This is a genomic window from Sphingomonas sp. LR60 (assembly GCF_036855935.1).
Classification (GTDB): Bacteria; Pseudomonadota; Alphaproteobacteria; order Sphingomonadales; family Sphingomonadaceae; genus Sphingomonas.
Genome location: NZ_JASPFK010000001.1, coordinates 2921619 through 2978927 on the forward strand (window position 1 = coordinate 2921619; position 57309 = coordinate 2978927).

The 57309-nt window shown below is 62.0% G+C and carries 53 protein-coding genes, 1 tRNA gene and 4 pseudogenes (2 of these 58 running past the window's edge); 25 read left to right on the forward strand and 33 right to left on the reverse strand.

Annotated elements, in window-relative coordinates:
• On the reverse strand, positions 1-211 hold the 5' end (the start) of the coding sequence (locus QP166_RS13675) for a VOC family protein (RefSeq protein ID WP_333916408.1). 251 nt of this gene lie to the left of the window's left edge; only the first 211 of its 462 coding nucleotides appear in the window; the start codon lies at positions 209-211; its stop codon lies off the left edge, out of view.
• A 289-nt stretch (positions 212-500) separates the two neighbouring features.
• Complete coding sequence (locus QP166_RS13680) at positions 501-2600, reverse strand: beta-galactosidase (RefSeq protein WP_333916409.1); 2100 nt, start codon at positions 2598-2600, stop codon at positions 501-503.
• 623 nt (positions 2601-3223) lie between these two features.
• Here QP166_RS13680 and QP166_RS13685 point away from each other — a divergent pair.
• The gene (locus QP166_RS13685) at positions 3224-3541 is read left to right on the forward strand and encodes an antibiotic biosynthesis monooxygenase family protein (RefSeq protein WP_333916410.1); all 318 of its coding nucleotides are present in this window, start codon (positions 3224-3226) and stop codon (positions 3539-3541) included.
• The gene (locus QP166_RS13690) at positions 3538-5001 is read left to right on the forward strand and encodes an 8'-apo-carotenoid 13,14-cleaving dioxygenase (protein WP_333916411.1); all 1464 of its coding nucleotides are present in this window, start codon (positions 3538-3540) and stop codon (positions 4999-5001) included. The genes QP166_RS13685 and QP166_RS13690 overlap by 4 nt, the downstream gene beginning before the upstream one ends.
• A 227-nt stretch (positions 5002-5228) precedes the next feature.
• Here the strand turns inward: QP166_RS13690 and QP166_RS13695 are convergent, their stop codons facing one another.
• Together QP166_RS13695 and QP166_RS13700 are read right to left on the reverse strand one after the other, a co-directional pair.
• On the reverse strand, positions 5229-6527 hold the full coding sequence (locus tag QP166_RS13695; RefSeq protein ID WP_333916412.1) for an ATP-binding protein: 1299 nt from the start codon (positions 6525-6527) through the stop codon (positions 5229-5231).
• Between the two features lie 95 nt (positions 6528-6622).
• The gene (locus tag QP166_RS13700; RefSeq protein WP_333916413.1) at positions 6623-7339 is read right to left on the reverse strand and encodes an IS6 family transposase; all 717 of its coding nucleotides are present in this window, start codon (positions 7337-7339) and stop codon (positions 6623-6625) included.
• A gap of 140 nt (positions 7340-7479) precedes the next feature.
• Between QP166_RS13700 and QP166_RS13705 the strand changes: the two genes are divergently transcribed.
• Positions 7480-7881 carry a hypothetical protein gene (locus QP166_RS13705; RefSeq protein WP_333916414.1) on the forward strand — a complete coding sequence of 134 codons (402 nt, stop codon included), beginning with the start codon at positions 7480-7482 and terminating at the stop codon, positions 7879-7881.
• 197 nt (positions 7882-8078) lie between these two features.
• Here the strand turns inward: QP166_RS13705 and QP166_RS13710 are convergent, their stop codons facing one another.
• Both QP166_RS13710 and QP166_RS13715 read right to left on the reverse strand, forming a co-directional pair.
• On the reverse strand, positions 8079-8285 hold the full coding sequence (locus tag QP166_RS13710) for a hypothetical protein (protein ID WP_333916415.1): 207 nt from the start codon (positions 8283-8285) through the stop codon (positions 8079-8081).
• Between the two features lie 643 nt (positions 8286-8928).
• Positions 8929-9717 (reverse strand): glycosyltransferase family 2 protein, encoded by a 789-nt coding sequence (locus tag QP166_RS13715; RefSeq protein WP_333916416.1) that lies wholly within the window; start codon positions 9715-9717, stop codon positions 8929-8931.
• Positions 9718-10281: 564 nt separating this feature from the next.
• Between QP166_RS13715 and QP166_RS13720 the strand changes: the two genes are divergently transcribed.
• Together QP166_RS13720 and QP166_RS13725 are read left to right on the forward strand one after the other, a co-directional pair.
• Positions 10282-11544, forward strand: coding sequence for an acyltransferase family protein (locus tag QP166_RS13720; protein ID WP_333916417.1), 1263 nt, complete (start codon positions 10282-10284; stop codon positions 11542-11544).
• A gap of 209 nt (positions 11545-11753) precedes the next feature.
• Positions 11754-12272 (forward strand): hypothetical protein, encoded by a 519-nt coding sequence (locus tag QP166_RS13725; RefSeq protein WP_333916418.1) that lies wholly within the window; start codon positions 11754-11756, stop codon positions 12270-12272.
• On the opposite strand, the gene QP166_RS13730 is transcribed toward QP166_RS13725, so the two are convergent.
• Both QP166_RS13730 and QP166_RS13735 read right to left on the reverse strand, forming a co-directional pair.
• A complete protein-coding gene (locus QP166_RS13730) occupies positions 12269-12865 on the reverse strand; it encodes a hypothetical protein (RefSeq protein ID WP_333916419.1) in 597 nt (198 codons plus the stop codon). The two genes, QP166_RS13725 and QP166_RS13730, sit on opposite strands and share 4 nt — an antisense overlap.
• Positions 12865-13023: a hypothetical protein gene (locus QP166_RS13735; RefSeq protein WP_333916420.1), complete on the reverse strand. Its 159-nt coding sequence runs from the start codon at positions 13021-13023 to the stop codon at positions 12865-12867. The genes QP166_RS13730 and QP166_RS13735 overlap by 1 nt, the downstream gene beginning before the upstream one ends.
• A 451-nt stretch (positions 13024-13474) precedes the next feature.
• Here QP166_RS13735 and QP166_RS13740 point away from each other — a divergent pair, with 451 nt between their 5' ends.
• Both QP166_RS13740 and QP166_RS13745 read left to right on the forward strand, forming a co-directional pair.
• Positions 13475-14098, forward strand: a complete 624-nt coding sequence (locus QP166_RS13740) for an SOS response-associated peptidase (protein ID WP_333916421.1) — start codon at positions 13475-13477, stop codon at positions 14096-14098.
• Positions 14099-14187: 89 nt separating this feature from the next.
• Positions 14188-15741: a diguanylate cyclase gene (locus tag QP166_RS13745; RefSeq protein WP_333916422.1), complete on the forward strand. Its 1554-nt coding sequence runs from the start codon at positions 14188-14190 to the stop codon at positions 15739-15741.
• Positions 15742-16511: 770 nt separating this feature from the next.
• Here QP166_RS13745 and QP166_RS13750 read toward each other — a convergent pair.
• A complete protein-coding gene (locus tag QP166_RS13750) occupies positions 16512-16670 on the reverse strand; it encodes a hypothetical protein (RefSeq protein WP_333916423.1) in 159 nt (52 codons plus the stop codon).
• 497 nt (positions 16671-17167) lie between these two features.
• Between QP166_RS13750 and QP166_RS13755 the strand changes: the two genes are divergently transcribed.
• A complete protein-coding gene (locus QP166_RS13755) occupies positions 17168-17434 on the forward strand; it encodes a hypothetical protein (RefSeq protein ID WP_333916424.1) in 267 nt (88 codons plus the stop codon).
• Positions 17435-17445: 11 nt separating this feature from the next.
• Complete coding sequence (locus QP166_RS13760) at positions 17446-17868, forward strand: hypothetical protein (protein ID WP_333916425.1); 423 nt, start codon at positions 17446-17448, stop codon at positions 17866-17868.
• A gap of 194 nt (positions 17869-18062) precedes the next feature.
• Here the strand turns inward: QP166_RS13760 and QP166_RS13765 are convergent.
• Positions 18063-18779: pseudogene (locus QP166_RS13765) on the reverse strand (IS6 family transposase).
• Positions 18780-20754: 1975 nt separating this feature from the next.
• On the opposite strand from QP166_RS13765, the gene QP166_RS13770 reads away from it, so the two are divergent.
• Complete coding sequence (locus QP166_RS13770; RefSeq protein ID WP_333916426.1) at positions 20755-20994, forward strand: hypothetical protein; 240 nt, start codon at positions 20755-20757, stop codon at positions 20992-20994.
• A 230-nt stretch (positions 20995-21224) separates the two neighbouring features.
• Here QP166_RS13770 and QP166_RS13775 read toward each other — a convergent pair whose 3' ends face one another.
• On the reverse strand, positions 21225-21977 hold the full coding sequence (locus QP166_RS13775; RefSeq protein WP_333916427.1) for an N-acyl amino acid synthase FeeM domain-containing protein: 753 nt from the start codon (positions 21975-21977) through the stop codon (positions 21225-21227).
• Positions 21978-23076: 1099 nt separating this feature from the next.
• Between QP166_RS13775 and QP166_RS13780 the strand changes: the two genes are divergently transcribed.
• Positions 23077-23640, forward strand: a complete 564-nt coding sequence (locus QP166_RS13780; protein ID WP_333916428.1) for an FxDxF family PEP-CTERM protein — start codon at positions 23077-23079, stop codon at positions 23638-23640.
• Positions 23641-23657: 17 nt separating this feature from the next.
• Here QP166_RS13780 and QP166_RS13785 read toward each other — a convergent pair whose 3' ends face one another.
• The 6 genes and pseudogenes from QP166_RS13785 to QP166_RS13810 form a co-directional block, all read right to left on the reverse strand.
• Positions 23658-23828 (reverse strand): hypothetical protein, encoded by a 171-nt coding sequence (locus QP166_RS13785; RefSeq protein WP_333916429.1) that lies wholly within the window; start codon positions 23826-23828, stop codon positions 23658-23660.
• Between the two features lie 698 nt (positions 23829-24526).
• Positions 24527-25243 (reverse strand): annotated as a pseudogene (locus QP166_RS13790) (IS6 family transposase).
• Positions 25244-25263: 20 nt separating this feature from the next.
• The gene (locus QP166_RS13795) at positions 25264-26211 is read right to left on the reverse strand and encodes an IS110 family transposase (protein ID WP_333916430.1); all 948 of its coding nucleotides are present in this window, start codon (positions 26209-26211) and stop codon (positions 25264-25266) included.
• Between the two features lie 161 nt (positions 26212-26372).
• A complete protein-coding gene (locus QP166_RS13800) occupies positions 26373-27482 on the reverse strand; it encodes an AI-2E family transporter (RefSeq protein ID WP_333916431.1) in 1110 nt (369 codons plus the stop codon).
• Complete coding sequence (locus tag QP166_RS13805; RefSeq protein ID WP_333916433.1) at positions 27479-27910, reverse strand: BON domain-containing protein; 432 nt, start codon at positions 27908-27910, stop codon at positions 27479-27481. Before QP166_RS13805 ends, QP166_RS13800 begins: the two co-directional genes overlap by 4 nt.
• Entirely contained in the window at positions 27901-28125 is a 225-nt protein-coding gene (locus QP166_RS13810) for a BON domain-containing protein (RefSeq protein WP_333916434.1), read from the reverse strand. The genes QP166_RS13805 and QP166_RS13810 overlap by 10 nt, the downstream gene beginning before the upstream one ends.
• 268 nt (positions 28126-28393) lie before the next feature.
• Here QP166_RS13810 and QP166_RS13815 point away from each other — a divergent pair, with 268 nt between their 5' ends.
• The 3 genes from QP166_RS13815 to QP166_RS13825 all read left to right on the forward strand — a co-directional run bounded on the left by QP166_RS13815 (position 28394) and on the right by QP166_RS13825 (position 31177).
• Positions 28394-28978 (forward strand): GNAT family N-acetyltransferase, encoded by a 585-nt coding sequence (locus QP166_RS13815; RefSeq protein ID WP_333916435.1) that lies wholly within the window; start codon positions 28394-28396, stop codon positions 28976-28978.
• Between the two features lie 69 nt (positions 28979-29047).
• Entirely contained in the window at positions 29048-29851 is an 804-nt protein-coding gene (locus QP166_RS13820; RefSeq protein ID WP_333916436.1) for a universal stress protein, read from the forward strand.
• A gap of 174 nt (positions 29852-30025) precedes the next feature.
• Positions 30026-31177: a glycoside hydrolase family 130 protein gene (locus QP166_RS13825; protein WP_333917349.1), complete on the forward strand. Its 1152-nt coding sequence runs from the start codon at positions 30026-30028 to the stop codon at positions 31175-31177.
• 29 nt (positions 31178-31206) lie between these two features.
• Here the strand turns inward: QP166_RS13825 and QP166_RS13830 are convergent, their stop codons facing one another.
• The 3 genes from QP166_RS13830 to QP166_RS13840 all read right to left on the reverse strand — a co-directional run bounded on the left by QP166_RS13830 (position 31207) and on the right by QP166_RS13840 (position 35104).
• The gene (locus QP166_RS13830; RefSeq protein WP_333916437.1) at positions 31207-31419 is read right to left on the reverse strand and encodes a DUF4287 domain-containing protein; all 213 of its coding nucleotides are present in this window, start codon (positions 31417-31419) and stop codon (positions 31207-31209) included.
• Positions 31420-31493: 74 nt separating this feature from the next.
• On the reverse strand, positions 31494-34154 hold the full coding sequence (locus QP166_RS13835; protein ID WP_333916438.1) for a cation-translocating P-type ATPase: 2661 nt from the start codon (positions 34152-34154) through the stop codon (positions 31494-31496).
• A complete protein-coding gene (locus tag QP166_RS13840) occupies positions 34151-35104 on the reverse strand; it encodes a L,D-transpeptidase family protein (protein ID WP_333916439.1) in 954 nt (317 codons plus the stop codon). Before QP166_RS13840 ends, QP166_RS13835 begins: the two co-directional genes overlap by 4 nt.
• 712 nt (positions 35105-35816) lie before the next feature.
• On the opposite strand from QP166_RS13840, the gene QP166_RS13845 reads away from it, so the two are divergent.
• From QP166_RS13845 to QP166_RS13860, 4 genes are all read left to right on the forward strand, one after another.
• Complete coding sequence (locus tag QP166_RS13845; RefSeq protein WP_333916440.1) at positions 35817-37304, forward strand: PAS domain-containing sensor histidine kinase; 1488 nt, start codon at positions 35817-35819, stop codon at positions 37302-37304.
• Positions 37297-37926 (forward strand): response regulator transcription factor, encoded by a 630-nt coding sequence (locus QP166_RS13850; protein ID WP_333916441.1) that lies wholly within the window; start codon positions 37297-37299, stop codon positions 37924-37926. Before QP166_RS13845 ends, QP166_RS13850 begins: the two co-directional genes overlap by 8 nt.
• An 84-nt stretch (positions 37927-38010) precedes the next feature.
• Positions 38011-38430, forward strand: a complete 420-nt coding sequence (locus tag QP166_RS13855; RefSeq protein ID WP_333916442.1) for a response regulator — start codon at positions 38011-38013, stop codon at positions 38428-38430.
• A gap of 293 nt (positions 38431-38723) precedes the next feature.
• A complete protein-coding gene (locus QP166_RS13860) occupies positions 38724-39134 on the forward strand; it encodes a low affinity iron permease family protein (RefSeq protein ID WP_333916443.1) in 411 nt (136 codons plus the stop codon).
• A 65-nt stretch (positions 39135-39199) separates the two neighbouring features.
• Here the strand turns inward: QP166_RS13860 and QP166_RS13865 are convergent, their stop codons facing one another.
• The 6 genes and pseudogenes from QP166_RS13865 to QP166_RS13890 all read right to left on the reverse strand — a co-directional run bounded on the left by QP166_RS13865 (position 39200) and on the right by QP166_RS13890 (position 45143).
• The gene (locus QP166_RS13865) at positions 39200-39562 is read right to left on the reverse strand and encodes a hypothetical protein (RefSeq protein ID WP_333916444.1); all 363 of its coding nucleotides are present in this window, start codon (positions 39560-39562) and stop codon (positions 39200-39202) included.
• A 335-nt stretch (positions 39563-39897) separates the two neighbouring features.
• Complete coding sequence (locus tag QP166_RS13870; RefSeq protein ID WP_333916445.1) at positions 39898-40974, reverse strand: acetate/propionate family kinase; 1077 nt, start codon at positions 40972-40974, stop codon at positions 39898-39900.
• Positions 40971-41825 (reverse strand): hypothetical protein, encoded by an 855-nt coding sequence (locus QP166_RS13875; protein WP_333916446.1) that lies wholly within the window; start codon positions 41823-41825, stop codon positions 40971-40973. The genes QP166_RS13870 and QP166_RS13875 overlap by 4 nt, the downstream gene beginning before the upstream one ends.
• Positions 41737-43377, reverse strand: coding sequence for a phosphoketolase family protein (locus tag QP166_RS13880; protein WP_333916447.1), 1641 nt, complete (start codon positions 43375-43377; stop codon positions 41737-41739). Before QP166_RS13880 ends, QP166_RS13875 begins: the two co-directional genes overlap by 89 nt.
• Positions 43374-44410, reverse strand: a pseudogene (gene adhP, locus QP166_RS13885) (alcohol dehydrogenase AdhP). Before adhP ends, QP166_RS13880 begins: the two are co-directional and overlap by 4 nt.
• 46 nt (positions 44411-44456) lie before the next feature.
• Entirely contained in the window at positions 44457-45143 is a 687-nt protein-coding gene (locus QP166_RS13890; RefSeq protein WP_333916448.1) for an NAD(P)H-dependent oxidoreductase, read from the reverse strand.
• 546 nt (positions 45144-45689) lie between these two features.
• Here QP166_RS13890 and QP166_RS13895 point away from each other — a divergent pair.
• The 6 genes and pseudogenes from QP166_RS13895 (at position 45690) to QP166_RS13920 (ending at position 49678) form a co-directional block, all read left to right on the forward strand.
• Entirely contained in the window at positions 45690-46205 is a 516-nt protein-coding gene (locus QP166_RS13895; RefSeq protein ID WP_333916449.1) for a DUF3489 domain-containing protein, read from the forward strand.
• Positions 46205-46614: pseudogene (locus QP166_RS13900) on the forward strand (DUF2924 domain-containing protein). Before QP166_RS13895 ends, QP166_RS13900 begins: the two are co-directional and overlap by 1 nt.
• Positions 46611-48284, forward strand: coding sequence for a recombinase family protein (locus QP166_RS13905; protein WP_333916450.1), 1674 nt, complete (start codon positions 46611-46613; stop codon positions 48282-48284). The pseudogene QP166_RS13900 and the gene QP166_RS13905 overlap by 4 nt, the downstream one beginning before the upstream one ends.
• A 307-nt stretch (positions 48285-48591) precedes the next feature.
• A complete protein-coding gene (locus tag QP166_RS13910; RefSeq protein WP_333916451.1) occupies positions 48592-49053 on the forward strand; it encodes a hypothetical protein in 462 nt (153 codons plus the stop codon).
• A 32-nt stretch (positions 49054-49085) separates the two neighbouring features.
• The gene (locus QP166_RS13915) at positions 49086-49295 is read left to right on the forward strand and encodes a hypothetical protein (protein ID WP_333916452.1); all 210 of its coding nucleotides are present in this window, start codon (positions 49086-49088) and stop codon (positions 49293-49295) included.
• Positions 49292-49678 carry a hypothetical protein gene (locus QP166_RS13920; protein ID WP_333916453.1) on the forward strand — a complete coding sequence of 129 codons (387 nt, stop codon included), beginning with the start codon at positions 49292-49294 and terminating at the stop codon, positions 49676-49678. The genes QP166_RS13915 and QP166_RS13920 overlap by 4 nt, the downstream gene beginning before the upstream one ends.
• A gap of 1 nt (position 49679) precedes the next feature.
• Here the strand turns inward: QP166_RS13920 and terL are convergent, their stop codons facing one another.
• The 4 genes from terL to QP166_RS13940 form a co-directional block, all read right to left on the reverse strand.
• Positions 49680-51152: a phage terminase large subunit gene (terL, locus tag QP166_RS13925; RefSeq protein WP_333916454.1), complete on the reverse strand. Its 1473-nt coding sequence runs from the start codon at positions 51150-51152 to the stop codon at positions 49680-49682.
• A gap of 38 nt (positions 51153-51190) precedes the next feature.
• Positions 51191-51754 (reverse strand): DUF5681 domain-containing protein, encoded by a 564-nt coding sequence (locus QP166_RS13930; RefSeq protein ID WP_333916455.1) that lies wholly within the window; start codon positions 51752-51754, stop codon positions 51191-51193.
• A gap of 155 nt (positions 51755-51909) precedes the next feature.
• The gene (locus QP166_RS13935; protein ID WP_333916456.1) at positions 51910-53373 is read right to left on the reverse strand and encodes a site-specific DNA-methyltransferase; all 1464 of its coding nucleotides are present in this window, start codon (positions 53371-53373) and stop codon (positions 51910-51912) included.
• 771 nt (positions 53374-54144) lie between these two features.
• Positions 54145-54235: transfer RNA gene (locus tag QP166_RS13940), tRNA-Ser, on the reverse strand.
• A gap of 90 nt (positions 54236-54325) precedes the next feature.
• Here QP166_RS13940 and QP166_RS13945 point away from each other — a divergent pair.
• Positions 54326-55177, forward strand: coding sequence for a peptidylprolyl isomerase (locus QP166_RS13945; RefSeq protein WP_333916457.1), 852 nt, complete (start codon positions 54326-54328; stop codon positions 55175-55177).
• 137 nt (positions 55178-55314) lie between these two features.
• Here the strand turns inward: QP166_RS13945 and QP166_RS13950 are convergent, their stop codons facing one another.
• The 3 genes in view from QP166_RS13950 to QP166_RS13960 are tightly spaced (at most 3 nt apart) and all read right to left on the reverse strand, a layout consistent with a single transcriptional unit that may run on beyond the window.
• Complete coding sequence (locus QP166_RS13950) at positions 55315-55920, reverse strand: ABC-type transport auxiliary lipoprotein family protein (protein WP_333916458.1); 606 nt, start codon at positions 55918-55920, stop codon at positions 55315-55317.
• Entirely contained in the window at positions 55917-56882 is a 966-nt protein-coding gene (locus QP166_RS13955) for an MlaD family protein (protein ID WP_333916459.1), read from the reverse strand. The genes QP166_RS13950 and QP166_RS13955 overlap by 4 nt, the downstream gene beginning before the upstream one ends.
• Positions 56883-56885: 3 nt before the next feature.
• A protein-coding gene (locus tag QP166_RS13960; RefSeq protein WP_333916460.1) for an ABC transporter ATP-binding protein crosses the window boundary here: on the reverse strand, positions 56886-57309 show its end. 533 nt of this gene lie beyond the right edge of the window; the window shows 424 of its 957 coding nt (coding positions 534-957); its start codon lies off the right edge, out of view; the stop codon is at positions 56886-56888.

Here is a 57309-nt window from a genome sequence, read left to right on the forward strand (position 1 = left end):
CGACCACGTAGCCGTCAGGTGCCTTGACGATCGCCGTCTTCGCGCTCGGATCAGCGACACCTGTCACCTGATGGAGGAAGTCACCTCCCATTTCGGATTGCCGCTCAAGTGTAAAACCGAGCGCTCCCGTCCAGAACCGAACCGCTTCGTCCAGAGACGATACAGCGAAGCCTGTGTGGTCCACGGCGATCACGTTTGCGACGTCGGTCATTCACGTACCTCACTGGGCAGCGCTTGCGATGTCAGGGGCTGCACCCTGGCTGTAAATGACACCAGCAGCATGGCGTCTTAATTTAGAAGGTGACGTCTCACCGCTTACGCCTCTTCTCGCAAAGGAACCCACAACGGGATTGATGCCTCAACGATCGCGCCTGTGAACCGCCTCCGACAGCCGCTTTCCCGAGTTAAGAGTCGGAAAACGGAAGAGCGGAGGGGTTCGGCTTAGCGAATGGCAGGTTTCGGGACGCAGGATTATTCGCCTGAGCCCCTAAGATTGGCAATCAGGGCCTAAGCTCCAGGATCTCCACGCCCCAGGGGTCAATCGTAGAAGCCGCCTGCTTGCCGGTCAGCAGATCCGTTCCACTGACGAGGTCCGACGGAATGCTTTGCTTCTCCCGTGAGTAGTTCAGTAGGTATTGCACGCGATGGCCATTGGTCAGCGTGCCGCTGCGCACGATCAGCGGAAATCGGGCGGTTTCCGGCCATGCGACGCCGGCACGTTTCGCGGTATCGGTCAGCACACCCTCGATCAGCGCATCCGACGGCATGAAGCCGATATAGGTGACCTCGCCCTTGCCGTAGGTGTTCCGCGTAATCGCAGCATAGTCCGGCCACGAATGATGTTCGAAGCGGGCAATCACCTTGGCAGTTGTTGGTTTCAGAAACTCCATCCACCAGCGCGCTTCCAGGTCCTTTCCGCTGAGTCCGTATGGCTCCGACCCTACCTTGACGCCTTTGGGTTCGGTGAACAGCTGGTAACGCACCCCGGCCGCTTGCGCGATCGCGCCCGGCTGGGTCGCGTAGCGCACTTTGGTATTCTCATCGGAAAACCCGCTTTTGAAGGTGTACACAAGGTGCCCGCCCGCCTCGGCGAAGGCATTCAGCCGAGCGATCTCGGCGTCGCTCGCCGCATATAGCGCCGGTACGACGATCATCCGGTACTTCGACAAATCCACATTGCCATCGGGTGAAATGACATCCGCCTCGATGTTCCGTCGATATAGCGCATCATAGAAGGCGCGCATCACCTGATTGTATTCGATGTTTCCAGGCAGCTTGAAGGAATCGAAAGCGCCTTGCGCACGATTGCTCACGTATATTGCGACATCATTGCTCTTCTTCAGATCCGCCAACTTTGAGCCGATACGTTTGATATCGGCGCCGATGTCCTTGGCCGCCAAGTAGACTTCGTTTGGCTGATAGTCCTGCGTTAACAATCCACGCCAGTAGGTTTCGACGGCGTTGGCGGTCGTGGCCCAATGCCAATAGGCGACCATGTTCGCACCGGACGCAAGATGGCTGAAGGCTTGAAGTCGCAACTGGCCCGGATAGGGCGTCCATTGCAGCCATCCCTGCGCCTCAGTCTCAATCACATAGTAATTCGCACCGCCCTTCAGCGAGCGGGCCAGATCTCCGCCGAACGCGATCTCCACGCCGGTCAGGTCGTCCTGGGTCGGGTGGTAGATGTCCATACCGGCAACGTCGAGCGGCCGGGCTGCTTTCCAGTGATTCACCTCGGGCTGAATTCCGTAGGACGTTTTCAGCCAGCCCATATCGAAGTTCTGGGTGATGAACTGGTCATCGCGCGCATGCTCGCGAACCAAGCCCGCTTGCCATGCAAGGAACTCGGTCACGAGGTCTCGCTGATATTCGGCAAAGGCGTTTTTGACGCTCGCGTTCATCGTTCCAACGGTTGATGGAAAGTCTTCCCACCGGTTGACCCGATTGCTCCAGTAATCGAGGCCCCATGCCTTGTTCAATTGATCAAGATTGCCCCACTTGCGCTGCAACGACTTTACGAACGCATCCTGCACGTTCGGGCCGGCAGTATTGTACGCCTTGGTCTCATTGTCGACCTGGTAGCCGATGACGCTGGGATGCTTCGCCACATGGGCGATCAGGTTATCGATGACCCGCTTCGCCGCTGCGCGATAGTGTGGATTGGTGATGTCCATGTTCTGGCGATAGCCAAACTTCGCCTGTCCCTCAGGCCTGGTCACCAACACATCTGGATGTTCACGGGCGAGCCATGTGGGGATTGCGTAGGTTGGCGTGCCGACGATGACCTTGATGCCATATCGTTGGGCGGCTGAAAGCATTCGATCGACATGGCGATAGTCAAAGACACCCGGCTGCGGCTCAAGCGTTCCCCATGTCGATTCGGCGATGCGAACAACCGTTATGTTCGCCGCCTTCATGAGACGAAAGTCCTCGTCGATGCGGTCGACCGGGGTGTATTCGTCATAATACGACACACCGTATAGAATGGATTGCGGCGTGCGATCGACAGCTTGAGCCTTGGCTTGGCCGCCGAAGGAACCGAAGAAAGTAGCTAAGAGAGCTGGCATAGCAACCAAGCTGGATAGCTTCAAATTGGTCATTTTATGCCCTCCACTCCTATTTTTCACGTCACCTCGAAATGAAGCGCGAACGGCTACCACTGAGTGACCGTTCAGCTACCCAGCACCCGCTTTTTCTACGCTCAACCTTCCGAGCGCCGCATCTCAGCATCACGTGCCGCGAAACTGACGGCTTGTTTTCATTTATGCAACTCGAATCTTCCTGCTGAAAATGAGATAGTGCAGCTGGAGGGGGGCTTGGATCCGCTGGTTGGCCAGCCCACGTCAGGGACTTACCGAGTTGGAGATCGTAAGAGGGCGATGCACAGGATCCTGCGCAATGTGGCGAAGACTGTCCTCACAGAAGTGTTTGCTCCTCCGCACCATCATCCCCAGCGGGGTGACCGCGGCGTACTCCGCCCGAGCAATCCGCCGAGAGCGATGCCGACTTTGATCATGCACGTCCGCCAGCGCGGCTAAATCCGACGAACGGATTGCGGGCTACATGGGACCCAGATCCGGCCACCTAGGCCACCTTGACGGCCCTCCACCTTCGGACACTCATTCAGGCGAGGCTTTCAGCCCTGACCGGACATTATCGCGCTCGCATCCCGGCCCGCTCCACCCCACCTTGGGCCTGTCACGTCGACGCAGGAGCTTGCCCCATGTTCATCGCCATGAACCGATTTCAGGTAATCCGTGGTGGGGAGGAGGCGTTCGAGCAGGTCTGGCTGTCGCGCGACTCGTACCTTGCCGGCGAACCGGGGTTCGTCGAGTTCCACATGCTGCGCGGGCCTGTGGCCGACGATCACGTCCTCTATTCGTCGCATACTGTGTGGCTGTCGCGCAGGGACTTCGAGAATTGGACCCGGTCCGAGGCGTTTCGCGCCGCTCATCGCGGCGCGGGCGAACACAAGCCGTTATACCTGGCGCCGCCCCACTTCGAAGGCTTCGACGTCATCCAGACGATCAATCCATCGTGACGATCACTCGGCGCCCAACGTTCGCCAGCCGGTTCGAGCAGGCGATCGACAACGTCGTCGGCACAATCGCCTCGCCGATCGTCACCGGCATCGCCGCGTTCAACAAGCGCCGTCTGCCGCCCCGCGATGCACCGCATCCGCTGCTTACCGGCATCCACGAGCCGATGACCGAGGAGCTGACGCTCACCGACCTCGCCGTCGAGGGTATCATCCCGCCCGAGCTCAACGGTCGCTACGTTCGCATCGGACCGAACCCCGCCGACGCCGACCCGCGCTCCTACCACTTCTTCACCGGCGACGGGATGCTGCACGGCATCCGCCTCCAGGGCGGGCGTGCCCGGTGGTATCGGAATCGCTGGATCCGCTCGACCGACGTCGCGGCAGCCAGGCACGTGCCGGCGGCTCCAGGGCCACGGCACATCTTCGACACCGTCAACACGAGCGTTCTGGACCATGCCGGCAGCGGCTGGGCCCTGGTTGAGGCCGGCAGCACGCCGGTTCGCTTCGACGAGCATTTGGAGACGCAGCGCTACGACGATTTCGGCGGCACCCTGCCCGGCTCATTCACCGCCCATCCGCGCCGCGATCCGGCGACCGGCGAGTTGCACGCACTGTGTTATGAGGCGACCGATCCCAAGCGCATCCGCTACAACGTCGTAGATGTCGCCGGCCGGGTGCGACGATCAGTGACGATCCCGGTTTCGCACGGGCCGCTGATCCACGACTGCGCGATTACCCAACGCTACGTCGTCGTCATGGATTTGCCGCTCACGCTGTCGATGCGCACGGTGCTGGCGGGGCACGGCTTTCCTTATCGCTGGAACGACAAGCACCCGGCCCGCATCGGGCTACTGCCGCGCGACGGCGAGGCGGAGGATATCCGGTGGTTCCCGCTCGATCCCTGCTTCGTGTTCCACACCGCCAACGCTCATGATCTGCCGGACGGAAGCGTGGCGCTCGACGTGGTCGCGTACGACCGCATGTTCGCCGGCGACAACCTCGCGCCGGACGAGCAGCCGCGCGGCCTTGAGCGCTGGACGATCGACCCTCTGACCGGATCGGTAAACCAGCGCGCGATCGACGCCGCGCCGCAGGAATTGCCGACGATAGACGAGCGTCGCACCGGCCGCCCCTACCGCTATGTCTATGCGCTCGGCCTTCCGGAGCACTTAACGGAAACGCTGGTTGGCGAGGCGCCGCTCATCAAGCACGATTTGGAAGGTGACAGGCGGCTGCACGATTTCGGGCCGGGACGCGTTGCCGGCGAGTTCGTGTTCGTGCCGCGCTCGCCTGACGCTGACGAGGATGATGGTTGGCTCATCGGGCTCGCGATCGACGCCGGGGGGCACACGACCGCGCTGGAGATACTGGATGCCCGGAACTTTGAGGCACCGCCCTTGGCATCCGTCCGCATCCCGCATCGCGTGCCACCCGGCATACATGGCGCATGGCTGAAGTAACTTGATTCACGCAGCAGCCGCGCACTCATCAGCCCCAACCTCGACCCAATTGCCGTCATTCAGGCGCCATGCTGCGTTTCCCGGAAGCTGCCGTTCATTCAGCTACTGCTTCGCCCGAAACCCGCCTGCTGGACTCCTAAGTGTACGTGATCACCCACAAGGGAAGGCGGACCCATCAGTCGAGGGGAGCACGGGGATCGACGCCCCCGCGAGCGCGGAGCGCCCAATCAAAGGCGAGGCTTCCGTAGGTCAGAAACCTTGCGCAGCGCACAGGAAAGCTCATCGATTGAATATGGCTTGTGCAGCATCTCGAAGCCGTCGGTCCCATTCTTTGCAAGAACGTTGCTATAGCCGCTGGTCAAAATGATCGGCAGCGCCGGGTATTTACGTCGAAGCTCCTGGGCCAACTCGACTCCTGACATGCCAGGCATCACGACATCGGAGAAGACGACGTCGAACCGCTCTCCATTCGTCCCGAGCTCCACAAGAGCGCTGGGGCCGTCCATCGCCAGAACGGTCTCGCAGCCAAGTTCTGCCAATGCCGCCGTAGCGAACGTACCCACCTCAACGTTATCTTCGACGACGAGAATGCAGGCCCCCTCTCCAATCGTTTGCGCCGCTTCATTGTTAACGGCTGTTTTTAGGGCTTCTGGCTCCACCGCGCGCGGCAGGTATAGCGTGAAGGTTGCTCCATGACCTACCGTGCTCTCGACGACAACGTCGCCCCCTGATTGCTTCGCGAACCCAAATACCTGGCTCAGGCCGAGGCCCGTCCCCTCACCGACTCCCTTGGTCGTAAAGAAGGGTTCAAAGATGCGGTCGATCTTGTCCTCGGGGATCCCGGTGCCACTATCGGTGATTGAAATGGTAATGAATTCGCCGGGAACAGCAGGATGGGTCCGCAGGGCCGGCATTCCCGTGACCTGCGCAACGGCGATCGTTAGCTTGCCTTCTCCCGACATGGCATCACGAGCATTCACTGCCATGTTGACGATCGAGGTATCGAACTGGCTTCGATCTGCATTGATGAAACAGCGGCGTTCGCCAAGCTCGGTGGCTATGGTGATCCTTGATCCCGCCAGTGTACCAACCATGTCCACCAACGCGCGTATGCTATCGCCGACGTCGAACACCTCCGGCTTGAGCGCCTGACGCCTAGCGAACGCCAACAGTTGGCTCGTCAGCTTCGTCGCCCGGTCCGCCGTCTCAGCAATGGCGCTGACGTAGCGTTCGCGCTTCTCGTCCGACAAACCGGGTCTGCGTAGCAGATCCACAGAACCGCGGATCACCGTGAGCAAATTGTTGAAGTCGTGCGCCACGCCACCGGTCAGCTGTCCCACCGCCTCGACCTTCTGCGCCTGGCGAAGCTGTTCCTCGGCTCGCCGAAGCGCCTTCGCGGCTTCCTGGGCTTCGGTAACGTCGCGGCCGGTAGCGTAGATCAAATCATGAGCCGGAGCGGCAACCCAGGAGATCGTGCGATGCGAACCGTCCTTGTGGCGGTACCGATTCTCCAGCGCCGGCTGCACGCCAGAGGTGGCAGCCCTGTAGGCTTCCACCGGGTGCTGTCAGTCTAATGCGAACCCGTCTCTACACGATGCAATTCGGTCTTTGACGGCAAAGTTCAGCTGACGAGCGCCTGCCACTCCGCCAGTGCGGCGGAGCGTCGTTCGCGGTAGGTCTGTCGATCGATGAGGTGGCGCTCCAGGCTGAAGTGGTTGTGGACGTTGGCGTGGACAGAGGCGAACTTCTGCAGCGTCTTCATCTGCCGGAACCGCTGCATTGCCCGCTCTCGTCGTCGGAACGGCAGGTGGCTGTTTTCCACCCGGTTGTTCGCCCAGCGAGCGGTCTGCTGCTTCTCGGCGTTGCCAAGCTCGTTCATCGCTGCGCGGTAGCTGCGCAGACCATCGGTGGTGATCGCCTCGGGCGAACCATGCCGCTTCAGCGCCTTTTTCATGAACGCGAGTGCGGCTGCCTTGTCGCGGGTCCGGGTAACGTAGCTTTCCAGCACCTCACCCTCGTGATCGACGGCGCGCCACAGGTAGACCATCTCGCCGTTCAGCTTCACGTACAACTCGTCCAGGTGCCAGCGCCAGTGACGAAAGCCGCGCATCCGGCTTACCCGCTGCCGGCGGATGTCGCCGGCGAACAGCGGGCCGAACCTGTTCCACCACAACCTGACCGTCTCGTGGCAGATGTCGATCCCGCGCTCGAACAGCAGGTCCTCCACGTTCCGCAGGCTCAGCGGGAAGCGCACGTACATCAGCACCACCAGCCGGATTACCTCCGGCGACGAGTTGAAGTAGCGGAATGGAGAGGCTGGCTTGCGAGGGCGGGGCATGGCCCGCTCTACCCCACCATCATCCGATTACCAGCAGGTGCATTTGGTTTGACGATGCCCTGACATTCGGTAGTCTCGGGGCCGCTGCCGAGGTGCCTAAGGCAAGCATTCAGTCGGCATTCGGCTCGCGTGAAGCATTGATGGACGCGGTGCTGGACCGCTGGCTGACGCGCGAACAGGCGCGATTTGATGCGGAACTCGCCGGTCGCACGTCAGAGCGTGATCGTATGCTCGCGCACATCCGGATCACGTCCGAACTCACTCGCGAGGAGAGGACCAGCGTCGCGGCCCTTATGGTCGCGCTGGTCAGCGCCGGAGAGGCGGAAACAAGCTCGACACGCTGGTATCGTGCGCGTGCCGGTACGCTTGAAGCGACTACGGAAGAGGCACGCCGTCTGCGGATTGCCTTCCTTGCGGCCGAAGGCGCAAACTATCTGCGCGATCTCTTCGGCTTCGCCGTAAGTGACGAGTTGTGGCGCCAAATCTTTGGTGATCTGCGCAAATATGCAGAGGGTAGCAGCGCGACGCAGGAGAACGGCTAGCTCGAACTGGTGTCATTACCGGCCGGTTGTGAAGCTGCCGCAGGCCCCACGCATTTTTGCGCCCCGAGAAGTGTCAGAGCCCCGGTTCGAAATGTCAGCTTCCACGAGCGACCAATTTTGCTAGCTATGACCGAATTTGAGCGGAAGCCGATGTAGCGCCGAGTGACCGCGGCGGAGTGCGCCCCTTTTACCTCCGTTCAGAGACGAAGCTTACGACGATCAATCTCGGCGAAAGCGTATTCCGCGAGCGGTGTGTCGCGCCGATCGCGGAGGATGTCTGCGATGTCGAGCAGATCCTCGTCGTCGAGCGCGATGATAGACGCACGGATGGCTGCAAGTTGGCTTTCAGCGCGCACTCGCTGGTGAGCAAGCCGTTTGGTTTTCAGTTGGAGCATCGACTGCAAGATGCGCCTGCGACGGCAAATTCGCCCCGCCTGTTAAACGGCAATTGGGTTCACTTGCGTGACCGCAGTGATTGCAGCCGAAACCGCCTCGTAGCCCTCTACGCTGCTGGCTGCGATCGCAAGTGGTCGACCATCTAGCTGATCGTTGTGGCCGTTGAGAAAGGCTTGAGCGCCTTGCACACCAAGTGCGGCCACTGCGACTCTGAGGATGGATCCTTCCCGGCCAGCAGCCTCCCGCGAGATCTGAGGCTGGCTAGACGTCGACCGGAAGAACCGACGTGGCTTGGCAGGCGGACGCTGAGTTGCGTCATCACTCACGACGAGCGCACCAACGTAGGATGCCCAACCCCGAAGGTAAGCTGTTTGCTCGCGATCAGGGCCGCGTATCCGGCGGCTCGCCCAGCGTGTGAGATGCGAGCCTCGCTAGATGATGCGTTGCTGGCCTGCGTGATTGACACCTGGTGGACGCGATAAAGCTCGTTCATGTCCATGACCCGGCTCCTTGCTAGCAAGCGGGAGCGCTGGGTCTCTCAGCTGGCCGCGCTCGCAATTGGGAAGCAGCCAGTACAGTCTATATGGTTCGGGCTGGTGCGTTGCACAATGAGCAGACAGCGGCGACAACTCGCATTGCATCAACTCGCCTCTAGCTGGCGGCCAAGACAAGCTCCTCATTAGCTGTCGAAGTCTCGACAAGGCGATCGAAGATCGGATGAGCCTGTACGCGTCGTGCATTTGCCAGCCCGACCTCGCTGTCGTGGCTCAACCTGTTGGCTTCGGCGATGTGATAGAAGGCCACCACGTGATCGATGCGCGTGAACCTTGCCCCTGATGCGACAAGCCGGACGTAGAAGTCCCAATCGTTGCAGTTGTGGAACGAGGGATCAAAGCCGGAAACGGCTAAGGCCGCTGAACGCCGTACGATGGACCAGCTTGGCCCGATGGCGCCGGTAAGTGCGAGTGCTGACAGGACATCACCACCGGCCCAAGCGCATTCCGGCTCGCCCGCGGAGCCACATGGCCAAACGCGACGGAACTGGCCAACTACAACGTCAGCCGTCGATTCAGCCCCCAGCATCGCCGCGGCAGCACCCGGCAACCAAACGTCGTCGCTGTCGAGAAACGCGACCCATTCTGCCCGGGACATCGCCAATCCGGCATTCCTCGCGGCAGATGCTCCGACATTGCGGGGAAGGAGAACCGCATGGACGGATGTATGCCGGCCTTCAAGTGAATGCAGTATGCCAGCGGTCTGATCTGATGAGCCGTCATCGACTAGGATGATGCGAGCCGGAGCGGGATTTTGCGAGAGGACGCTGTCGACAGACTGTTCAACGGTACGCTCACGGTTGAAGCAAGGAATGACGACGTCGTAAGTCTCGCCGCTCACGTCGTGAGACGGGCACAGTCCGGTTTGTAGCATGATCAAGCGCATAAGGTGGCCTGCCGGTAAGGGCAACGCGATCTAATTGGCGTCCTTGCCCCCTCGCATCCCATATTGGCGCCAGTAGCGATCCCTGCTGGTCGCTGCGCCGCCCGCAATTGCCGCACAAAACAGAGACCGGCTACCCGGCAGCGTGCAGCGAGCGACCACTCGCTTGTAGCTGGTGCCCACCGGCTGGCAGCTAAGCCGCTTGCCAAGCGTCAACCGCTCCATCGCCGGGCTGATCGTGCATCGCTTTGTGGAAAAGCCGCTTGCGCGCCTGCTTACTCGTAAGCGGCCTCTGATTGGGCGGTCGTCGCGTGGCACGACAGAGCAATCTTCCTTGCAGCTTAGCGAGTAGCACCTGGCGGGATACTAAGGATCATCATCCGTGTGCGCGGCGGCTGACCGAGGTCAGAGCCGTCGCCGCAAACCCACGGAAGATTGACTGTCAGTAATTTCCCCACTCCGCCCATCGTACATCGTCGAGGGCGATAACACGGCGGCTACCCCGAAAATTCTTGCTTGAGCAGCGCTTAGCCGTGAGCGCTGGTGCCGTGGCGAATCGCGCAAGGCTTGGTTTTGCGTGATGTGTGCAACCTGCGGGCAACCTTAAGAAATATACGCTTCATCCGGGCAAGCCTGCGGACTACGGACCTCCTCGGGGGACGCGCTCATCGCACGTCAGAATTTTTCGCGCGCGAAGAACGTGCAGGTTTGGGGGGCAGCATGTCGGAGCAAGGGGACGCGGATCAGGACGCATCGCGAGAGCCGACGCGTACGTCATTTCGCGCGCGAACCTCTTCCGGTGCGTCTCAGCCGATTGACAGGCGTGATGCGCGCAAAACTGATGCGGTAAAGTTGGCCGCGAGAGCAATCCTAATACTACTCGTGGTCCTTGGTCATAACCGCATTTTTCACGACCATCTCTACTATACTGGCTACATCATCGTATATAGCTTTCATGTTGGATCGTTTTTCCTACTGGCCACTTTCGGGAAGCCTCGCCCGCTCAACCGGAAGACCTTTGCCGGCATGTGGCGATCGTTCCTTTGGCCTTATGTAATATTTACGGCTATCTACGGTAGCCTGTTCTTCGTTTCAGAGTTTGCGAAGGGCAAGGTTGATCCTTTGACGTGGGCAGCTAGGTTTATGCTAGCGCTCCCTTTGGGCACCTCTCCTATGCTGGACGCAGCGACTGGATTGAAGATGCTTTGGTTTCTTCCCGCGTTTTTCGTTTTCTGCATATTTTACAATTGTTACGGTACTGCCGATCGCAAGCTCAAGATCGCGATTGTCGCAGGCACGTGCGTGGCACATCTGGGATTGCCGACCGTGCCTCGGTCCGTTCTCGCAATGGCCCCCCTTGGCTCGGCGATAGCAGCTTACCTTCTACTTCCAGCTTTAATTTTCATGCAACTTCGCTGCCTTGAGTGGCGGGGGAAGCTGATTGCCGTCAACGCGGCGGTTTTCGCTATTAGCTCGCTCGCGCTGATCCATTTCCGCCTCGAGAGCGTGCTGGCTGAATATCGCATTTTTGGCATAGAAACCCCCTTGGATATGATCATTTCCGACGCGGCGTTGATTTCGGGAGCCGGCGCCGTTGTATCTGTCGCGCGCGTGATCTGGCAAAGCCGGGCCGCCCAATGGATTGGGGCTAGATCTCTCCAGATCTACCTTATCCACGCTCCCATTAACTTGGTCATGGTGACGCTCTGCAAGCACATGACCTTGTGGCCGCTGGCGATCGGGATCGCGTCTATCGGCACAGTTATCGTGACCTGCTTGGCGATCTTTATCATGGAACGCACTCGCGTAGCCAAATTCATTTTCGGCTAAAGTTGTCACTCGTGCGCGCGACGGCTGACCGAGACGAGAGCTGTCGCCGCGAACCCGCGAAAGATCGGCTGCCAATAATTGCCGCACTCCGCCCACGGGACATCGTCGAGCGTGCCGTCGCGGCGGCTCTCCCATAGATCCTCGGCGACCTGCTCAATCAGCGCCTCGTCGCCGAGTCCGGTGCTCTCGCACAGCGCGCACGGTCGGTTGTGGCCGATGCCCTCTACGACCTCCGCAAGGTGGAGGGTGCCGTCAATGTCACCTGCAAGGCGTGCGGCAAGTCGCGGCTGTACGATCTAGAAGAGCTGATCAGATCGCGGACGTTCCAGCGTCAGTCGACCGACTGGGAGGTCGTGGAACGGGAAATGCCGTGCTGGCACTGCGCCGACCGCACCGAGACGCGTATTGCTGTCGTGCCCTATGCGGCCAACGACCGCGAGCTGCGTGTGCGTCGCGCCGAGATGCTCATGATGAACCTCGCGCTGGCTGTCTTGAAGGACTCGACGGTTCGCGCGACGCAGATAGGCGTCGACACACCCGCCGTTCGCCTGGCGCTCCGCGTGCTTCGGCCGTTCCTTCCTGATCGCTCATTGCTCGTGCGGTTCTGGAATGAAGGGCAAGCCGCCATCGGCGTGCCAGCGAATGAGGTGCACTTCGCCCATGGCTGGATCGTGCAAGCGCTGGTGAAGCAGGGGCACTCGGTCTGGGCTGAGTTCCGGCTGGGCTAATTTCCCGGCCGGAACATTGATCCCACAGACTTTTTGGCGAGGTATAGCCTTGAGCGATTTACCAAGGTCTTGATGAGTTTGGTGGGGAGTGGTTCAGCGTCAAAACCTTTCAGGTGGCGTAGGTGCTGGCGATACCAAATGATAGAATGGAAAAGCGCTTCAAACTCAGTCTGCCGATTTTGGATATCTTTTACCGACAAAGGTGTCGGAACTTTTCTAAGATGAATATTGCCAAAAGACCAGAATGGGGCGACGCGGACTATACGCTCACCATTGATCCCAGAAACTTGAAACCCAAAGTGAGCGAGCTGATGCCGCAGCGTATACGCTACCTTGCACTTGTCTGCAAGTCGACGACAAGTCTCTTTCTCAACCGGCCTCTTGGCCAATACCTGACTGATTAGCTCAGTGCACCCGTCCACCCGATCAACAAATTTAGGTATTCCGGCCATCGTGACGTGAGCGCGGACATGCTCAAGGTCACCGGCTTCCTCGAAGACGTATTCAAACGCGTTCTCGACAGCCGACCACGCAGCAAGAGCGTAGCCAATTGCCATTGCGAGTTCATCGGTCTGTGGGTCGGGTTGCCGCATCAAAAATCCAGCCCGCGCCGATCGATCTCATCGCAGATTGCTTCCATCTGCGGATCCCCGCTCTCCCACGTCGTCTTCATCCATTCAGTGATGAGCTCCTGGTCGGTCCAGGTGGCGAGAGCCTCGGGGGTCAGCGGCGATTCCGAATCGGTCGACATAACAGCAGCTTAAGCAAGCAAGCAGCCGGAACAATCCGTGCGATGGTAGCATGAGGCGTCGATGTGTAACCGCTACCGCATGACCGAGGCGCAGATTGCGCTAGCTGCCCACTACGGCTTCGAGGCACCTTTTCCGCAAGTTCACACGAACGCGCTCGCTCGGTTCGGGGCGCCGGCTAGTTACATAGCGGTAGCACGCTTCATCAGGGATGAGACAACGGGGCGCCCCCGCGATCCGGCCGGTTCCTAGTCGTGAAGAGAAGGTGGCCACTACAAGGCAAGCGCGCCTCACCCTTAGGGAGTATGCCAACTGCGACGCGCGCCAAGCCCGTAGTGACCTGACCGCAGTATGCATGCGGCTGATCCGGAAAGCGATGCCTAAAGGCGCGCATCCTGTCGCCCTTCGAGCCGAAGCCTTGCGAGATCAGGCACGGCATGTCAGCATCGGTGAATGTGCAACCGCTACCGCATGACCGAGGCGCAGATCGCGCTGGCTGCCCGCTACGGCATTGAGGCACCTTTTCCGCCCGATCACACGATCCCTCCGCCTGAGCTATTCCCCGACAAGCCGGCGTTCGTCGTGCGGCAGCAGGGCGACAGCCGTGTGCTCGACACCATGGCTTGGGGCTTCCCGCACAAGGTGCCGGGCAAGCGGATCGACAAGGCTACGGGCAAGCCGGTCCTGCTCAACAAGAGCGTGACGAACGTCCGCAACTACACCTCGCCCTTCTGGCGATCGGCGCTTATGAACCCGGAGCGGCGGTGCCTGGTGCCGTTCACCAGCTTCAGCGAATACGGGCAAACCCGCGACGCGGACGGCAAGCTACCGCTTCACTGGTTCAGCGTGCCCAGCCGGCCAATTGTGAGTTTCGCGGGCGTATGGCGGCCTACTGAAAGCGGCCCGGTGTTCGCGTTCCTCACGACTGAGCCGAACCCACTTGTCGCGCTGATACACCCGAAGGCTATGCCTGTGCTATTGCACGAGGAGGACGAAGAGCGGTGGCTTACCGGTCATGTCGACAAAGCCATCCTGCTCGCACAGCCATATCCATCCCAGCTTATGGTAGTCGACTAGCAGGTGGCGCTGCTGGCACCGGTAAAAAGCGCCGTTGCCGTAGCGAATCTAGGAGGGGTCGTTTACCAATCGCCCTTATTAGGGGCGATGTGAAAGAGCCCGACCGCGCCTTTATCCGCGATCTGCCCAGCGGCACGTACATCGAGCTTGTCGTGAGCCTATGCGAAACGCGCATGCCAGCGACCATCATGACGCTAATGTTCGTGGCAATCGGGACACTCGCGATGCACGCCGCTCAAGACGGGCTGCTCACTGGCTTGGTCGCGTTGGGGACGTTTGCAAGCGCGGCTCGCCTGTTTGTGCTGCTACGCGGCCGCCAGCTTTGCGCTCGACCGGACTTCTCACTTGATGATGCCACTCGCTTTGAGAGGCAGTTTGCGGTCACCTACTGCGCGTTTGCGTGCATCTTCGGCCTCTTCGCCGCCCGGGCGCTGAGTCTGCCACTTGTCGAATGGCAGATGCCCGTCAGCATCGCCGTCGTTGGCTATGCCGCCGGCGCTGCGGCGACGATCGCTCTTCGTCCCCGCATAGTCGTCACCAGCCTGCTGCTTTCGGTACTCCCACCATCCGGCGTTCTCTTGTTCCGCGCCGATACGAGCGCCCTGGTCTCAGCTGCAGCACTGCTCGCTCTACTCGCAGGGGGCTTACGCAGCCTCAGCAAGCGTTATGTGTCGCAATCGACCAAAGCCACCAGCCGCCGCGACTATGCCCGCCAAGCGCAAACGGATCACCTGACCGGCGTTGGCAACCGGCTCGCGCTCTCCAACGCCTTCGATGCCTGCAAAATCGCGGGGAGGGTCGATCGCATCGCCCTGCACTACGTGGATCTCGACGACTTCAAGGCCATCAACGATCAGCTTGGCCATCAGGTCGGCGACCGCATCCTCAAGCTGGTTGCAGAAAAGCTGCGCGGCTGCAGTCGACCAGACGATGCTGTAGTCCGGCTTGGTGGAGACGAGTTCGTCCTTCTTCAAAACCATGCGGACAGTGATGAGGAGGTCGAGCAATATGCCACCCGCATCGCACGGGCACTCAACGCCTTATATCGCGTCGATGCCCTATCAGTGTCCGTGCGAGCCAGTGTCGGATCTCGCCGCGGCGCGGGCTACATCCAGAGCGTGGAAGCGCTGCTTACCAGTGCGGACGCCGTGCTTCGGCAACGGAAGATCGAGCGCAAGACCCGCGCCTCGCGCCCGTTGTTGAAGGAGGCCAACTGGTCGATTGTGTCCTCTCAGCAGCCAGAAGCAGAGCGCCAACTGTCAAACAGTGAAGCTGAGGTGCGGTCTCAACTGCTGCTGCTCGGCATTGCCAAAATGACGTGGGAAGCCGCGCCAGACGGCGTTGTAGAAGTCGACAGCCCGACTTGGCGCGACTACACCGGACAGAGCTACGACGACTGGAAGGGATTTGGCTGGCTGACCGCCATCCATCCCGATGATCGGCAGGTCATCAAAGCAACCTGGCGCGACGCAGTCCGCGATGGACGTTCGGTGCACGCTGAATACCGGCTAAAGCGGTATGACGACCTTTACCGGTGGATGAGCGTCCACGCTGTTCCGCTTCGTAACGAGGATGGCTCAATCGCCCGATGGCTAGGAGTGAATATCGAAATAGAAAACTCCCGGCGGGTGGGGCAAAGCTAGCGTCCGTCCAGTGAACCACGGGTTTGGCTACGCTCCCATGAAGCCGCGGCCTGTTCGGTTTCCTCAGCCAAACGGATGATGGTCGCTCGGTCGTTCTTACTGGTGAGGCCTTCTGCCACGCGGCGCCACCGCGCTGCTTCGCTTCGAAGCCGAGAGCCGTTAGTTGCTTGTGGTTGCTCGGCCATCCGTCACGCCTCCGATGCATGAGCGATCGATGAAGGTGCCGTGGCTAACGAGCTTTGCTGATTCAGGCCAATGGCCCCGTCTTACAATCTAGGCGGTTCGTCGGATTCGTGGATCCTAGCGGTGGACGGATTTGCCACGATCCTGGCGAGAGACTGCAAAGCCACGCATCCAGTCGGCCCGCTCCCGCTCGACCAACGTGGTCCGGTACGGGCAGTCAGCAGTTGATGCCTGACGTACAGCGCCCGCCTTCAAGCCTTCAGCGTACGCGTTTTGAACCATGTAGAACCCTTTGCGACTCGGGCGCCTCATCACCGCGTTGCCTTATCCTACTTTGGTTACATCGTGATGGTTAACAAAGATTAGGTCGCCAGGAGCGTTGAATGGGCGGCCGAGCTATCGTCATTGCAGCGTCGCTGGCCGCCTCAGAAGCTCATAGAGCTGAGCGACCTCGTAAAGGCGATCGGCTTCAGCGGTTCGGCCAGCGTGAAGCAGCTCATTCACCCGATCGTGAAGCCAGTATGGCGTGTCGGGGCCGCGGCGACGTTCGATGGCAATCAATTCGCTCCACTGGTCGCGCCGGATTGTCAAAAGTCCAATCCCCGCCGCTCAATCTCGTCAGCCATCGCAGCCATCCGTGGATCCCCGCTATCCCACGTCGTCTTTGACCATTCGGTGATGAGTTCCTGGTCGGTCCAAGTGGCGAGAGCCTCAGGGGTCAGCGGCAGCTGCGAATCGTTGATCATCGCCACAGCTTAGGCGAGAGTTCGGCTGGAACAATCCGCACGATGGTAGCCTGACGCGGCGATGTGCACATGCCGCTCACCAGCCCATCGGGCATCTCCTTGCAGCTTCCACTTGGTCTATCCGTCGCCGTGTTGGAGCGTCAGCCGCTCGTCATAGCCACAATGGCGCTTTTGAATTCAACGCCAACCGTGTCGCTGTATCCGCCAGCTGGGGAGCCACGCTCGACCTAAAGCGCCCTGCGACGGGTACAGAGGAAGCCGCAGGGCGCGTCAAGGAGCAGGGTCAAACCCTGAGCCTTCTATAACTCGCGGTGGTTAACCGATCGTCATCGGCCGCGCTCTGACATGCGCCCACATTGCGCCACTTAACCCAACAAAGAAGCAATTTTCGATAGGCCAATGCCTGACGGGACCAGTACGTGATTGGGGTGGCAACGCGTTCGTCCGTGAGCCCAATGAGGCTGCGCGCACGTTAGCGCTCCAGAAGAGGAGCAGCCATGACGACCTACCCACTAAGCGAGCCTGCCACGATTTACGCAGATGTGGGAGGCGCTGACGTGCTTGGTAAAGGCACATTGGCCGAGTGCGCCGACATCGTTAGTAACTTGTCCGACGAAGATCGTTCTTCAGCTGCGATCAAGATGGATGATTTCGCACTAATGTATGGGCCTGCGGATATCAGCGAACTGGTGCAGTTCCTTCAAGATGAAGATGAAGGACTATCCAACAAGGAGATCGCCGACATCGCCGGCTCAATCGAGTGATTGCCTAACCATTGCAGTTCACCTGCGTCTCGATCGCCAATCTGCTAGTTCGTGAGCCGACAAGGAGAAGACTGATCGCCCACGCCAGCAACGTCGTCCACTGCGACGGCCCGAACAACCCTCACGCGTTCGACATCATTCCGCTACAGCCGCGGAACGGCACGCTCGACGCTATATGCCCGATCTGTAAGGGACACGGTCAGTGGAACACCGAAATTGATCTGGTAAGCTTCCGCTGCAAGCGTGCAATCTGCGATTACTGTGACGGAGCCGGTTGGATCGAAACCGGTAGTGATCCGCTCGGGCATGCAGACATCGTCATGTCGCCAAACGGCTACCCGCAATGGGTCGTAGCATTCGAGCCGCGCCAAGATCCGGAGCATACCGTTGCCGATCCTACCGCTCCTTTGTCGCCGGAGCAGTTTGACCGGTAGGCGACCATCCGGCGCCAGGCCGGACCAAGCCGTGCTGGTCGTTTGAACCAAGCGACATGCTTGTTAGGGCAGATTGTAGGGCAGAAACGCGGCGCGATTAAAAACCCGAGGGTTTCTGCGACATTGTGGCGGTGCTGTCAGTCTAATGCGAACCGCTCTCCACACGATGCATTTGTGTCTTTGGACGGCGATGTTCAGCTGACAAACGCCTGCCACTCCGCCAATGCGGCGGAGCGTCGTTCCCGGTAGGTCTGTCGATCGATAAGGTGGCGTTCCAGGCTGAAGTGATTGTGGACGCTGGCATGGACAGATGCGAACTTCTGCAACGTCTTCATCTGCCGGAAGCGTTGCATCGCCTTCTCCCTTCGTCGGAACGGCAAGTGGCTGTTCTCCACCCGGTTGTTCGGCCAGCGGCCAACCTCCTGCTTCTCGGCGTTGCCTAGCTCGTTCATGGCGGCACGATAGCTGCGCAGACCGTCGGTGGTGATCGCCTCGGGCGAGCCATGGCGCTTCATCGCCTTCTTCATGAACGCGAGTGCCGCAGCCTTGTCGCGGGTACGCGTGACGTAGCTTTCCAGTACCTCACCCTCGTGATCCACCGCCCGCCACAGGTAGACCATCTCGCCATTCAGCTTCACGTACATTTCGTCCAAGTGCCAGCGCCAGTGACGAAAACCGCGCATCCGGCTCACCCGCTAGCGGCGAATGTCACCGGCGAACAGTGGTCCAAACCTGTTCCACCACAGCCGCACCGTTTCGTGACAGATGTCGATGCCGCGCTCGAACAGCAGATCCTCGACGTTCCTCAGCGACAGCGGGAAGCGCACGTACATGAGCACCACCAGCCGGATCACCTCAGGCGACGAGTTGAAGTAGCGGAACGGCGAGGCTGGCTTGCGGGGGCGCGGCATGCCTCTGCCCTACCCCACCCTCACCCGTTTACCAGCAGGTGCATTTGGTTTGACGATGCCCGCAGCTACGCTGGTGCAGGGGCCGTCCACCCCATTACGTCAATGTCCAGCTCTCGGCTCAGGGTCACGAGCGGAGCTTGCGATCACTGTATTGCGGCGCGGGCCGCTTGCGTGGTCGTAGCGCTTTCGTGACGTGCCTGTCCCATACGGCTTCCTTCCATTCCAACTTAAGGATCACACCATCAGACCGTCGGATCAAACACCTAGGCAAGTAGTACCTTTGACTCGATTAAGAAGCGTCGAAAGATCGCTGATTTGCTTGGCGCCTAGCTTGCGGAGCGGAACAGGCCATCCAGCCAATTGGACGTTTGTGTGACACAGGATTGTCGCCGCTGCCCTCGCAGAAGCCGTCTTAAGCATACTCCAATGATTGAAGCACTGAAATAAGGTGACTCCACCAACTCCGGTTCCGAGAGCGGCACTATGCCATGGTACTTGGGATGCGGCGAGGTCTATTTCCCTAGCATCGGCGATTACCCGAACGTGCGAGCGTCGAGGCCAAGGGGGAAGCGCGGGAGCTGGAAGATCATACGCCATAGGGAGCGTCTGGATTGTGGACTTGCCAGAGATCGCGTTGAACCTGTGATGTAACTATGAGCGAACTGAACGCCTGCCTTAACGCCAATGCCCCGGGCATGTTCGTCAAAACCACGTGAGTGCCCCGGCTTACGAGGGGCTCAATCGAGCTGATAGAGATGCCCATAGCTATACAGCGAGCTACGACGTCGGCTGGGCTCGCATCGACATTGATCGCCCGGGATTTCACCCGATCTTTGTCGCTGATAGTGTGCGTGCGCCGGGTCATGTTAACTGGTCCTGCTTCACGCCATGGGGCAGAAGACCAAAACTGTAAGATCCTGACATTTGAAGCATTACCCTCGCCCGGTCGGGCGACGACGGGCCTTGCAGCGCGCCACTCGGTGCTGTCGGCACTCCAATTGAGAAGCGCGGATGTGCGGCAATATCCGAGATATTCGTCATGGCAGATACCTAGCTCTGCAAGCGAGAGGTTTGCCCCTCTGCCATTTGCGTGCTCACGGATGGATCGCAAATGATGATCGCTATATATGATGATGTCGATACATAAGCGAGCGGCACTACAAAATATGATTCGTAGCGCTCGGGTTACAGCTAATCAGTTTAGATTGGAGCTTTACACTCAACGCCCTGTTCAATCCGCCTTGATTAGGCTCAGCGCTTGGGCAGCAGCCGCATAGCCGCTACGTTGCACTGAGCAGCGCTGATCGCTTGAGGCGATCGCGGCTGCGTCGTCATCGATGAGCTTGGCCATCTGGTGGAGATTCCGGGCGGTGGCTCCCCATGAAATAGCTGGTCATGAGCGTCGGCATCATCAGTTCGGGATCGACTGAGTGGCAACCCGTCTCGCAGTGGAAGAACCTTACCCGGCGTAGATGCTCGACAGGCCCAAGGACCGGTAGATGGGCCACAGCAAATCATCCGCGGGAACGTGCCGGTCCAGGCTGAAGCTGCAAAAAAGCGTCTCCCTCGCCACTGTCCGCTCACCTATCGACGGCTCGCCGCCACTCACCTCCGGGCGAGTGAGTCGGACCGGCAGCACGATGGCAGCTCAGACCGCGACCCGGCACGCCAGTTTATTTTGCGGGCTAGGTGTAACTGGCGGTGGCACCTCCATATTGGCGGTGGTGTGCGCGTGACCCGAGCGACATGCGTTCAACGATCAGGCACTCCGCTCAGGAGGCATTTGCGTGGATATGACTCATATTCTCAAGCGCGCGCAAATTTGCCTGCATAATGCCCAGTTGGCCATCGCGCAGCCGGCGGTGCCGCGCATCGGGCAATTGCCCCAGCCTATGGCGTGCCGCTTCAGAAAAGCAGCTTTTTCTATCCCCGGCGTTCGATCATCGACTCCACGCGCGTTCGGTTCTAGCTAAGCATGCCCTATTATCGCATCTCGATTGTCGGTGCTGCGATCCGATCCTGGTTCGAGGCATTTCATCCGACCATGGTTGATGCCCGAATTGCAGCCGCACAAGCGGTAGTTGCGATTGCGTTTCACACGGTGCCCGCGCTTGGAGAAATGACTGCTCTTTGCAACATCGTCGAGGTTGACGGTCGGGAAGAGGGCGCGTTCGTCGTGTCGATTGAAGTATCGAACTCGATCTGTAAAACATAGCTACCCAAATAAGGGAGCGCGACACCACTGCGATGCTGGAATATTACAGTTTGGCAATATTCGCGTGTCGGTTATACTGGATGCGCGCGATCATTTTGCATTACCATACAGGCTGCGTAGCTATTCGATATTATGCGCTGAGGAATGTACTGTTTAATACTCTCATTAGATTGCGTGATCAGGGATGATCTACTTTAGTGGAATATTTAAGGCCTAGTCTATATTAGAAGCTAGCTGCGCACGTGCGCGGCGATCATCGACTCGTCGTCCAAGGAGAAGAAAAATGGATAAAGCGATCGATTCCGATCCGATCTAAGCCGTTTATTCTCATTGTCTATCTGCCCTCGAACGTAAGAAACTTGCAAGTGCATCAATTGAGCCGGCGCTGCGACGCTTTCGTTAATTCTGACATCCCCGACGGAGATAAATCCAAGCATTGCCTCGTAGAACCGACGGTGCCGGGGGTTTACCTCTATAAAAAGATCGGTACACATTCGATGATGACTGCCATATATAAACGCGAAATGGAATATGGCAGCAAGTAAACCTGTGGATGGGATGGCCGCATCAACAGCTAGACTTGTCAATTCACAGACATTAACATAGGGCTTTTGCCGGAATCTATCTATTTGATCTCTAAAGGTCCGATCTGCTGCAAGTCCCGCACCCGAGTCTACGCCTAATGTCAGGGTGCCAAATACCATTTGGCCATCAAAAGCCGTAAACGTTAGACTAGATGGGTTCGTGGTAATCCTATGGTCTCCACCATAGCCTCTTGCTATGTAGCGCCTATTTATTAGAGAGCAGGCGCTCTCGCGAGCAGTTTCACTGTCAGCAACATTTATGGTGATGGGGGAACCATTATCGTAAATACTTGCAATTTCTACAAAATGGCTACCACCTCCGCGGTAGGCGAATCCGCCCATCGGCGACTTGCGGATCGGACGATGATACTTATTTCTTGAGATTAGCTTGCCAAGCATAGACAGGTCTCGCTGAGAATTTCGGTGCGCACATGAATAGCATCAATGTCAGTAATCCTATGTCATTTGGCTGGACCCTTAGTAGTGCCAGGGATTTCTAGGTCTATCTAAATAAAAAAAGGTATTTGCGCGAAGTTCAGATCGACTAGGCACACTTGTATCGCAATCAGAAAAACTACCGAACCTCGTATAGTTCCAAAAAGCAGATCAAGCCATGATTCGCTACCGAGAATCTAGAATCCAAGGTCAGGCGTGCTTTAATTGCGCTTGCCTCCGATGTTTATAACATATGAAGCAGGATTTTGATGGAACTATCCGTTCCAATGTTAAAATGGCTTAACCAGCTGGATATAAATATTAATAGGAGATGAATAAATTCGCTAACCTGCGATAGTGCGGGCGAATTTTTAAACTTCTGCTGATCAATCTATCGCGCTCTCGATGCTGTGATCGGAGTTGATGCATAGAGAGCTGGCGTTGATGGCCTGACCGCTGCGAGTGGTAATGGTTGGGCGGCGGTCGCGTCACGACCATCCGGCCGAGGGCGTTTCAAGTGGCCTGCGTCGATTAGGGCGCCTGATGTGTGCTCGACCATGAAGGCTCGCTCCCACCGTGAGAGGCTGTAGAAAGAACCACTACCTGACGCGAAGCTGACGAACCCGATGAAGAAGCCGGAGGTCGTGTTGTGGGCGGTGGGGGCGGGAGGAGCTAGCCGCGGTAACGACGCGGATGTAAGTCATTCCAAAATCTGGTGGCGCTCGTGAGCGCGGAGCCATGTGTGGGGGGCGTCTGAAAAGCGCCTCTCATTGCATCTGCCTTGGCCGACTAAATTCCTCCACGCAGAACAGGCGCGTGACTCAAACGACATTGTCATTTGATCTATCCGTACGGATTTACGAGCAAATATGAATCGCGGGCAAGAAATCTCATTCATCCCTAAAAATCCAACATGATATAAATTAATCATTTTTCATGTATAATTTTTACAATCGGGCAGAATACCAATAATTATTATCATGGATTGATTATTAGTTGCGTCCAATCATGACATACGGCCTCGAGCGGAGTTTTATTAAGCTTGCTCAAAGAGGAAATTTTCATGAAAAACGTCATGACGTCGGCACTAGTTGTCGCTGCGGGGTTTCTGCTCGCGCCGTCCGCAGGCGCTACCACCTTCCCGGTGGGATCTCCAAACTTCACCGCAACAGCCGGCCCGAACGGCTCGTTCGCCGGATCGTTTCGGAATGTTGGCATCGTTGCAGGTATGTTCACGGACTACTTCACGTTTACCCTTCCGTTAAACGGCCAAGGCAGCGGAACAGTAACTACCAGCGTGAATATGGATGACCTGTTCACGGCGAATGATCTTGATTTTACCTCAGTCTTGGTCAACGGCATCGCTGCCACTTTGACCGTGACAAGCGGAGGTGCGTTTGAGGTCGCATTTGCGCAAGGTATCCCGATCACCGCAAACAAGCTGAACTCGATTCAGGTGAACGGCATCTCGCGGGGTAACGGCGCGTATGGTGGACAGGCTACTTTCAGCCCGACTGCTGCCGTGCCAGAACCCGGAACGTGGGCGCTGATGATTGTCGGCTTCGGCATAATGGGCTATTCGCTGCGCCGTCGACAAACAGGCAGTCGCATTCAACCGGCGATCTAGGATTTGGGGGTCGGCGATCAATCGCTGACCCTTTTTCCTTCGGCCATTTGCTTCTCCACTGCAGCGTAGCGCGCCGCAGGCCGTGTCAGTTTTCCCAGCAAATCCTTCAGCGCCGACACGTCCAACATCGACGCGGCCAGTAGCTTCTTCAGCAGCTGGTTCTCGTTCTTCGGAATACGCAGCCGCACCCCCTCTACATCGTCATGCAGACGTACATCGACCCCCGCTTGTGAATGGTGACGTCCGTGATCCCATATTCGCGGCGCAGGTCCGTCGTCTTCGCGGCAGCCTCATGCTCGCGCGGCACCCTCCTATGATCTGATCCTCGGGAAATCGGCGTGGCCGCACCGTTCGTCCTCAAAAGACGAGCTAACTTGCCGATGACATGAATTCCGGGCAGCAGGTCAGGACGCTCAAAGCCAAGAGTGTCTTTTGCCGAAATGGGGTGACTGTACGCCTTGAATGTCGAAGGGGGGCACCCGATCTAAATAACACCGCATTTTCTCGTCGAGCACCGTGCGGCTGAGAGACATTGCGCTCCCGCTGGGCGGAGTCGAGCGCATGGACATCAATTACATTGTCGGTCGCGAGCAGACTTCGCTGCATAATGCTCGAACAGCGGGGTCGTTGGAAGCGCGCGCCGCTCATCGCGGTCTGGCGGCGGCGTATGGTCTCATACTCGCCGGCAGCGCAATTTCTCACAAGCCCTCCTATCAGTCTCGTTCGACAAATTTGGACGAAGATGGCGCTGGTCGATGGGATGACGATGGAGGTTCCATCTTGCGCGTCAGGAGGGTGCAATGATCGCGCATGCTTTTAAATGGTGCTGTCAGTCTAATGCGAACCGCTCTCCACACGATGCATTTGTGTCTTTGGACGGCGATGTTCAGCTGACAAACGCCTGCCACTCCGCCAATGCGGCGGAGCGTCGTTCCCGGTAGGTCTGTCGATCGATAAGGTGGCGTTCCAGGCTGAAGTGATTGTGGACGCTGGCATGGACAGATGCGAACTTCTGCAACGTCTTCATCTGCCGGAAGCGTTGCATCGCCTTCTCCCTTCGTCGGAACGGCAAGTGGCTGTTCTCCACCCGGTTGTTCGGCCAGCGGCCAACCTCCTGCTTCTCGGCGTTGCCTAGCTCGTTCATGGCGGCACGATAGCTGCGCAGACCGTCGGTGGTGATCGCCTCGGGCGAGCCATGGCGCTTCATCGCCTTCTTCATGAACGCGAGTGCCGCAGCCTTGTCGCGGGTACGCGTGACGTAGCTTTCCAGTACCTCACCCTCGTGATCCACCGCCCGCCACAGGTAGACCATCTCGCCATTCAGCTTCACGTACATTTCGTCCAAGTGCCAGCGCCAGTGACGAAAACCGCGCATCCGGCTCACCCGCTAGCGGCGAATGTCACCGGCGAACAGTGGTCCAAACCTGTTCCACCACAGCCGCACCGTTTCGTGACAGATGTCGATGCCGCGCTCGAACAGCAGATCCTCGACGTTCCTCAGCGACAGCGGGAAGCGCACGTACATGAGCACCACCAGCCGGATCACCTCAGGCGACGAGTTGAAGTAGCGGAACGGCGAGACTGGTTTGCGCGGGCGGGGCATGGCCCTGCCCTACCCCACCATCACTTGATTACTAGCCGGTGCTTTTGGTTTGACGGAGCCAGCTGAACAAGCCACGGCCGCTTGGCACCGTTACGTTCGGCAAAGCGCACGACCGCCATGGCGCCGACGATCAGCATCTGGCGCAGGTACTGATGCCCGGCCTTAGTGATGCCGCCGAGCCGCTCCTTGCCGCCGCTGGAGTTCTGCCGCGGCACCAAGCCGATCCACGCGGCGAGATTGCGGCCTGAGCGGAAGATCGCTGGATCGGGAACGGTGGCGACGATGGCACTGGCGAGCAGCGGCCCCACACCGGGTATCTCCATCAGCCGACGGCCAAGCTCGGTCTCGCGTGCGCTCGCCAGGATGCGGCGGTCGTTCTCGAGGATCTGCTCCTTCACGATGCGCAGCTGAGCCGCCAGCATCTCCAGGCAAAACCGCGCATCGGCCGGCACCCGCTCGTCAGTCGGGTCGGCGATGACGTCGAGGAGCTGCTCGATGCCGTTCCTGCCGATCGGCGCGGCGATCCCGAACTCGGCTAGGTGCGCCCGCATCGCGTTCGACAACTGCGTCCGTTGGCGATTCAGAATCAGGCGAACACGATGCAGCATCATCGCGCTCTGCTGCTCGGGCGACTTGATGCCGACGAAGCGCATCGTCGGGCGGGTCACCGCCTCGCAGATCGCCTCCGCATCGGCCGCGTCGTTCTTGCCCCGTTTGACGTACGGCTTCACGTACTGCGCCGGCATCAGCTTCACGTCATGCCCGAGCAAAACCAGCTCGCGTGCCCAGTAGTGCGAGGTCGCACACGCCTCGATACCGACCAGACATGGCGGTAGCTTGGCGAAGAACTTCAGCATGCGCCCACGGGTCAGCCGCTGGCGGATCACCGCCACGCCCTCCGCATCGACGCCATGCACCTGGAACACGTTCTTCGCGAGATCTAGACCTATCGTGGTGACGCTGCCCATCGCAGTTCTCCTTCCGGCTCTACGCAGATCATTCTGCAGGCGGGTTGGAGAGCCGTCCACGTCATCACATCCGGCCATTCGCACGCCCTTAACGACTGCCCAAGTTCGCAAGTTGGATCATGTCGCAGGCTGTGTCGCTGCATCGCGCACCGGCCGTTCGTTTATGATGCGACGGGCGCAGTCATCGACAAGCTGATCAGGCTCCAGACCGTGATAAAGATGGCGGCAGCAACGGGCCCGATCAGGAGTCCGTTGAACCCGAAAGCGGCCAGCCCCCCGAGCGTCGTCACCAGCACGACGAAATCGGGTATGTTCGTCTCGCGGCCGATCAGGATCGGCCGCAGCACATTGTCCACCGAGCCGATCACGAGGACGCCCGAGACGGTCATAATCAGACCGTGCCACATGTCGGCTGTCGCAAAGAGATAGATCGCGACCGGCACCCAGACGATGCCGGTCCCCACCGCCGGCAGCAGGGACGAAAGCGCCATCACGACCGCCCATAAAAGCGCATTGGGCACACCGAGCATGGCCATGATGATGCCGCCAACCGACCCTTGTGCTGCCCCGACGAGGACGCCCCCTTTAACCGTCGCGCGAACGACCGTCACGAAGCGAGCGGCGAGCACCCCGCGGTCGTCCGGTTTGAGCGGCACGACGTTGCCGATGCTAGACGTCATCGACTGCCCGTCGCGCAGCAGGAAGAAGGTCAGGTAGAGCGTCGCGGCGAGCGACAGGAGGAAGCTTGCGGCACTTTGGCCGATGGTCAGCGCGTGCGACGCCAGGATTTGCAGCCTCGCCGTGATACCGATCGACAGCTGCTCACGAAGGGAATCGAGGTCGGTGATCCCGGTTCGACGCATCAGGCCTGCCATCCAGCCCGGCAGGACCGCCTGGATACGTTCGAACATCGCGGCGATGTCAATCTGACCAGACTGAATCTGCGCATAGATCGCGCCCGCCTGGTCAAGCAGGAACATCGATAGGGCGACACCCGGTACGACGCCCATCGTGACGACCACGAGCAGTGTAAGGAAGGCCGCGAGGTTTTGTCGCCCGGGAAAGCGGGACAGGATGCGGTTGTTCAAGGGCCAGAACATGATTGCGGCGACCACGCTCCAGAGGATCGCGCCGAGGAACGCCCACACCGACCATAGAAACACGATGGTCACGGCGACGGCAACGACGCCGAGCGCCAGATGCGCCAGTGTCAGGTCCGGCCGCTGGCGGCGCTCCGCGTGACGCGTGTCTCGCAGAGCACTCATCGTCATGCGACCACGAGATCGTTATGCACAGCCGAGGTGGCTTTCGAGTTCCAGGCCGTCTGACAGGCGACATATCGGTCCGACATGGTCGGGACGGTTCCGGAAAGCGTCACCGTCCCTCCTTCAGCCGTAACGGTGATCGTGTCGGGATCGAACCGGGAGCGATGCAACGCCGCGTCGATCTCGGCACGGATATTGGACGCAACCGGATGCGGTTTGACGGTGGTGTCGTTCTGGATGCCGACGATGCCCATCATACCGAGCAGCACCTTCTCCGCGGCTTCGCGCTGGAAGTTCCATTCGACCATACCGGACAGCGTGACCCAGCCCTGCTCGACACGCACCTTGATCACGCCTGCCGGTACGCTGTCTTCCCAGTCGAGCCGGTTGAGCGCTGCGCGCGCGATCTCCTCGTCGCCATACTTCAGGGGCAATGCGAGCTTGACCAGCAGCTTCTCGACGACCGCCTTGACCCCCGCACCCGGGCGGTTGCCTTCTCCGCGTTGCGCTTTTGCAGGAAGTTCTCGACGTGACCCGACAGGGTAATGACGCCGGCACCGGCGGTAACGCCGATATGGGCGGCATTGATGCTCGGCTCCCATACCAACTCGGCAAGGACAGCTTCCTGCAGCGCGCGGTCGTGGGGCATCATGGTCTCCTTGTAGGATGGGCAAAAACCGTTGAACCGGATGCCCCGCCCCCTCGATGTAACGCCGAACGGCTGATGGCCTAGGGTCGGGAAATACGTGCCCAACCAAAGGGATCGCGCGTCGCGATCGATGTCGGCGCGGCTCTCATGCAGAGGCGCTTACGTGTTTCCCGAGCCTGCGATAGCCGTCCGCGACGGGCTAGAAGCGGCGACAAGGGGTGGTCGCACTGCCGATCGCCAGCCGTCACGCCTAGCCAAGGGATCCAATGTGATCGAACTCGTCACCACTCGCCCGGACAGCCCCGGGGCGCCGGCGCTACCTCTGCACGACGCGGACTGGAGCGCCGACCTGATCTCGCGTACCGGCTATCATTTCCACGTGCGCCCTGCGGCGCCGGCGGATGAGGCGGCCCTCGCCGAGTTCTTCACGCATGTCGATAAGGAGGATCTGCGGTTCCGCTTTCTCAGCGCAGTCCAGAAGGTCGGATCCGATCAGCTGAAAGCGTTGGTATCGGTCGATCATACCCGCACCGAAAACTTCCTGGCCATCGAGAGCGACACCGGCCTGGTCATCGCGACCGCCATGCTCGCCGCTGACGAGACGTTGACCAATGCCGAGGTGGCGGTAGCGATCCGGTCGGACTTCAAGCGCGGTGGGATCAGCTGGACGCTCGTCGAGCATGTCGTGCGGTTCGCCCGATCCAAGGGTATCAAGATGCTGGAGTCGGTCGAGAGCCGCGACAATCATCAAGCGATCAAGCTGGAGCGCGAGATGGGCTGGTCCGCCTCACCCTGCCCGGGCGATCCCATGCTCATCGTGCTGCAGATGTCAATTGAACCTCAAGTCGCCTGACGGGGCAGTTTATCCTGCCTGGCTAAGCGTCGACTCGAAATATTTTTGCTTGCGTAGAAGACTGGAAAAATGATGCAGTCGATACTTCTCCATGTCCAAGACGATGCCGGTTTTGACAGTCGCTTCAAGGCAGCCCTCACACTCGGAAAGGCGTTCGACGGTCATATCTCATGTCTTCACGCCTCTCCTTATGGCGAATACCTCGCCAATGACCCCTTTACCGCCATGGTTCTCCCAGTCGACTTCTCAAAGACCATGGAGCGGATTGGACGAGATATGAGGGTGAAGGTTGAGGCTCATTTAAGTGCTGAAGACGCAAAATGGGACTGGCATCATGTGGATGACGTTGGCGTGGATAGCGCTATTTTGCAGATGTCGCCGATCGTAGACGTCATTGTCATGAGCCTGGATACAAGGCCGAAAGCGCATAAGATCGTCGCCGCAGTCGCGTCAAAGGCTCGAGCTCCCGTCTTAGCTATCCCTTCTTCTGCCATCGGCTTCGATCCATCCGGTGTTGTCGCGATCGCCTGGAATGGTTCCGCCGAGTCCTCGGTCGCGCTGCGCGCGTCATTGCCGCTGCTGCGCAAGGCAGCATCGGTCCACCTGATCGAGATCGAAGATCGGACTATGCGGACCTACAACGAGCAAGGCGCACATTACCTCTTGCGACATGGGATCGAAACCAGCGTCGCCCGTCGCAGCGCGAATAGCGGTGACGCCGGGAGCGCCATCTTGAAGGTGGCGGAGGAAGTAGGCGCGGCCCTGCTGGTCATGGGCGCCTATGGCCACTCGCGTACAGCCGAGCTCATCGTTGGCGGAGCCACCAAGACGGTCCTCTCGAACAGCCGCATCCCATTGCTACTGGCGCACTAGCGCCGTCGAGACCGGACCCTCGCCGCTCGAAGGAACTCTCGATTGTCCAATGCCGCATTCGTCAATCGCTTGCCCATCGTCCTGCGCCCCGATCCTTCGCGGGTCGTGATCCGACCCTATGTTCCGGGCTCCGATGGCGATCATGCGCGCGCGAGACGGATCGCTGTGCGCATCATGGCCCTCGACGACGCCACGGTTGCGGACGAACTCTGCGACCTGACGCGCGACTTTGCCGGGCATCACGCCGAGGTCGAGACGGTGTTCGCGCAGCGTTATGCCGAGGTCAAAGGCGTCATCGGTCACGATGATCCGATCGGCGAGGAGCGTATCCTGCTGATCGGCGCCTACTTCTGCCAGGAATATGGCTACGAGGCGGCCGCCCTCTTCAATCCCAGCATCGTAGCCCATCCCGACCAGACGGGGATTCTCGCAGGGTCGGTGCGTTTCGTCCTCTCGTTGCGCGCCGTCGGCGAGGGCCATGTCTCCTCGATCGCTTTCAGGACCGGGGTGTGCGACGCCTCCGGCGGAATTGTCCTCGAGCCACAGGGCGCGCGGGCGATCGTACCGCGGATCGAGCTTGCTGCGCTGGGTGGATCGCGATCTGCCGGCGTCCGCATGCAGTGCGAGCCCGGCTACGCGCTGTCCGAGACCGTCATCTTCCCCTCCACCCCTGCGCAACGCAACGGGATCGAGGATCTGCGCCTCGTGCGCTTCGCGGACGATGACGGGACGGTCTCGTGGCTCGGCACCTATACGGCGTATAGTGGGCAAGGCATCCGCCAGGAGCTGCTGCGGACTGCGGACTTCTGCGCCTTCGCGTTGGACACGATCCACGGAGCGGCCGGCGCTGGCAAGGGCATGGCACTGTTCCCGCGGCGCATCGCCGGTCGCTACGCCATGCTCGGCCGCGCCGACAACGAGACCATCTCGCTGGCCTATTCGGGCGACCTCTACGACTGGCCGCTCGGTAGGACGATCATCGAACCACGATGGCCGTGGGAGTTTGTGCAGATCGGCAATTGCGGCTCGCCGATCGAGGTCGCCGAAGGTTGGCTGGTGCTCACCCACGGGGTCGGGCCGATGCGCAACTACGCGATCGGCGCCTGCCTGCTCGATCGCGACGATCCGTCGAAGCTACTCGGGCGCATGACCTGTCCGCTGGTTCGTCCCGATCTGACCGAGCGCAAGGGCTATGTGCCCAACGTCACCTACAGCTGCGGTGCGCTGATCCACGGCCGGACGCTGGTCCTGCCCTATGCGGTCGCCGACAGCTTCACGACGTTCGCGACCATGCCATTCGACCATTTGATCGCCGCGATGCGATAGCCGCAAGCGACGCGACCGGCTCGCTCGCCTTATGTCTTCTGGGTAGACAATGTATGTGCCACCAGCGCGTTGGCGTGGCCATGTCCCATGCCGTGATCGTTCTTCAACATGGCGACCAGCTCCATGTGCTTTGCCGGCAGCTTCTGCCGGATCAGATCCTGCCATTCGTCGATCGGGCGACCATATTTCTGCTCGATCGACGGGAAGTAGGAGGCAGGCCCCTTGACCGGTTCGTCTGCCATCGCTCCTCACACTCCCCTTGATGCCGGCCCGGCAGCATGATCGGTTGCGGCTTTCCCGAGCGCAAGCCCGATCATCAGGCTCTGTCGGCTCCCGTCGTCGCAATCGCTCGTACCACCCTTGCGGCCTGCCATCGTGCGACGATCTGCTTGGTGGCTTCGGTCACGATGACCATCGACACCGTCGCGCCGAGGCAGAACCAGAGCGTCCGGCTGACCACCGGCGAGGTGCCGAGAATGCCGCCCAACGGGGGCCAGAACATGGCGACAAGCTGCAGCGCAAGTGCGACGCCGATGCCCAGCAGCAGCCACGGGTTGGAGAACAGCGGCTCCCAGAAGATCGAGCGTCGCTCGCTGCGCATGCACAGCACATAGACGTTCTGGAACAGCACAGTCATCAGCAGCACCGCGTTCTGGATCTCGGCAAGCGGATGCCCGTCCCGCCGCAGGGCATAGACCAGGAAGAGTGCGAAGCCCGTCATCACCACGGCGGGCGGGATCATCAGCGCGATCGCACTGCGATCGAGCAGCGGTTCGCCCGGCGCGCGCGGAGGTTGGCGCAACTCATCGCCCTCCCCACGGCCGAACCCCAGCATCACATCCTGCGCGCCGTTGGTAACGAGGTTCAGCCACAGGAGCTGGACCGCGGTCAGCGGCATCGGCAGGCCGAAGGCGACCGCCCCGAGGAACATGCCAATTTCGGCCATCCCCGTCGCCAGGAGGATGATGACGATCCGCCGGACATTGGCATAGGTCACGCGACCTTCCTCGACGCCCGCTACGATCGACGCGAAATTGTCGTCCGCCAGCACCAGATCAGCCGCACCACGCGCGACGTCGGTGCCAGCAATGCCCATAGCGACGCCGATATGCGCCGCCTGAAGCGCGGGGGCGTCGTTGACGCCGTCCCCGGTAACCGCGACCAGCTCGCCGCTGGCGGCCAGAATCCGAACGATCTCGAGCTTCTGGACCGGCTCGATCCGCGCGAACACGCGGCCCGCCAGCACGAGCGTTGAAAGCTCTGCCGGCTTCTGCGTCAGCGCACTCATCTGCTTGCCTGTCACCACCTGATCCTCGCGGACCTCGAGCCCGAGCCCGCGCGCGATCGTCAGCGCCGTGCCGGGATGATCTCCCGTCACCATGCGAACGCCGATGCCCGCCTCGGCGCAGCGTGTGATCGCCGCGGGCACCTCCGGGCGGACTGGGTCGATTAATCCGATCCAGCCGAGGAACACGAGGCCGGTCGGTGAGGCAGGATCGACCGGCCCCGATCCGTCCGACATCGCAACGGCGATGATCCGGTATCCCTCGGCCGCCATCGCGTTGGCCTTGACGATCGTGGCAGCGTCGACCGGACGGCACATCGGCCGGACGACTTCGGGCGCGCCCTTGGCGAACACGCGGATGCCCTGCCCTTCATCGACCGCCACGGACGAGAACTTTCGGGCTGGCTCGTAAGGCAGCCCTGCGACCCGGACGATCGCCCGGATCGCCGCCAGATCGGCGCCGTTGTCCCGCGCGAACCCCAGGAGGGCAACATCGACGGTATCGCCGACCGGGATGCCGTCGGCACCGAGCGACGCTTCGTTGCAGAGCGCGGCCGCGTGGCCGATGGCAACAAGCGCGTCTGCATGAGCCGTCCATTCTGCGCGATCGAACGCCCGTCCGTCAGCAAGCAGGATGCGTTCGACCGACAGCACGTTGCGGGTGAGCGTGCCCGTCTTGTCGCTGGCGATGATGGTGCAGGCGCCAAGCCCCTCGACCGCTGGGAGTGACCGAACGATGACCTTGCGCGCCGCCATGCGGCGCGTCCCCGCCGCGAGCGCGACGGTGACCGCGATCGACAGTCCTTCCGGGATCGCCGATACCGCAAGCGCGACCGCCAGCAGCAGGATCTCGTCGCCCGGGCGGCCCTGGACAAGCAGGACGATCGCGAACGGCACGATCAGCGCGATGCTGGCGATACTGATTTGCCGCGCCAGTCGGTTGAGGCGCACGACGAGCGGCGGGGGTGTTGCCTTGGTATCGCGCAGCGATGCATCGATCGCGCCGAGGGCTGTATCGGCACCGGTCGCCACGACGACGCCAGCTCCCCGTCCTTGGTCAATCATCGTGCCCGCGAGCAGCATCGTCGTGCGGTCGCCGGGCGACGTGCGCTCGACGAGGGGCGCCGCCTCATCCTTAAGGACCGCGACGGACTCGCCGGTGAAAGTCGATTGGTCGACCCGCAGCGCCGCGCTCGACGACAGCCGGATATCGGCGGGCACCGCCATACCGCTTTCCAGCTCGACGACATCGCCGACGACGATCTCACGCGTATCGATCACCGAAACGGATCCCCCGCGGCGGACCGGCGCGGTATGGCCGATCATATCGCGCAGGGCGGCCAGGCTCCCCGCAGCCTTGCCCTCCTGGAACGTGCCGATGAGGGCGTTGACGATCAGCACGACGCCGATGAAACCGGCGTCGGTCGTGTGTCCCAGGCCCAGCGACACGGCCGCTGCGGCGACGAGCAACCAGATCAGCGGGCTGTTGAACTGCCGCACGAACAGCAGGATGACCGAAGGCGTCGGCGGGGGCGCCAATTCGTTCAGCCCATCCAGAACGAGGCGCGCGGCCGCCTCGTCAGGCTCCAGCCCCCGATCGGAGGTGCCGAGCCGGGCTGCGATATCTGTGCTCGACATCGCGTGCCATGCGATAAGCGCGGCGGTTTCCTCTCGGGTGGGGTCGGCGATCATGGGAGGTCGGCCTCGATCACCGTCACCGCCTTGCCAGTGCTCGCGCTCGCCAGCGTTTCGCGCGTGACGAGCAACGTCGCCCCCGGCGTGAGCACCGTCGGCAACGCGGCGCGGAACCCATTGGGAAAACGACCCTTAGCCCGATCCGCGTCACTCAGCTCCCCGGTTCCGGTTTGTCCGGGCAGCGGCAATCGCAGCCAATGCTCTCCCCCGTGATCGATTGCCTGGAGGGTGAACGCCGCGGTCTCTTCCACAGGAGCGTCAAGGTTGATCGTGCTCGATCCGATTTCGACGCCGTTGCGCAGGACGACCACCCGGCGGTCGCGACCGCTGATGACGATCGACACCGGACCGGTGGGAGCGCGTGCGGGGTTCCAGGCAAAGGAGCGGTCACCACCGGTGGCGCGCTCGTCGCGCTTCAGAACGCCGGGGGTCGTGACCACCACAGGAACCAAGGCGTTCCGCGTGATGACCACGGTGATGCCCATTCTGGTGATGCCGAACAGCAACTCGGCAAAGGCCAGCGGCATCCGGATACAGCCATGCGAGGCGAGATAGCCCGGCAGGTTGCCGGCGTGCATCACGATCCCGCCCCAGGTCAGCCGCTGCATGAACGGCATGGCGGCATCCTTGTAAAGGTTGGACACATGGTCCGCGTCCTTCTGGAGGACAGTGAACACCTCCGTCGGCGTCGCAAAGCCCTTCGTTCCTGTCGATACCGTCGAAACTCCGATTGCGACACCGTTGCGGTAGGCATAGGCTTTCTGGGTCTTGAGGCTAACGATGATCGTGACCGGCCCTTCGGGCGCGATCCCGGGTGCCCACAGATATTCGCCGGGCTTCAGCGCCTCGACCCTGCCGTTTGCGGCGGGGATCGGTTGTCTCTGTGCGGCTACGGAGTCCGGTATTGCCAAGGCAACCGCAATCGCCATCATCAGTTTGCCCGTCACGTCAGGTCGTCCGCCACGACCCGCTTAGACGCGAGGCCAGCGCCTTTCGCAAAACGTCGTGGGCGACGAACTTCGAGTGGATCGAGGGCACAGGCATGTGACCGCGTGGCAACATTTGCGAGGTGTAGAATGGGGCGGCGCGGGACCGCGGCTGGGCCGTCCAAAGGGCGGTTGATCGTCATAGCTGTCGGGCCCGATCCTACGGTTGCTGCCATGCCACCCACGTTGCGGCAGGAGGGAAAGAGAGATCTCTACCGGCCGGACCGATGCCGCATCACCATCGGAAATTACGCAGGACCAACGAAGTTGACCCACCGCGTGATACCAAAATACGATCAGGTTCGTGTAAAGCGCACAAAGCCCTTGAATACATGAGGTTTACGCAGCGTGATCCGGACGAATAGAGCACTTCTCCGGCCCAGCACGGCCATGAACAAGCGCGTATCCGTCGGGAGCGGCGGGTTGGCTTTGCTCCTCAGCGGGAGAGCCATGTCGAGCCTGATCGGCCTCTCTGTCTGACAATGGGCCATAATTGCGTGCCGAACGTTGACCCGTACGGAATACCGGTATTTCGCGCCTGAATCGACCTAGAGGCGGACGTCTTCATGTCGTGTCATCGTACCACCCGCTCGACTGCGCCACCCGCATGATCGACACCGTGCCTCCTGGCAGCTTGCCCGATGCTGATGCCGTCGCCCGCAGGAACGCGGTCGTGGCCGAAGAGCTGGGTCTGCTGATCGACGGGGCGACGGGTTACGCGATCTACATGCTCGACCCCGAGGGGCGCGTGACCATCTGGAATCGCGGCGCGGAGCGGATGAAGGGCTGGACCGAGGCGGAGGTCATCGGCGTCGACTCCGCCATCTTCTATACCCCCGACGACGTCGCGGCCGGAAAGCCCGCCGATGATCTGGCCCTGGCGGCTTCGCTCGGTCGCATCGAGGAGGATAGCTGGCGGCTCCGCAAGGATGGCTCGGAGTTTCTCGCCGGCGTGACGATCACCGCGCTTCGCAGCGACGCCGGCGAGCTGCGCGGCTTCGGCAAGGTCATTCGCGACGTCACCGACCAAAAGGCATCGGAAGCTGCGGTCGTCCGGCGCGAGCATCATCTGCGGTCAATCCTCGCGACCGTACCCGACGCGATGATCGTGATGGACGAAACCGGCATCGTGTCGTCGTTCAGCGCCACGGCCGAACGACTGTTCGGATATGCGAAGGCAGACGTTATCGGGCAGAACGTCGGCATGCTGATGCCGCCTGCCGACCGGCACGGGCATGACGGCCACTTACGCACCTATCTGCAGACCGGCATTCCCCACAACATCGGCAACGTCCGCGTCGCGACCGCGCAACGCGCCAATGGCGAAACCTTCCCGATCGAACTGGCGGTCGGCGAGGCGTCGATCGCGGGTGAGCGGATCTTTACTGGCTTCGTGCGCGATCTCACCAACCGGCACGAAACCGCGCGCCGGATGCAGGAGCTTCAGGCCGAGCTGGTCCATGTCTCGCGGGTCAGTGCGATGGGAACGATGGCCTCAACGCTCGCGCACGAGATCAACCAGCCGCTGACCGCGATCGCTGCCTATCTCGAAACCAGTCGCGCCATGATCGGCGACACCGAGGACGGCCTGCTCGGCGAGATCGCCGCGGCGCTGGAGCTTGCAGCGGCCCAGTCGCTGCGCGCCGGCATGATCGTGCGCCGGCTGCGCGCCTTCGTCGATGGCGGCGACACGGGGTTCAAAGCCGAACGGCTCGACACGATCGTCGAGGAAGCCACCAGCCTCGGCCTGCTCGGCGCGCACGAGGCGGGGGTCAGCGTGACGATGACGATCGCCGCGGGGCTCGAGACGGTGCTGGTCGACCGCGTCCAAATCCAGCAGGTGCTGGTCAACCTCATCCGCAACGCGATCCAATCGATGGCGTCATCGCCTCGCAAGGAACTGACCATAGCGACGGCGCCCGATCGCGATGGCTGGGTGCGCGTCACCGTCGCAGACACGGGCACGGGCCTGATCCCGGACATTCGCGACCGGTTGTTCGAGGCGTTCGCAACAACGAAGGAGGACGGCATGGGGCTAGGTCTCTCTATCTGCCGCACGATCGTCGAGGCGCATGGCGGTCGGATCTGGGCAGAGGCCGGTGCCACATCGGGGACGGCCTTCCATTTCTGGGTGCCCCTCGCAGGAGCCAATGATGTCTGACCCGGCACGCACCGTCCATATCGTCGACGACGACGAGGCAATCCGGCAATCGGTCGGCTTCATGCTCCGCAAGGCCGGCCATAGCGTCGAAGCCTATGCTTCGGGCGTGCAATTCCTGAAGACCGCCACCCGCGAAACGCGCGGCTGCGTACTGCTCGACGTCCGGATGCCCGAGATCGACGGACTGGAGGTGCAGGCGCGGCTTGCCAAACAGGGCATCATGCTCCCGGTCATCATGCTGACCGGCCACGGCGACGTGACGTTCGCGGTGCGTGCGGTAAAGGCCGGTGCGATCGAGTTCCTGGAGAAGCCGTTTGAGCGGACCGCGTTGCTGGCCGCGATCGACGAAGCGTTGAGCCAAGCCGGTCGAAACGATCGCGGTCAGCTTGCGGCAGCCGAGGCTTCGACCCGCCTCGCGGCGCTGACGCCGCGCGAGCGCGACGTGCTCGACGGCATGGTACTGGGGCGGCCGAACAAGCTGATCGCCTTCGATCTCAGTATCGCGACGCGGACAGTCGAGGTTCACCGCGCCAATCTGATGGAGAAGCTGTCCGCGCGCAGTCTGTCCGATGTCCTGCGGATCGCGTTCGCGGCTGGTCTCGGCGCCGCTCAACCCGGCTGATTGGCGACCCCTTTCCCTCGCCTTCTACGTACAGACGTAAGGCCGCCGCCTGTGCGATCCTTGAAGAAACCCAAGGATATCCGCATGCAGAACGCTAGCACGCCTTCGTCACGACAGACGATCGGCGTTTCCCTCGTCGATGGCGATTCCACCATTCGGCACGCGCGACAGCTGATGCTGCGCTCAGAAGACTATGACGTCCGGTCATATGCGACCTGCGCCGCGCTGCTCGCCGATCCGCGGTCGCGCGATTATCCGTGCATCATCCTCGACCTCGAAATGGAGGACGTCGACGGCCTCGCCCTCCTGCGCGAAATGCGGGGCAGTGGCTGGCGCGGCAAGGCGATCCTCCTCGATGGGCTCGACCCAGGCAGTGCGATGCTGATCGAGGCCGAGCGTCACGGCGACACGTTGTTTGCACGTAACATCGGCAATCGTGCGCTGCTGACCGAGATTGCGTCATCGATCGATCACGGTTGGGCCGGCTGGAACGCCGAGGACTGAGCGTAGGTAGTTCCCGACGCTGGGCCGAGCCCTGCCGCGGGCGGTAACGACAAGGCTCGCGCAGCCCGACCCAACGTCCCATCCCGGGTCCAGCGTCACGGAGATCTCGTCATGATCGTTAGCGGAGAAGGCGCCGAACCGTTGCTGCACAACAGTTCAGCGCCGGCCAACGAACGGCTGGTTGGCGACAACTCGCTGTCGGATGCTCCGCTCCAGAACGGGTGCTCGATGCGGTCTGATCGATCGACCGGGCCTTGGGCGCGATTGCCATCGCCTGCCTTGGCCCACTGAGCATGCTCGATCGCAGGTTCACCGCAGCGGCGACCCGCATCGCCGGTTTCACCGGCCAGCCTGGTGCCTTCGTGTCTGCGGTCGGCATCATCGTCTTCTGGTCGGTCACCGGGCCACTGTTCGGCTATTCGGATACGTGGCAGCTGGTCGTGAACACGGCGACTACGATCGTCACGTTCCTAATGGTCTTCCTGATCCAGAACTCGCAGAACCGGGATGCTGCCGCCATGCAGGCCAAGCTCGATGAGCTGATCCGGGCGGTCGACGCGGCGCGATCGCAATTCATCGGCATCGAGCATCTCACCGATCGCGAGATCGAGAAGGTACGCTCCGATCTGGAGCGCGAATGCAGCGAGATCGACGGCAAGCTGTCGCCGGTCGTCAGTCTCGCCAATCTCAGAAACCGCCTGTGACGCTGGCCCAACGCACCGCCTCGACGCTCGCCTCGTCCGGCAGCGTCAGGGCGGTGCGTTGAAGCTCAGGCGAGAACGCGCGCGAAGCGCGTTGCCCGATCGGCGAGATAATCCATCAGGTCGGCCGCATGCATCGTTAACCGGTCCTGTACCTCGTCGAGGGGCGGTCGGACGAACAAGGCCATGTCATGGACCACGGCGCGCTGGTCGTGCGATCCGCCGGCCAGCATCGCGATCACGACATTCTCCAAAGCGATCACCCGGTTGCGCAGGTACACCAGATCCTGATCGGAAAGATGATGGACGACGTCTACGTAAGGTGCCTTGACCGAGACCGCTTGTAAGAGTGCCCCACCCTCATTGTCCCAGCGGGCGAGTGCTCTGGTGTGCGACACCGCGGTCGTCGGCTGTGCGGTCCGCTCAAGCATCGGCCAAAGCCGGACCCATTCGACGCGAACGGGTCAGCGACGTCAGCCGTTCCTCATAGCCTTCGGCAATCCCAAGATGTGAGGCTCGTGCGCAACTGTCCGTCGATGCCGCGGCCAATGCGTTGGAGCGTGCGATCCGGGTAATGCAATAGGCGGCTTCATCCGGGTTCGTGTACATCGACGATCTCCTGATCGGTGCGCCATGCGATCGCGGTGATCGTCCTCGATTGGCTGTCCCATCTGGTAGCCCCTCGCGACCCGACCCACGACGATCGGATTATACATATAGGCGGCAGCGTCAGCGCCGCGCGATACGAAAACGGCACCACCCTCACTCAGCCCATGCCGAGGAGCGCCTGCATATGGCGGGCAATGACCGCCTCTTCGCGCGAGGGACGGGTGATCGCGATACAGGGCCCTCGGGGCGTCGACCCGACTTCCGTGGCCTGCGTCACGCCCGCCCAGGCGAGATCCGCGCAGATCATCTCCCGGACGCGGCCGTCATGCTCGCCGATCCCGCCGGTGAACACGATCATGTCGGTGCCACCCAGCGCGGTCATCATCGCCGCGATCTGCTTGGCGACCGACCGGCCGAACATCGCGATGGCCAAATTGGCGTCGGCATCGGGCGAGGCATGGTGCAGGACGCGCATATCGCCCGACCGGCCGGAGATGCCGAGCATCCCGGCCTCCTTGTCGATCAGCCGCTCCATTTCGGCCGGGCCATAGCCGCCCGCGCGCATGAGGTGGATCAGGATGCCCGGATCGAGGTCGCCGGTCCGCGTACCCATGATGACGCCTCCCGATGGCGTCAGGCCCATGCTCGTGTCGATCGACCGCCCTCCACGCACTGCAGTGACGCTGGCGCCGTTGCCGAGATGCGCGATCACCAGCCGCGCCGGCAGGTCCGGCCCGAGCTGATCCACGACGGACTCGCATGATAAGCCGTGAAAGCCATAGCGATGCACCCCCACTGTGCGCTGCGTCCGTGGGATCGGTAGCGTCCGCGCGATGTCGGGCATGCCGGCATGGAACACGGTATCAAAACACGCGATCTGCGCGCGTCCCGGATAGCGCGCGGTCGCGGTCGCTAGCAGCGCCAGCGCCGCGGGCACGTGAAGCGGTGCGAACGGCTCGGCCTGTTCGAGCTTGGCGATCACCTCGGCATCGATCCGGCAATGCCGCAGCAGCTGCGGTCCGCCATGTACGATGCGATGTCCGACCGCGATCGGCGGAGACGCACCGGCCTTCGCCAGCGCCGCGTCGATCGCCGCGAACGCGGCCTCTCCGTCAGCCGGGTCGACCTGCCCCGACACGATCGCCGGCAGGTCGGGCACAGCGAGGTCGAATGCCGCGAACTTCAGTGACGACGACCCGCTGTTCAGCACCAGCGCGCTGCTGGCGGCGGTCATGCCGGCCAGCGCCAGTCGCGCACCTCCGGCATGTCGTCGCCGTTCTCGGCGATGTAGAGCTTGTGACGCTCCATCGTCGTCCAGTAGCGCGCCGTCTCCGCCGGCACGCGGTCACGCAGGCGCGGGATGTGCTCGATCGCGTCGAGCGCCAGGCGATACCGGTCGAGATCGTTCAATGCGACCATGTCGAACGGCGTCGTCGTCGTCCCACGCTCCTGGTAACCGCGCACATGGATGTTGGCGTGGTTGGTGCGGGCATAGGTCAGCTTGTGGATCAGCGCGGGATAGCCGTGGAACGCGAAGATCACTGGCTTGTCGGCTGTGAACATCGCGTCGAACTCGCGCTCGTCTAGGCCATGTGGATGCCGCGTTCGGGGCTGCAGAACCATCAGGTCGACGACGTTCACCACGCGGATGCGGATGTCGGGGACATAGTCGCGCAGCAGCGTCACCGCCGCCAACGCCTCCAGCGTCGGCACGTCGCCGGCACAGGCCATGACGACCTCGGGATCCGCGTCGTCCCCGGCCCAGTCCCAGATGCCCGCGCCAGCCATGCAATGCCGGACCGCCGCGTCCATGCCCAGCCACTGCGCCTCGGGTTGCTTGCCCGCGACGATGACATTCACATAGCCGCGGCTGCGGAGGCAGTGGTCGGCAACCGACAACAGCGTGTTCGCATCGGGCGGCAGGTAGAGCCGCGCCACGTCCGCGGTCTTGTTGGCGACGTGGTCGAGGAAGCCGGGATCCTGGTGTGACAGGCCATTATGATCCTGGCGCCAGACATGCGACGTCAGCACGTAATTGAGCGAGGCGATCGGCCGGCGCCACGGGATGCCCTTGGTGACCTTCAACCACTTGGCGTGCTGGTTGACCATCGAGATCGACGATGTGGACGAACGCCTCGTAGCACGAGAACAGCCCGTGCCGGCCGGTTAGCAGATAGCCCTCGAGCCAGCCTTGGCAGAGATGCTCGCTGAGCACCTCCATCACCCGGCCGTCAGGCGACAAATTCTCGTCGACCGGCTCGATATCGACCATCCAGACCTTGCTCGTGACATCGTACACATCGGCGAGCCGGTTGGAGGCGGTCTCGTCGGGACCGAACAGGCGGAAGTTCACGCTGCCCATGTTGAGCTTCATCACGTCGCGTAGATACGTACCCAGCACACGCGTCGCGGGCGCATCGACCTGCCCCGGCGCGGCGACCGGCACGGCGTAAGTACGGAAGTCTGGCAGCGACAACGGCGCCAGCAGCTCGCCGCCATTAGCATGCGGGTTCGATCCCATCCGCCGATGTCCGGTCGGGGCGAGCGACGCGTATTCGTCGAGGAACTTGCCGTTCGCATCGAACAGTTCTTCCGGCCGGTAGCTCCGCATCCACGCCTCAAGCTGTCCCAGATGCTCGGGATCCTTTAAATCGGCGATTGGCACCTGGTGTGCGCGCCATGTTCCCTCCACGGGCTTGCCGTCGACGACCTTCGGCCCCGTCCAGCCCTTCGGCGTCCGGAACACGATCATCGGCCAGCGCGGGCGCGCCGGCTTCGCGCCTTCGACGCGCGCCGCGGCCTGGATCGCCTTGATCTGCGCCAACGCGTCATCGAGCGCGACCGCCAGTTGCTGGTGAACCACTTGCGGGTCGCTGCCCTCGACGAAGATCGGCTCGTGCCCGTAGCCGCGCAGCAGGGCTTCAAGCTCGTCATGGTCGATCCGCGCGAGAATCGTCGGGTTCGCGATCTTGAAGCCGTTGAGGTGCAGGATCGGCAGCACCGCGCCGTCACGTGCGGGGTTCAGGAACTTGTTGGAATGCCAGCTCGCTGCCAGCGCGCCGGTTTCCGCCTCGCCGTCGCCGATCACGCACGCGACGAGCAGATCGGGATTGTCGAACGCCGCGCCATAGGCGTGCGCGAGCGAATAGCCCAGCTCGCCGCCCTCGTGGATCGAGCCGGGCGTCTCAGGCGCGACATGGCTCGGAATTCCGCCCGGCCAGGAGAATTGACGGAACAGGCGGTGCATGCCGCTGCGGCTGCGCTCGATCGCGGGATAGCGTTCGGTGTACGATCCCTCGAGATAGGTGTGTGCCACCAGCCCGGGGCCGCCATGCCCTGGACCGATGCTGTTTATCATGTCGAGATCATGCTCGACGATTAGCCGGTTGAGGTGGACGTAGAGGAAGTTCAGCCCCGGCGTCGTCCCCCAATGTCCGAGCAGCCGCGGCTTCACGTCGGCAATGGTCAGCGCCCGGTCGAGCATCGCATTGTCGCGCAGGTAGATCTGGCCGACCGACAGATAGTTGGCCGCGCGCCAATAGGCGTCCATCCGCCGCAGCATGTCCGGTGCCAGCGGCCCCTGCCGACACGGCAAATTCTGGACGAAGCTTTGATGTGGAAGGACTGCGGTGGTCATGACTGGCTTCCGAAATCGAGGACGACACGCGAGGGCACCTGGCCATGTTCGAGGCGCTCGAAGACGGCGTTGATCGCCGACAGCGGCCGGAGTTCGATGTGGGCCTTCACCTTGCCGGTCGCGGCAAAGGCCAAGGCTTCCGCCATGTCCTTGCGGGTGCCGACGAACGAGCCGCGGACGGTGATGCAGTTCGCCACCACATCGAACAGCGGCAGCGGAAACTCGCCGGGCGGCAGGCCGACGAGCACGCACGTGCCATGCCGGCGCGTCATTGCAACGCCCTGGTTGAACGCAGCCAGTGACGGCGCGGTGATGAGCACGCCGTGCGCGCCCCCGCCGGTCGCCGTCTTCAGGTCACCGATCGGGTCGGCGCCGCGCGCATTGACCATCACTTCCGCGCCGAGCGCGCTGGCGTGCGCCAGCTTGCCTTCATCGACGTCAATTGCGCAGACCCTCAGGCCCATCGCGATGGCATACTGGACGGCAAGGTGGCCGAGCCCCCGACGCCGGAGATCGCGACCCATTCGCCGGGCTTCGCGCCGGTTTCCTTCAGGCCCTTGTAGGTCGTGACGCCGGCGCAGATTATCGGCGCGGCCTCGACCGCGGACAATCCATCTGGGATGCGCGCGACATAGTCCGGGTCGGCGAGGATGTATTCGGCGAAGCCGCCATTGCGGGTGTAGCCGCTGAACTGGATGTCGGGGCACACGGTCTCCCATGCGGACAGGCAGTATTCGCAGTGCCCGCAGGCCGAGTACATCCACGGCACACCGACCCGGTCACCGAGCTTCACGACCTCGACGCCGGCACCGACCTCGACGACGATGCCGATGCCCTCATGGCCGGGGATGAAGGGTGGGGCCGGCTTGACCGGCCAGTCGCCGCGCGCGGCGTGCAGATCGGTGTGGCACACCCCGCACGCCTCAGTTTCGACCAATATCTGGCCGGGACCGGCGGTCGGGATTTCAACCTCCCGAAGCGTCAGCTGTTGGCCGAAGGCCTCGACGACGGCAGCCTGCATCATATGCGGCATGAATGTTTCCTTCGACAGGGTGGCGATGCGGCGGGGGCAGGCATCGTCATCGTGAGAACCGGCGCGCGAGCTGGGGGTCCCGCCGTAGCGCCTCCTCGCCGAAGGCAATCTGCGCGCAAGTCCGTTGTGCCTGTTGCGCCACGTCACACAGGTAGGTGGCGGCGGTGTTTCGCCCGGTCTTACCTGTAATCAGCGCGAACCGTTTGTGCTCGCGCGAGTGCATGCCGAAGGCGTGGACGATATAGTCGTCGAAGACGGCGCTCAGCCCCAGCTCTTGCCCTTCCTGGGCGAGCCAGGGGCCAGACATTGCCGACGTCGTGAAACTGAGAAGCCGCTTGTCGCCGAGGAGGTCGCCGCGCGTTTGCTCGCGCACATTATGCGGCGAAACGCCGGCACCGAACACTCGCTCGACATAGCCCTTCATCATCGCCGGCGGGGACCCGAACCAGATTGGATAGATCAGCACGAACACGTCGCATCCCCACAGGATGTTGCGTTCGGCGGTCACGTCACCAAACCGGATCGGATTAGGCAGGGTAGGCCGCTCGGCTGCCTGTAGGACTGGATCAAAGTGCATGGCGTAGAGGTCGCGCAGGACGACGTCCTGGCCGGCAGCGTGGACCTCCTCGCAATAACGATCGGCGATCGCGCGATTGAAGCTGTGTGGATCGGGGTGGCACAGAATGACCGCGTGTCGCGCCTCTCGAGCGACGATCTGTTCCTGCACGCTCATCGTAAGACCCGATCTTCTACGCAGCGGCGCCACACGGATTGTCCGGGCAGAGCAATCTGCCGATCGGGCGTGCGCATGCTGCAAGGAGACGCTGAGCTAGGCGTCAGCCGTCGTGTGGGACAGCCTCGGAAACTACGCATCAGATGACCGCGCGTTGACATCTGCCCGAGCGTATCGAACGGACGTCTGCCTACGCCGTCTGAGCACTCCAGACTGATTGAGCCGTCAGCCGCCAGGGACTGGCCAACCGACCCCGCGTACTGCCTGTACGAACGGCTATTTACCGGCGAGCGACGCTCGGAAGCGGACTGGCGGCTTTCCACCAGATTTGAACGCCGACGGTCCGCTCTCTCACTCCGCGTGTTGGGAGGAAATTGACGCGACATCGCTGCACAAACCATTCGACTTCCCCACCGACCAGAGCGACAGCAGCAGGCATGATGCCGATCAGGCGGTTCTCCCCGTCCTGCCCCGGGTGAGTCTCTCACCGGGGCTGTAGCTGGTGGGAACGGCATGGTGCCGCCTCCCGCACGGATGATCAGCATCATGACCAACCTCAGCGACACACAACGCGTCCTGCTCTCGGGTGCAGCGCAGCGCGACAACGGCAGCCTTCTCCCGCTCCCCGCATCGCTCCGGCCCGGCGGCGGCGTCACCAAGGCGCTCAGCGCTTTGTTGAATCGCGGTTTCACTGAAGAGCGGGAGACGAACGACCCTGCAGCGATCCGCCGCACCGATGATGACACCCGCTACGGCGTCTTCATCACGGAATCTGGTACGGCCGCAATCGGCATTGAGGCCTCGGAGAAAGCGGGTTTGGTCGCAGGCGCGACTGCTTCATCCACCGCGCCTCCTTCGACGCCGCGCACGAGCAAGATCAACGCGGTTGTTGTTCTCCTATCGCGCGCCGACGGTGCCACGCTGTCCGAGCTCATCGAGGCAACCGGATGGCTGCCGCACACCACACGCGCAGCGCTGACAGGATTGCGGAAGAAGGGTCACGAAATCGACCGTGGCAAGCGCGCTGGTGCGACCTGCTACCGCATCGTGGCAGCGGCGTGATGCCGGTCTCGGACGAGGTCACCGCGCTTGAGGCGCTCTCGCTGGCTGACCTCCGGGTACGCTGGACGCAGCTGGTGGGGGCACCAGCACCGAAGGTCGGTACCAGCATGCTGCGACTTGCGCTCGCCTGGGAGATGCAAGCTCGCGCGCAAGGTGGTCTCAGCCGCGGCACCAGCCGCGCGCTGGATCAGCTTGCGCGGGGCGCACGCGCACCGCCGATGTGCGAGCGGGCATGCGACTGGTGCGCGAATGGCAAGGCCGCGCGCATGTGGTCGAGGTCGGCGAAGACGAGATCATCCGCTGGAACGGACGGGAGTTCCGCTCGCTGAGCGAGGTCGCGCGTGCGATCACTGGCACGCGCTGGTCTGGTCCCGCCTTCTTTGGGCTGAAGAGGGCGGTGGCGGCATGAAGACGATCCGCTGCGCCATTTACACGCGCAAGTCATCCGATGAGGGGCTGGAGCAAAGCTTCAACAGCCTGGATGCGCAGCGCGAGGCATGTGCGGCCTACATCCTCTCGCAAGCCAGCGAAGGCTGGACGGAGCTTCCCGACATCTACGATGACGGCGGTCTGTCTGGCGGCACGCTCGAGCGCCCTGCCCTGCGGCGTTTGCTCGCCGATGTGGCCGCAGGACGGATCGACACCATCGTTGTCTACAAGGTAGACCGCCTGACCCGCTCGCTGTTCGACTTCGCTAAACTCGTGGAGACGTTCGACAAGGCCGGTACGAGCTTCGTGTCGGTGACGCAGTCGTTCAACACCACAACCAGCATGGGGCGACTGACGCTCAACATGCTGCTGTCGTTTGCCCAGTTCGAACGCGAGGTTACCGCCGAACGGATCCGCGACAAGATCACGGCGTCGAAAGCACGTGGCATGTGGATGGGCGGTATTCCGCCGCTCGGCTATGCGCCGAACGGCCGCAGCCTTACTATCGTCGAGGAGCATGCCGCACTCATTCGCGACCTGTTTGCACGACACCTGCGGCTCGGAAGCGTGCCGCGGCTCGAAGCCGAGCTGCTGGCTGACGGGATCAGCACACCAAAGCGGATCACCCTTAACGGCAGGCCGCTTGGCGGCGGCAGGTTTACGCGCGGGCAGCTCTACGCGATCCTGAAAAACGTCATCTATACCGGCCGCATCGCACACCGCGGTGTCATCCATCCCGGCCAGCACGACGCCATCATCGATGAAGCCACGTTCGACGCAGTACAGGTCTCACTGGCATCGAATGTACGCGGCGAGCGGCCCCGTACACGCGCCGCCAACCCCAGCCTGCTTGCCGGCAGGATCGTCGATACGGCCGGCGAACCGCTGCTCGCAACCCACGCCGTGAAGGGCATGGTGCGGCATCGCTACTACGTCAGTCAGGCGCTGCACCATGGGCGCAGTGACGTCGGCGTGCGGCTGCCCGCGCGTGAAATCGAAGGGCTTGTTCTGGCGCAGCTCGGCAACTTCCTTGCCGATCCGCTGGCACTCGCGGCAACATCTGGGTTCGACCTGACCTTGGACGAAATGACCGGCTTTCACGATCGCTGCGCTTCGTTAAGCGGCGCGCTGGTTGGCCGCCATTCGCCGGTGTTGATGCAACTTCTTCGCAAGGTCGAGGTCGCAAGGCATGAGGTGACGCTCCACCTCCACGCCGAAGCGTTGACCCGTCTGCTTGAAGCCACGCGTGCGCCTGATGCTCCGGCGACGATCTCGTTGACCTGCGCGGCGCGCCTGACCCGCTCCGGTCGCGCGCTGCGGCTGGTGCAGGCAAGGGAGACGCTGCCAGCCGGAACGCCGGACCGTGCGCTGGTCCGGCTGATCGCTCAGGCGCGACGTTGGTGGGCGGTGCTGCGCGCCGGCGACATCAACACGAGCGAGCTCGCAAAGCGCGAGGGCATCACTCCTTCCTATCTCACCCGGGTGGTGCGCCTCGCCTTCCTGGCGCCGGACATCACCGACGCAATCCTGGCAGGGCGACAGCGCATCGGGATCACCGTTGGCAGGCTCACCCTCGGTGAGCCGCTGCCCGCCGACTGGCATGCGCAGAAGGCACTAATGTTGCAGGCTCCCGCTAACCGGAGCTGCTAGGCGCGCTCATCCTGCAAAGGCCCGGATAGAGCGCGAACCATGTCGCGCCGTGCCGTGCGGTCACGTGTCTCACGCACGTGGCGAACAAAGGCTGTGAGGTTTGGCTGCACGCAACGAAGGCCGGTGCGAGCGGGCTCAGGTCGCCGGCAGAAGCCGCGGCGCTCACACCCGGCATGGTCATAGCCACCGTCAACGCTATCCCGCTCGCGGGCATGGAAGATGCCATGCTCCAGGTCGTTGGAGCAGCCGGCAACAACGCGTCGCTTGGCATGGTTGGGGGCCGAACCGTGACGTTAGGAGCAAAATCATGAACCGGCGGCACATGCTGGCCTCCTTGACGCTCCTGGCCATGACAACGCCAGCCGCGGCAAAAGACATTTATTTCTACGGATCGCCACCGGACTGGACACGCTACAAGGAACTGGGGGACGCGGCGGTGCGCGCGCGGCTGGCTGATCCAAAAGTACGCCACGAGCTGCACGCTGTAAGTGAATGGCCGGTCGAGTGGCCGAATGGCTACATGCAGGGAGGCTGGCGGCATGACGGAAAGTCGTTTGAATATCTGACATGCGGTCGGCTGCGGGCGCTTACACCGGTCGATGAACGATATTTCGTGATAAATCTCGCGATTGTTATCGACCATGACAGGGCAGCAGGTATCGATCTCAGCAGCCGCGAGAGCAACAGCCTCGTCAACGTGATCTGCAGCGCATTGGTACCAAAGGCATGCTGCCGCCTGCCCCGTCGGCAGAAGCATCGCCGGACCTGACTGTTGCTTCGGTGAGCGTGACGATCGGGCCCATGCCCGACGGCGCCTATGTAGTGGAAGTTGCGCCTGATGGTGCCGGCCGGCGTGCTGGTCTCACCCCCGGCATGGTGATCGCCCGCGTCAACGGGATTTCGCTGGTCGGCATGGGTGCAGCGATGAGCAACATCCTGGGCAGCGAAGCCGCGAGCCTCGACGTCGAGACAGTCACGGGCGGGCACGTCATTATCGAGCAACCTCGATGAGCCGCGGCTGGCAGATGGGCTGGTACAATGGCTGGAGCCCCGCGGAGCGGATGGCGACGCTGCCGATACAGCGTGAAGCGATCCGTTCGGGCAGGATCGCCGCACCGGAGACCTGCTCGATTTGCGGCGTCACGCCCGAGCCTGGCTCGAACAATCCGGTCGGTTTGCACGACGAGGATTACAGCCAGCCGCTCCTGACCTATCATATTTGCCAAATATGCCACCGTACCTTGCATGGGCGCTTCGAACACCCTGACCCGTGGCGTACGCTGGTTCGAACGCATGGCAGTGGCAGCCGCGGGTTTGAGGGGCTGACCATCGATCCCGCTTCGCAGCGGCAGCCGTTCGAGGTGATGTACCCGGCCGGCCTGCCGCGCGATTGACCTACCAGGATGCGGCGGATGGGACATCGCCGTCATAGAAGCGAGATGACCGGTTCGGTCGCGACGGCCGGATCCTTCGACCGTTACCGTCGAACTTCGCATCCACCCACACGCGATTGTCAAAGGTAAACTCCAGGAATTGCGTGAGCGCATCGACCTGATCGTCGTTGCGCCCGTCGGGAAAGGCCTGAAGCTCATGCCGCAGCGCTGGAAGCCACTCGGCGCTCGCGGGCAAAAGAAAGCCGCCGCTCTGCAACTGCACCGTGTGTCCGGCCAGTCGATCGACTTTCGAGCTGGTGGGGGTCGGACATCGCAGCGCGCCAGGCAGGTTTGCCGCTTTCACCTGCTGGTAGAGCGCGATGCCGATGGATGCACCTTCGATGATCAAGGCGTCCGCTCGCCAATGGCGATGCCAGGCGATCACCCGCTCGGTCAACGTGGTGAAAGCGGCCTGGATGCGGATCACATCAAGCAGGTACCAGTCGCCATCGCGAAATCCCCAGGTCATGCCCACGGAATAATCCGCGGTGATCCGTTCGGTGATCGCCGGATCCCAGCTCTGCACCACCTTGTGGAAGAAGATGCGCGGCGGGCGCTCGTCATATTGTCCGAACCAGTCGAGATCGATGAGCCCACCATCGGCAACGACGGGGTTCTGCTGGAACTGCGCACCGAAATTGCGTGCGCCCATGAGCAGCCGCTGCTCCTCGAGATATGCACGCGGGGCCAGGGCCGGTGCGAGAACGTCCCCCTTACGGCGGTGCCAGACTCGACCGCGAGGAAGCGGTATATCTTCGTCCTGCTCAGCGATGGCCGGCAGGTTGAGGTGATGCCATTCCCCGGTACGTAGCGCCCAGCCGGCAAGATCGTCCTCGTGAATCCGCTGCTGCACGATCACCAGCCGACTGTCGGCGAGGTTGTCGAACCGGTTGAAGAAGGTCGTACGAAACGTCTCGATGGCACGCTCGCGCTCGACAGGCGACAGACTTTCTCCCGCCTTGTGGAAGTCGTCCACGATCATGAAGTGAGTGCCAAGCCCGGTCATGGCACCGTTCTTGGAGGCGGCGCGGACGCCCCCGCCCCCGGTCACCTCGAAATGGTCGCTGCGGTCCTTGCCGCGCTTGATGATGGTGTGCGGGAAGAAATAGCGGAAGCGCGCATCCCTCACGATCGAGCGCGCTTTGTCGACGAGCGGGATCGACAAGGCATCGCCGTAGCTTACGATCGTCACCTTGGCTTTAGGGTCATTGCCCAGCAGCCATGCGGCGAACGAGCCCGAGATCAGCTCCGACTTGCCATGGCGCGGCGGCAGGTTGATGACGAGCCGGTTGATCGTACCGAGTGCGAGTTGCTCGAGCACGTGGACCATCGCGTCGATATGCTGACCGGGGACGAGCGTCTCGCCCCCGTGCAGCATGCGGAACGCCTCCTTGTGGAAGTCACCGAGCGAGCGCTGGACAATCGCGCGGTACATCGCACGCTCCGCACCGTCGGAAAGCAATGTGGGATTGCTCATCGCCGGCCTCCCTCATCGATGTTGGTAGCAGGATCCGCCTGGCGCTCACGGCGAATGACCGGCCTTGCCGGCAGCCCATGCTCTTCGAGCATCTGCTCGATGATCTGCCGCTCCCACTCGAACGCCTCGGGCGTCTCGTCACGTTCCACATTCTTGCGAACAGCGGCAAGGAAGAGCTCGAGCAGGATCTGTTGCGATTTGACGGTGCCTTTGGCCGCGCCCGCCTTGAGCAGCTGAAGGGCGAAGGTGCCGGTGTTGAGCCTGACGTCCTGCCCGTTAACGCGAGCGACGAAGTCCGCAGTCAGTTCACGCTCGAACTCGGCCAGCGGATCGAGCTTCTCTTTCGGCTTCGGTCCCCGCGGATTGCCGCTCTGCCCCTTCTGCCACCGGCTATGAGCCGGGGGCCGCCCCTTGCCGACGATGTACTCGCCATCATCACTCCAATTGGCGCCGGTACGCGCAACAACATGATGGACGCGTTTGACTGCTGCCGCCGAACGCAGGTCAGCGCCTCGCTCTTCCGTTTGGCCCGGCGGACCATCCGGGGTCGGGGCTGGCAATTGGCGCGTACGGCTTCTGACAGCGATGCGCGGGGCAGCCGACGCCGCCGTTGGAGCAGTCGCTGCCGGCGCGGAAACCGGCATTTCGCGAGGAGGTCGAGGACGATTGATTGGCCGAATAGGCATGATGATATTCCAGTGATCGGAAGAGAGGATCAGGCAGCGCGCCGTGCGCGCGCACGCGGCATCACGTCGGGGCGAACCGAGGGCGCGGGTGCTACATCGTCGATGGCGTCGGTCGCCGCTGCCCGCCGTTCGGCGACTTCTGCAAACGTCTCGCCGGTCTCCTGCAATACCGCTTGTCGTCCCGTCGCTTGCTCCCAGCGCTGCACGATCGCATCGACATAGAGCGGGTCCAGTTCGACCCCGCGGCAGACCCGGCCGGTACGCTCGGCAGCGATGAGGGTGGAACCGCTGCCCAGAAAGCCATCGAGCACGATCTCGCCGCGATCGGTCGCATCACGAATAGCGTCCGACAGCATCGCGACGGGCTTGCTCGTCGGATGCATGGCGAGGAGAGCATCTCGCTCGACGCCAAAGCTATTCATGCCCGCATAATGCCAACAATTCGTCCGGTTGCGTCCGAACCGTCCGAGTTGCACATTATTTCGGTGTGACGCCTTACCTTTCTTGACAATAAATATAAGCTCATGCTGCGACCTGTAGAACGAACCCATTCCTCCTGATCTTTTTATCCAGACCGCAAGGTTGAACATTGTAAGATCTGCCGCCCGGATGCCGGACATGATCTCCCAGATGTGGCGCCAGTCCATGAAGAGGTAGAGTAATGCTCCGTCGATGCAGCAGGAAGCAAGCGTTCGGGTACTTGTCGTTTGAAACTCGATGAACTCCGCTTCGCTCATTTCGCCGCTGGCCTGAGCAAATTCACGATGCTTTGCCTTGCCAAGCCCGCTGACGTGACCCGATATTTTCACGTTGAACGGCGAGTCAGTCAGCACCATGCGGGCCTGCTCGTCGCCCATCAGCAGGCGCAGATTGTCCATCTCTAGCGATGATCCGCACAGCACCCGGTGCTCGCCCATCTCCCAAACATCGCCAACCCGGGTGACTTCGCTGCCGGGCAGCCCCGGCGACACCGGACCATCATCTGCATCCTCCTCGACCGTCTCCGGGGCGGGTTGGACGAGATTGTCGATCTCGACCGTGTCGAAGCCGGTCACCTCATAGGCGATCTCGGTATCGAGGCTGAGCAGCTCGGAGAATTCGGCAGCAAGCTCAATCCGGTTCCACTCGGACGTTTCCGCCAGTTTGTTCAGCGCAATACGCAGCATGCGCACCTCGGCATCGTCGAGGTGATCGATGCAGACCGTCGGCACCTCCGCGTAGCCCAGTTCCCGCGCTGCTGAGACGATGCCCTCGCCTCCGATGATCGTCATATTGCCGTCAATGAGGATAGGCAGAACAATTCCGAAGCTGGCAACCGAGTTACGCAGCGCTTCCTCTGCTCCGTCCTTGCGCTTGCGCAGACGTCGTTCGTAGAATTTCAGTTCGTCGATCGGCAGATACTCGATGCGGTCGAGCCGCACGTTGTGACGCAAGATGCGCCCGATGTCCGGCGATGCATCTTCGACGGAAGCGCGTCCCCTACACGTGTTCATACACGAGCTCCTTTGGCAAAGATTGCAACGGGGTGCTGCGCGTTCACGGGCGACTGAAACCGCGGTGCGCCGCAGCCGACCTCAATCCGTCGGCCACGGCTATCTAGCTGCATTTAACTTGCCGGTAAACAGCAAAGTTAGAGAAGGCGATCTAATCTAAGAGGGCAGACTTTCTTTTTCAATCTCATATCTTCAGTTTTGCTTTCTACAGTTGAGGAAAACACAGGATACACTTGCGGATGACACTACTTTCCGTGCCAGCTCCCTGCCGCTTCCCTGCCAAGGGCAGCAGGGAAAGTTACGGTAAATAGCTGTAATTGCTGGTAGAAGACTGGGATCAGCAACCACGAGGCGTCAAAAGCTCTGGCTTTACGCTGTCAACTCAGCCGCTGCAGGGAAACGGGCGAGGAAGAAGGCACCTCGACCTATTGGCCTGGAAGCAGGCAAGCGCTCGTAACTAGCCAGATCGGCGAGCCGGTCCTTCACAGGAAGCTCTCGTAGCGGGCGTGCCGGATAGGACGGCAAAGCGATGTGTGGTCAGCCGCTGGCAGCGAAGCCACAGCCTCGTTGAGATTTTCAATCAACCACGGAGCGCATCGATGTTACCGACGCATCCCGTACTGCCCCTAAGAGCGTCGGAGAATCCACGGCGGAATGGCGGGCTACACAGGGAAGGGAGGGCTCTCCATGGTACCGAGGCGCGTCAAAACAACGCGCAAACGCGCGCCATTCGGGCCGATCGCTTAAAAAAGTGACATGTTTAGGAAAAGGTGGCGGAGCGGGAGGGATTCGAACCCTCGATACGCTTTTGACGTATACTCACTTTCCAGGCGAGCGCCTTCGACCACTCGGCCACCGCTCCGCATGCTTGGAACGGCGGCACTAGTCGGTGTCGCCATCTTGCGCAAGCGCATCGATTGCCTCACCCGTCGCATTGCGTCACGGTGCGCGCATGTCGACGCTTGCCGCCCTGCTGCTGCTCGCCCAGGCGCCCGCCGCCGCGGTGCCTGCGCCCCATGAACCGGTCGAGAGCGACTGGCGTACCATCCCCGACGACGAACTGCTGGTGATGCGGCTGAAGGGCGATCGCACCGTCGTGATCCGGCTTGCGGCCGGCTATGCGCCGCTGCACGTCGCCAGCATCCGGAAGCTGGCGCGCGCGCGTTGGTGGGATGGGTTGAGCGTCTATCGCGTGCAGGAAAATTGGGTGGCGCAATGGGGTGACGCCAGCGAGAAGAAGCCGCTCGCGGCCGGCGTCCCGACGCATTTGCCGCCCGAGTTCGAGATCGCGCGCTTCGCTCCCGCGCAGACGCTGACGCGCGCCGATCCGCATTCGGTGGTGTCGGGAATCACCGCGGATGGCTGGCCGGTCGCCAGCGACGGGCACGGCCATGCGTGGCTGACGCATTGCTACGGCATGGTCAATGTCGCGCGCGACGCCGATCCGACCTCCGGCTCGGGCGCAGAGATGTCGACGCCGATCGGCCAGTCGGCGCGGCGGCTCGATCGGAACTACGCGCTGGTCGGGCGGATCATCGTCGGCATGCACTATCTTTCGTCACTGCCGCGCAGCGATGCGCCGATGGGCTTCTATGCCGAAGCGGCCGAGCGCACGCCGATCGTCGAGATGCGGCTCGCCAGCGACATCCCGGCGGCCGAGCGCTCACGCTATCAGTATCGTGCCGCCGACAATCCGCGCTTCGCCGCGATGATCCGTCGGCGCGAGAACCCACCCGCGCCGACGATTGGGGGTGGCGGGATCGAGGTTTGCGAGGTGCCGCTGGAGGTGCGCCGCGTGCCGTGAAGCGCCCCGCTTCTTCTTGGCGACCGAGAGAAGAAGCGGGATTCCGGATCAAGTCCGGGATGACTGGAGCGACCGACGTCCGAGCCGCCTTGCCGCCGACTCCTGCTCAGCCCAAAATTATCGCTGGGCCGTAATACCTACCGCTGCGCGCCGACCCAATCGGACACCTGCTGCGCGACCTGATTGGCCGCCTGGCTCAGTGCAGTTCCCGATTGCGTAGCGTCGATCGCCGAAACCGGCACACGCGCCTCGAAGCGCCGCTTCTCGACCGTCGGCTTGCCCGGCGGCGTGTACGACGCGTCATACGTCACCACCGCCTGTCGCTGCACCGCATCGACCCCGAAGGTGCGCAGCTCGCCGCCCAACGTCGCGCTCGGCGCATCGAACGACTGCGCCGGCGACAGCACCACCATCTGTGCGCGCGCGGTCAGCGTGTCGGACAACAGCCGCGCGAACAAGCGCGCCGGCGGCTCGGCCCATTGCGCGTCCTTGACATAGGCGAGCGAGGTATCGGTCGCCTGCACCGGCACGCGCGTTCCGGCGATCGACTGCGGCACCGCGGGCACCTCGATCACGATCGCGCGCCCGGTCGCGGAGTTCTGCACCGTGCCCGCCGCCGGCTGTGCCTGCGGCGCGATCGTCAACAGCGACGGCGGCGGCGACGCGCCGAAGCGGATGCAGCCGGCCAGCGGCACCAGCGCCGCGACGATCAGGAGCTTGTTCGCCAAAGCACGCACGATCATTTCCCCTTATAGTCCGGCAGCGCCGGCTGGCCTACCAGCGAGCTGGCGCCACCCTGCTCGACGCGCTCCGAAATCGACTTCAGCGACGAGGCGGTCACGCGCAGGTCGCGCACCAGCTGGTTGACCTGCGGGATCGTCTGCTTGCTGAACGTCGTCAGCCCCGGTCGCGCATCGCCGATCGCGGAATTGAGCGTGTCCGCGCTCTGCTGCGCCGAGGTGATCGCCTTGTTGAGGTTGGCCATCGCCGGCTGGACATCGTTCGCGAGCACGCCATTGGTGGTCTGCGCCAGTGCGCCGATCTGCTCGGCGGCATTGCCCGCCTGCTGGATCGCGATGCGCGTCTGCGCCAGCGTCGCCGCAATCTCTGGCCCGCGATCCGCCAGCGCATCGGTCAGCCGGTTGGTGTTGTCGAGGATGCCCGCGATCGACGCCTGGTTGCGGTCGCTCAGCATCCCCGTCAGTCGCTCGGTCAGCGTCGACAGCCGCTCCAGCAACTGCGGCGCCGAATTCAGGATCGCGCCGATGCCGCCGGTCTTGGTCGGGATCACCGGAACGCCCAGCGGGCAGACGCTCTTGGCGGCGTCGCCATCGGGGCAGGTGATCGGCTGCGCACCCTTGATCGCGCCGTCGAGGCTGACGGTGCTGGTGCCGGTAAAACTGCCCTGGATCGTCGCAGTGGTGCCGCGCAGGATCGGCGTATCGTCGTTCACGCTGATCCGCACGCGCACATATTGCGGATCGGGCTTCCAGAGCGAGATGCTCTTCACCTGACCCGACGGCACGCCCGAGAAGGTCACCGAAGACCCCTTCGCCAGTCCGTCGACCGCCTGACGGAAGAAGATGTCATAGTCGCGCTCTTCCGCGCCGCCGATCCGCGCGATCCACACCGTGAAGATCGCGACCAGCGCCAGCAGGATCAGCACCACCGCGCCGACGAGGACATGGTTCGAACGCGTTTCCATCTCTTAGCCCCTCTCGCCCGACCCGGTGACGCCGGCCGACCTGCCGTATTCCGCCGTATCCGCGCCGCGCGCATAATCGTCCGCCATGCCGCCCTGCGAGCGCTGCCCGCTTTGCAGCTGCGCCACCTCCGTCGGATGCGCGGCAGCATCGCGTGCGGCACTGCGCTCCTGCGAGGCAACCGCCGCCCGGCCGCGTGGCCCGTTGAAATATTCCTGGATCCACGGGTGATCCAGCGCCAACAATTCGTCGATCGTCCCTACCGCGATGACGCGCTTGTCGGCCAGCACCGCGACGCGGTCACAGATCGCGTACAACGTGTCGAGGTCGTGGGTGATGAGGAACACCGTCAGGCCCAGCGTCTTCTGCAACGCCTTGGTCAGGTCGTCGAACGCCGCGGCGCCGATCGGGTCGAGCCCGGCGGTCGGC

Excerpts from the sequence above, each read along its gene's own strand:
- QP166_RS13950 (WP_333916458.1), bottom strand. The coding sequence starts at position 55,920 with ATGATCGTGCGTGCTTTGGCGAACAAGCTCCTGATCGTCGCGGCGCTG.
- QP166_RS13705 (WP_333916414.1), top strand. The coding sequence starts at position 7,480 with ATGGACGCGGTGCTGGACCGCTGGCTGACGCGCGAACAGGCGCGATTT.
- QP166_RS13730 (WP_333916419.1), bottom strand. The coding sequence starts at position 12,865 with ATGCGGCAACCCGACCCACAGACCGATGAACTCGCAATGGCAATTGGC.
- terL (WP_333916454.1), bottom strand. The coding sequence starts at position 51,152 with ATGTACCGCGCGATTGTCCAGCGCTCGCTCGGTGACTTCCACAAGGAG.
- QP166_RS13780 (WP_333916428.1), top strand. The coding sequence starts at position 23,077 with ATGAAAAACGTCATGACGTCGGCACTAGTTGTCGCTGCGGGGTTTCTG.
- QP166_RS13920 (WP_333916453.1), top strand. The coding sequence starts at position 49,292 with ATGAGCCGCGGCTGGCAGATGGGCTGGTACAATGGCTGGAGCCCCGCG.
- QP166_RS13915 (WP_333916452.1), top strand. The coding sequence starts at position 49,086 with ATGCCCGACGGCGCCTATGTAGTGGAAGTTGCGCCTGATGGTGCCGGC.
- QP166_RS13700 (WP_333916413.1), bottom strand. The coding sequence starts at position 7,339 with ATGCCCCGCCCTCGCAAGCCAGCCTCTCCATTCCGCTACTTCAACTCG.
- QP166_RS13855 (WP_333916442.1), top strand. The coding sequence starts at position 38,011 with ATGCAGAACGCTAGCACGCCTTCGTCACGACAGACGATCGGCGTTTCC.
- QP166_RS13775 (WP_333916427.1), bottom strand. The coding sequence starts at position 21,977 with ATGCTTGGCAAGCTAATCTCAAGAAATAAGTATCATCGTCCGATCCGC.
- QP166_RS13715 (WP_333916416.1), bottom strand. The coding sequence starts at position 9,717 with ATGCGCTTGATCATGCTACAAACCGGACTGTGCCCGTCTCACGACGTG.
- QP166_RS13910 (WP_333916451.1), top strand. The coding sequence starts at position 48,592 with ATGAACCGGCGGCACATGCTGGCCTCCTTGACGCTCCTGGCCATGACA.
- QP166_RS13680 (WP_333916409.1), bottom strand. The coding sequence starts at position 2,600 with ATGACCAATTTGAAGCTATCCAGCTTGGTTGCTATGCCAGCTCTCTTA.
- QP166_RS13865 (WP_333916444.1), bottom strand. The coding sequence starts at position 39,562 with ATGCTTGAGCGGACCGCACAGCCGACGACCGCGGTGTCGCACACCAGA.
- QP166_RS13825 (WP_333917349.1), top strand. The coding sequence starts at position 30,026 with ATGGCCCTCGACGACGCCACGGTTGCGGACGAACTCTGCGACCTGACG.
- QP166_RS13820 (WP_333916436.1), top strand. The coding sequence starts at position 29,048 with ATGATGCAGTCGATACTTCTCCATGTCCAAGACGATGCCGGTTTTGAC.
- QP166_RS13870 (WP_333916445.1), bottom strand. The coding sequence starts at position 40,974 with ATGACCGCCGCCAGCAGCGCGCTGGTGCTGAACAGCGGGTCGTCGTCA.
- QP166_RS13750 (WP_333916423.1), bottom strand. The coding sequence starts at position 16,670 with ATGATCAACGATTCGCAGCTGCCGCTGACCCCTGAGGCTCTCGCCACT.
- QP166_RS13905 (WP_333916450.1), top strand. The coding sequence starts at position 46,611 with ATGAAGACGATCCGCTGCGCCATTTACACGCGCAAGTCATCCGATGAG.
- QP166_RS13740 (WP_333916421.1), top strand. The coding sequence starts at position 13,475 with ATGTGCAACCGCTACCGCATGACCGAGGCGCAGATCGCGCTGGCTGCC.
- QP166_RS13850 (WP_333916441.1), top strand. The coding sequence starts at position 37,297 with ATGTCTGACCCGGCACGCACCGTCCATATCGTCGACGACGACGAGGCA.
- QP166_RS13735 (WP_333916420.1), bottom strand. The coding sequence starts at position 13,023 with ATGTCGACCGATTCGGAATCGCCGCTGACCCCCGAGGCTCTCGCCACC.
- QP166_RS13830 (WP_333916437.1), bottom strand. The coding sequence starts at position 31,419 with ATGGCAGACGAACCGGTCAAGGGGCCTGCCTCCTACTTCCCGTCGATC.
- QP166_RS13685 (WP_333916410.1), top strand. The coding sequence starts at position 3,224 with ATGTTCATCGCCATGAACCGATTTCAGGTAATCCGTGGTGGGGAGGAG.
- QP166_RS13955 (WP_333916459.1), bottom strand. The coding sequence starts at position 56,882 with ATGGAAACGCGTTCGAACCATGTCCTCGTCGGCGCGGTGGTGCTGATC.
- QP166_RS13835 (WP_333916438.1), bottom strand. The coding sequence starts at position 34,154 with ATGATCGCCGACCCCACCCGAGAGGAAACCGCCGCGCTTATCGCATGG.
- QP166_RS13755 (WP_333916424.1), top strand. The coding sequence starts at position 17,168 with ATGACGACCTACCCACTAAGCGAGCCTGCCACGATTTACGCAGATGTG.
- QP166_RS13795 (WP_333916430.1), bottom strand. The coding sequence starts at position 26,211 with ATGGGCAGCGTCACCACGATAGGTCTAGATCTCGCGAAGAACGTGTTC.
- QP166_RS13860 (WP_333916443.1), top strand. The coding sequence starts at position 38,724 with ATGCTCGATCGCAGGTTCACCGCAGCGGCGACCCGCATCGCCGGTTTC.
- QP166_RS13935 (WP_333916456.1), bottom strand. The coding sequence starts at position 53,373 with ATGAACACGTGTAGGGGACGCGCTTCCGTCGAAGATGCATCGCCGGAC.
- QP166_RS13945 (WP_333916457.1), top strand. The coding sequence starts at position 54,326 with ATGTCGACGCTTGCCGCCCTGCTGCTGCTCGCCCAGGCGCCCGCCGCC.
- QP166_RS13770 (WP_333916426.1), top strand. The coding sequence starts at position 20,755 with ATGCCCTATTATCGCATCTCGATTGTCGGTGCTGCGATCCGATCCTGG.
- QP166_RS13810 (WP_333916434.1), bottom strand. The coding sequence starts at position 28,125 with ATGCCCCACGACCGCGCGCTGCAGGAAGCTGTCCTTGCCGAGTTGGTA.
- QP166_RS13895 (WP_333916449.1), top strand. The coding sequence starts at position 45,690 with ATGACCAACCTCAGCGACACACAACGCGTCCTGCTCTCGGGTGCAGCG.
- QP166_RS13890 (WP_333916448.1), bottom strand. The coding sequence starts at position 45,143 with ATGAGCGTGCAGGAACAGATCGTCGCTCGAGAGGCGCGACACGCGGTC.
- QP166_RS13800 (WP_333916431.1), bottom strand. The coding sequence starts at position 27,482 with ATGACGATGAGTGCTCTGCGAGACACGCGTCACGCGGAGCGCCGCCAG.
- QP166_RS13880 (WP_333916447.1), bottom strand. The coding sequence starts at position 43,377 with ATGACCACCGCAGTCCTTCCACATCAAAGCTTCGTCCAGAATTTGCCG.